The organism is Ruegeria sp. CE9, assembly GCF_056537425.1.
Genome location: NZ_JBQFRO010000001.1, coordinates 395259 through 451901, shown reverse-complemented (window position 1 = coordinate 451901; position 56643 = coordinate 395259). Strand labels below are relative to the sequence as shown.

The 56643-nt window shown below is 56.0% G+C and carries 57 protein-coding genes (2 of these 57 running past the window's edge); 30 read left to right on the top strand and 27 right to left on the bottom strand.

The genetic code is table 11. From position 1 onward, the window contains the following. Positions 1-1138, top strand: the 3' portion of a protein-coding gene (locus ACR0B3_RS02235; RefSeq protein ID WP_480807670.1) for a glycerophosphodiester phosphodiesterase family protein. The gene continues 71 nt to the left of window position 1, outside the view; the window shows 1138 of its 1209 coding nt (coding positions 72-1209); its start codon lies off the left edge, out of view; the stop codon is at positions 1136-1138. A 73-nt stretch (positions 1139-1211) separates the two neighbouring features. Here ACR0B3_RS02235 and ACR0B3_RS02230 read toward each other — a convergent pair whose 3' ends face one another. Further along, a complete protein-coding gene (locus ACR0B3_RS02230; protein ID WP_480807669.1) occupies positions 1212-1541 on the bottom strand; it encodes a hypothetical protein in 330 nt (109 codons plus the stop codon). 174 nt (positions 1542-1715) lie between these two features. Between ACR0B3_RS02230 and ACR0B3_RS02225 the strand changes: the two genes are divergently transcribed. Both ACR0B3_RS02225 and tpiA read left to right on the top strand, forming a co-directional pair. After that, on the top strand, positions 1716-2081 hold the full coding sequence (locus ACR0B3_RS02225; RefSeq protein WP_170719285.1) for an iron-sulfur cluster assembly accessory protein: 366 nt from the start codon (positions 1716-1718) through the stop codon (positions 2079-2081). A 99-nt stretch (positions 2082-2180) separates the two neighbouring features. Beyond that, positions 2181-2930, top strand: a complete 750-nt coding sequence (gene tpiA, locus ACR0B3_RS02220) for a triose-phosphate isomerase (RefSeq protein ID WP_480807668.1) — start codon at positions 2181-2183, stop codon at positions 2928-2930. Positions 2931-2932: 2 nt separating this feature from the next. Here the strand turns inward: tpiA and ACR0B3_RS02215 are convergent, their stop codons facing one another. The 7 genes from ACR0B3_RS02215 to ACR0B3_RS02185 form a co-directional block, all read right to left on the bottom strand. Next, positions 2933-3379, bottom strand: a complete 447-nt coding sequence (locus tag ACR0B3_RS02215; RefSeq protein ID WP_480807667.1) for a nucleoside deaminase — start codon at positions 3377-3379, stop codon at positions 2933-2935. 58 nt (positions 3380-3437) lie between these two features. Further along, positions 3438-3749 carry a DMT family transporter gene (locus tag ACR0B3_RS02210; RefSeq protein WP_480807666.1) on the bottom strand — a complete coding sequence of 104 codons (312 nt, stop codon included), beginning with the start codon at positions 3747-3749 and terminating at the stop codon, positions 3438-3440. Positions 3750-3906: 157 nt separating this feature from the next. Further along, positions 3907-5283, bottom strand: coding sequence for a TRAP transporter large permease (locus tag ACR0B3_RS02205; RefSeq protein WP_480807665.1), 1377 nt, complete (start codon positions 5281-5283; stop codon positions 3907-3909). Further along, the gene (locus ACR0B3_RS02200; protein ID WP_170684111.1) at positions 5283-5960 is read right to left on the bottom strand and encodes a TRAP transporter small permease; all 678 of its coding nucleotides are present in this window, start codon (positions 5958-5960) and stop codon (positions 5283-5285) included. Before ACR0B3_RS02200 ends, ACR0B3_RS02205 begins: the two co-directional genes overlap by 1 nt. 117 nt (positions 5961-6077) lie before the next feature. Further along, entirely contained in the window at positions 6078-7079 is a 1002-nt protein-coding gene (locus tag ACR0B3_RS02195; protein WP_170684113.1) for a DctP family TRAP transporter solute-binding subunit, read from the bottom strand. 371 nt (positions 7080-7450) lie between these two features. Continuing rightward, complete coding sequence (locus ACR0B3_RS02190; protein ID WP_480807664.1) at positions 7451-8680, bottom strand: sigma-54-dependent transcriptional regulator; 1230 nt, start codon at positions 8678-8680, stop codon at positions 7451-7453. Next, complete coding sequence (locus ACR0B3_RS02185) at positions 8677-10410, bottom strand: sensor histidine kinase (RefSeq protein WP_480807663.1); 1734 nt, start codon at positions 10408-10410, stop codon at positions 8677-8679. The genes ACR0B3_RS02190 and ACR0B3_RS02185 overlap by 4 nt, the downstream gene beginning before the upstream one ends. 46 nt (positions 10411-10456) lie before the next feature. Between ACR0B3_RS02185 and ACR0B3_RS02180 the strand changes: the two genes are divergently transcribed. After that, on the top strand, positions 10457-11638 hold the full coding sequence (locus ACR0B3_RS02180; protein WP_480808013.1) for a cytochrome P450: 1182 nt from the start codon (positions 10457-10459) through the stop codon (positions 11636-11638). Positions 11639-11762: 124 nt separating this feature from the next. On the opposite strand, the gene ACR0B3_RS02175 is transcribed toward ACR0B3_RS02180, so the two are convergent. Further along, positions 11763-12236 (bottom strand): Lrp/AsnC family transcriptional regulator, encoded by a 474-nt coding sequence (locus ACR0B3_RS02175; RefSeq protein ID WP_480807662.1) that lies wholly within the window; start codon positions 12234-12236, stop codon positions 11763-11765. Between the two features lie 245 nt (positions 12237-12481). Here ACR0B3_RS02175 and ACR0B3_RS02170 point away from each other — a divergent pair, with 245 nt between their 5' ends. The 6 genes from ACR0B3_RS02170 (at position 12482) to infC (ending at position 17327) form a co-directional block, all read left to right on the top strand. Continuing rightward, on the top strand, positions 12482-12796 hold the full coding sequence (locus ACR0B3_RS02170; protein WP_480807661.1) for a DUF2849 domain-containing protein: 315 nt from the start codon (positions 12482-12484) through the stop codon (positions 12794-12796). Positions 12797-12859: 63 nt separating this feature from the next. Further along, positions 12860-14524 carry a nitrite/sulfite reductase gene (locus ACR0B3_RS02165; protein WP_480807660.1) on the top strand — a complete coding sequence of 555 codons (1665 nt, stop codon included), beginning with the start codon at positions 12860-12862 and terminating at the stop codon, positions 14522-14524. Beyond that, on the top strand, positions 14514-15275 hold the full coding sequence (locus tag ACR0B3_RS02160; protein WP_480807659.1) for a phosphoadenylyl-sulfate reductase: 762 nt from the start codon (positions 14514-14516) through the stop codon (positions 15273-15275). The genes ACR0B3_RS02165 and ACR0B3_RS02160 overlap by 11 nt, the downstream gene beginning before the upstream one ends. Then, positions 15272-15679: a DUF934 domain-containing protein gene (locus tag ACR0B3_RS02155; protein WP_480807658.1), complete on the top strand. Its 408-nt coding sequence runs from the start codon at positions 15272-15274 to the stop codon at positions 15677-15679. The genes ACR0B3_RS02160 and ACR0B3_RS02155 overlap by 4 nt, the downstream gene beginning before the upstream one ends. A gap of 107 nt (positions 15680-15786) precedes the next feature. Then, positions 15787-16620 carry a ferredoxin--NADP reductase gene (locus ACR0B3_RS02150; protein ID WP_480807657.1) on the top strand — a complete coding sequence of 278 codons (834 nt, stop codon included), beginning with the start codon at positions 15787-15789 and terminating at the stop codon, positions 16618-16620. A 116-nt stretch (positions 16621-16736) separates the two neighbouring features. After that, a complete protein-coding gene (gene infC, locus ACR0B3_RS02145; RefSeq protein WP_310793657.1) occupies positions 16737-17327 on the top strand; it encodes a translation initiation factor IF-3 in 591 nt (196 codons plus the stop codon). Positions 17328-17401: 74 nt separating this feature from the next. Here the strand turns inward: infC and ACR0B3_RS02140 are convergent, their stop codons facing one another. Together ACR0B3_RS02140 and ACR0B3_RS02135 are read right to left on the bottom strand one after the other, a co-directional pair. Then, the gene (locus ACR0B3_RS02140) at positions 17402-18718 is read right to left on the bottom strand and encodes an aspartate aminotransferase family protein (RefSeq protein WP_480807656.1); all 1317 of its coding nucleotides are present in this window, start codon (positions 18716-18718) and stop codon (positions 17402-17404) included. After that, positions 18715-19488 (bottom strand): beta-keto acid cleavage family enzyme, encoded by a 774-nt coding sequence (locus tag ACR0B3_RS02135; protein WP_480807655.1) that lies wholly within the window; start codon positions 19486-19488, stop codon positions 18715-18717. The genes ACR0B3_RS02140 and ACR0B3_RS02135 overlap by 4 nt, the downstream gene beginning before the upstream one ends. Before the next feature lie 88 nt (positions 19489-19576). On the opposite strand from ACR0B3_RS02135, the gene ACR0B3_RS02130 reads away from it, so the two are divergent. Continuing rightward, positions 19577-20476: a MurR/RpiR family transcriptional regulator gene (locus ACR0B3_RS02130; RefSeq protein WP_480807654.1), complete on the top strand. Its 900-nt coding sequence runs from the start codon at positions 19577-19579 to the stop codon at positions 20474-20476. Positions 20477-20521: 45 nt separating this feature from the next. Here the strand turns inward: ACR0B3_RS02130 and ACR0B3_RS02125 are convergent, their stop codons facing one another. The 5 genes from ACR0B3_RS02125 to ACR0B3_RS02105 all read right to left on the bottom strand — a co-directional run bounded on the left by ACR0B3_RS02125 (position 20522) and on the right by ACR0B3_RS02105 (position 26427). After that, a complete protein-coding gene (locus tag ACR0B3_RS02125; protein ID WP_480807653.1) occupies positions 20522-21313 on the bottom strand; it encodes an FAD binding domain-containing protein in 792 nt (263 codons plus the stop codon). Positions 21314-21408: 95 nt separating this feature from the next. After that, positions 21409-23769, bottom strand: coding sequence for a xanthine dehydrogenase family protein molybdopterin-binding subunit (locus tag ACR0B3_RS02120; RefSeq protein WP_480807652.1), 2361 nt, complete (start codon positions 23767-23769; stop codon positions 21409-21411). A 51-nt stretch (positions 23770-23820) separates the two neighbouring features. Beyond that, complete coding sequence (locus tag ACR0B3_RS02115) at positions 23821-24306, bottom strand: (2Fe-2S)-binding protein (protein ID WP_170684141.1); 486 nt, start codon at positions 24304-24306, stop codon at positions 23821-23823. A 154-nt stretch (positions 24307-24460) separates the two neighbouring features. Then, a complete protein-coding gene (locus ACR0B3_RS02110; RefSeq protein WP_480807651.1) occupies positions 24461-25462 on the bottom strand; it encodes a molybdopterin-binding protein in 1002 nt (333 codons plus the stop codon). Continuing rightward, entirely contained in the window at positions 25459-26427 is a 969-nt protein-coding gene (locus tag ACR0B3_RS02105; RefSeq protein WP_480807650.1) for an XdhC family protein, read from the bottom strand. The genes ACR0B3_RS02110 and ACR0B3_RS02105 overlap by 4 nt, the downstream gene beginning before the upstream one ends. A gap of 206 nt (positions 26428-26633) precedes the next feature. On the opposite strand from ACR0B3_RS02105, the gene ACR0B3_RS02100 reads away from it, so the two are divergent. Continuing rightward, positions 26634-27134, top strand: coding sequence for a hypothetical protein (locus tag ACR0B3_RS02100; RefSeq protein WP_170719326.1), 501 nt, complete (start codon positions 26634-26636; stop codon positions 27132-27134). Between the two features lie 3 nt (positions 27135-27137). Here the strand turns inward: ACR0B3_RS02100 and ACR0B3_RS02095 are convergent, their stop codons facing one another. Together ACR0B3_RS02095 and ACR0B3_RS02090 are read right to left on the bottom strand one after the other, a co-directional pair. After that, positions 27138-28394, bottom strand: a complete 1257-nt coding sequence (locus tag ACR0B3_RS02095) for a vWA domain-containing protein (protein WP_480807649.1) — start codon at positions 28392-28394, stop codon at positions 27138-27140. A 34-nt stretch (positions 28395-28428) separates the two neighbouring features. Next, complete coding sequence (locus ACR0B3_RS02090) at positions 28429-29337, bottom strand: AAA family ATPase (protein WP_480807648.1); 909 nt, start codon at positions 29335-29337, stop codon at positions 28429-28431. A 146-nt stretch (positions 29338-29483) separates the two neighbouring features. On the opposite strand from ACR0B3_RS02090, the gene pyrC reads away from it, so the two are divergent. After that, on the top strand, positions 29484-30521 hold the full coding sequence (gene pyrC / locus ACR0B3_RS02085; protein ID WP_480807647.1) for a dihydroorotase: 1038 nt from the start codon (positions 29484-29486) through the stop codon (positions 30519-30521). On the opposite strand, the gene ACR0B3_RS02080 is transcribed toward pyrC, so the two are convergent. After that, complete coding sequence (locus tag ACR0B3_RS02080; protein ID WP_480807646.1) at positions 30518-31813, bottom strand: MmgE/PrpD family protein; 1296 nt, start codon at positions 31811-31813, stop codon at positions 30518-30520. The genes pyrC and ACR0B3_RS02080 overlap by 4 nt on opposite strands. Positions 31814-31851: 38 nt before the next feature. Next, positions 31852-32295: a type II toxin-antitoxin system RatA family toxin gene (locus ACR0B3_RS02075; RefSeq protein WP_170719338.1), complete on the bottom strand. Its 444-nt coding sequence runs from the start codon at positions 32293-32295 to the stop codon at positions 31852-31854. 72 nt (positions 32296-32367) lie between these two features. Here ACR0B3_RS02075 and hpt point away from each other — a divergent pair, with 72 nt between their 5' ends. Next, positions 32368-32919, top strand: coding sequence for a hypoxanthine phosphoribosyltransferase (hpt, locus tag ACR0B3_RS02070; protein ID WP_480807645.1), 552 nt, complete (start codon positions 32368-32370; stop codon positions 32917-32919). A gap of 159 nt (positions 32920-33078) precedes the next feature. Here the strand turns inward: hpt and ACR0B3_RS02065 are convergent, their stop codons facing one another. Together ACR0B3_RS02065 and lipA are read right to left on the bottom strand one after the other, a co-directional pair. Further along, entirely contained in the window at positions 33079-34224 is a 1146-nt protein-coding gene (locus ACR0B3_RS02065) for an amidohydrolase (RefSeq protein ID WP_480807644.1), read from the bottom strand. Next, the gene (lipA, locus tag ACR0B3_RS02060; RefSeq protein WP_480807643.1) at positions 34221-35171 is read right to left on the bottom strand and encodes a lipoyl synthase; all 951 of its coding nucleotides are present in this window, start codon (positions 35169-35171) and stop codon (positions 34221-34223) included. The genes ACR0B3_RS02065 and lipA overlap by 4 nt, the downstream gene beginning before the upstream one ends. A gap of 262 nt (positions 35172-35433) precedes the next feature. Between lipA and ACR0B3_RS02055 the strand changes: the two genes are divergently transcribed. Continuing rightward, positions 35434-35982: a peroxiredoxin gene (locus ACR0B3_RS02055; protein WP_170684166.1), complete on the top strand. Its 549-nt coding sequence runs from the start codon at positions 35434-35436 to the stop codon at positions 35980-35982. 51 nt (positions 35983-36033) lie between these two features. Here ACR0B3_RS02055 and ACR0B3_RS02050 read toward each other — a convergent pair whose 3' ends face one another. Both ACR0B3_RS02050 and ACR0B3_RS02045 read right to left on the bottom strand, forming a co-directional pair. Continuing rightward, entirely contained in the window at positions 36034-36957 is a 924-nt protein-coding gene (locus tag ACR0B3_RS02050) for a hydrogen peroxide-inducible genes activator (protein WP_480807642.1), read from the bottom strand. A 58-nt stretch (positions 36958-37015) separates the two neighbouring features. Next, entirely contained in the window at positions 37016-38113 is a 1098-nt protein-coding gene (locus tag ACR0B3_RS02045) for a DUF6456 domain-containing protein (protein WP_480807641.1), read from the bottom strand. 253 nt (positions 38114-38366) lie between these two features. On the opposite strand from ACR0B3_RS02045, the gene ACR0B3_RS02040 reads away from it, so the two are divergent. Beyond that, positions 38367-38654, top strand: a complete 288-nt coding sequence (locus ACR0B3_RS02040) for a DUF6477 family protein (RefSeq protein WP_480808012.1) — start codon at positions 38367-38369, stop codon at positions 38652-38654. Here ACR0B3_RS02040 and ACR0B3_RS02035 read toward each other — a convergent pair whose 3' ends face one another. Both ACR0B3_RS02035 and ACR0B3_RS02030 read right to left on the bottom strand, forming a co-directional pair. After that, positions 38655-40199: a trimethylamine methyltransferase family protein gene (locus tag ACR0B3_RS02035; RefSeq protein ID WP_480807640.1), complete on the bottom strand. Its 1545-nt coding sequence runs from the start codon at positions 40197-40199 to the stop codon at positions 38655-38657. A gap of 135 nt (positions 40200-40334) precedes the next feature. Then, positions 40335-40775, bottom strand: coding sequence for a GNAT family N-acetyltransferase (locus tag ACR0B3_RS02030; RefSeq protein WP_480807639.1), 441 nt, complete (start codon positions 40773-40775; stop codon positions 40335-40337). Positions 40776-40865: 90 nt separating this feature from the next. Here ACR0B3_RS02030 and guaA point away from each other — a divergent pair, with 90 nt between their 5' ends. The 10 genes from guaA (at position 40866) to ACR0B3_RS01980 (ending at position 50892) form a co-directional block, all read left to right on the top strand. Beyond that, positions 40866-42425, top strand: coding sequence for a glutamine-hydrolyzing GMP synthase (gene guaA / locus ACR0B3_RS02025; protein ID WP_480807638.1), 1560 nt, complete (start codon positions 40866-40868; stop codon positions 42423-42425). 46 nt (positions 42426-42471) lie between these two features. Then, positions 42472-43062 carry an acyltransferase gene (locus ACR0B3_RS02020; RefSeq protein ID WP_170684179.1) on the top strand — a complete coding sequence of 197 codons (591 nt, stop codon included), beginning with the start codon at positions 42472-42474 and terminating at the stop codon, positions 43060-43062. Between the two features lie 162 nt (positions 43063-43224). Then, positions 43225-44130: a DMT family transporter gene (locus ACR0B3_RS02015; RefSeq protein WP_480807637.1), complete on the top strand. Its 906-nt coding sequence runs from the start codon at positions 43225-43227 to the stop codon at positions 44128-44130. 118 nt (positions 44131-44248) lie between these two features. Next, on the top strand, positions 44249-45466 hold the full coding sequence (locus ACR0B3_RS02010; RefSeq protein ID WP_480807636.1) for an OmpP1/FadL family transporter: 1218 nt from the start codon (positions 44249-44251) through the stop codon (positions 45464-45466). 96 nt (positions 45467-45562) lie between these two features. Beyond that, on the top strand, positions 45563-46459 hold the full coding sequence (locus ACR0B3_RS02005; RefSeq protein ID WP_480807635.1) for a DMT family transporter: 897 nt from the start codon (positions 45563-45565) through the stop codon (positions 46457-46459). 49 nt (positions 46460-46508) lie between these two features. Further along, on the top strand, positions 46509-47381 hold the full coding sequence (locus ACR0B3_RS02000) for an ATPase (protein ID WP_480807634.1): 873 nt from the start codon (positions 46509-46511) through the stop codon (positions 47379-47381). A 38-nt stretch (positions 47382-47419) separates the two neighbouring features. Continuing rightward, the gene (metA, locus tag ACR0B3_RS01995) at positions 47420-48337 is read left to right on the top strand and encodes a homoserine O-acetyltransferase MetA (RefSeq protein WP_480807633.1); all 918 of its coding nucleotides are present in this window, start codon (positions 47420-47422) and stop codon (positions 48335-48337) included. After that, positions 48327-49280, top strand: coding sequence for an alpha/beta fold hydrolase (locus ACR0B3_RS01990; RefSeq protein ID WP_480807632.1), 954 nt, complete (start codon positions 48327-48329; stop codon positions 49278-49280). The genes metA and ACR0B3_RS01990 overlap by 11 nt, the downstream gene beginning before the upstream one ends. Before the next feature lie 49 nt (positions 49281-49329). Continuing rightward, positions 49330-50199 (top strand): polyphosphate kinase 2, encoded by an 870-nt coding sequence (gene ppk2 / locus ACR0B3_RS01985; protein WP_480807631.1) that lies wholly within the window; start codon positions 49330-49332, stop codon positions 50197-50199. A gap of 78 nt (positions 50200-50277) precedes the next feature. Beyond that, positions 50278-50892: a TetR/AcrR family transcriptional regulator gene (locus ACR0B3_RS01980; RefSeq protein ID WP_170584138.1), complete on the top strand. Its 615-nt coding sequence runs from the start codon at positions 50278-50280 to the stop codon at positions 50890-50892. An 18-nt stretch (positions 50893-50910) separates the two neighbouring features. Here ACR0B3_RS01980 and ACR0B3_RS01975 read toward each other — a convergent pair whose 3' ends face one another. Then, positions 50911-52242, bottom strand: a complete 1332-nt coding sequence (locus ACR0B3_RS01975; RefSeq protein ID WP_480807630.1) for a tetratricopeptide repeat protein — start codon at positions 52240-52242, stop codon at positions 50911-50913. A gap of 122 nt (positions 52243-52364) precedes the next feature. On the opposite strand from ACR0B3_RS01975, the gene ACR0B3_RS01970 reads away from it, so the two are divergent. The 4 genes from ACR0B3_RS01970 to ACR0B3_RS01955 all read left to right on the top strand — a co-directional run. Then, complete coding sequence (locus ACR0B3_RS01970) at positions 52365-52613, top strand: hypothetical protein (RefSeq protein WP_480807629.1); 249 nt, start codon at positions 52365-52367, stop codon at positions 52611-52613. A gap of 28 nt (positions 52614-52641) precedes the next feature. Continuing rightward, positions 52642-54279, top strand: coding sequence for a sulfatase-like hydrolase/transferase (locus tag ACR0B3_RS01965; RefSeq protein WP_480807628.1), 1638 nt, complete (start codon positions 52642-52644; stop codon positions 54277-54279). 99 nt (positions 54280-54378) lie between these two features. Further along, positions 54379-56046, top strand: coding sequence for a sulfatase-like hydrolase/transferase (locus ACR0B3_RS01960; protein ID WP_480807627.1), 1668 nt, complete (start codon positions 54379-54381; stop codon positions 56044-56046). Positions 56047-56082: 36 nt separating this feature from the next. Beyond that, positions 56083-56643, top strand: the 5' end (the start) of a protein-coding gene (locus tag ACR0B3_RS01955) for a DUF3179 domain-containing (seleno)protein (protein ID WP_480807626.1). The gene runs 684 nt beyond the window's last position; the window shows 561 of its 1245 coding nt (coding positions 1-561); the start codon lies at positions 56083-56085; its stop codon lies beyond the right edge, outside the window.

Here is a 56643-nt window from a genome sequence, read left to right as displayed (position 1 = left end):
GATCAGCTATGGACCACGCCCAGCTTATTTGATCGATAAGTTGCCGGGTGGAGAGCTGAAGACAACACTGCAGGCCTGCGCGGCACAAACACCCGAACCCTCTGATTTTTCGATTGGCCACCGAGGTGCTCCACTGTTGTTCCCGGAACATACGGTTGAATCGAATGTAGCCGCTGCGCGCATGGGGGCGGGAATTTTGGAATGCGACGTGACCTTTACCAAGGATCACGAACTGGTTTGCCGACACGCACAGAATGACCTGCACACCACAACCAATATCCTTGTCAGCGATCTGGCTGACACCTGCCTCGTACCCTTCACCGCTGCCGATGGTGAGATCGAAGCGCAGGCCGAATGCCGCACGTCTGAGTTGACGCTAGAGCAGTTTCGCACGCTGACGCCCAAGATGGACAGCGCTGACAAAACCGCGACCACGCCCGAGGCCTATCAAGGGGGTGTCGCTGGCTGGCGTACCAATCTGTTTGCCGATGCGGCGCACACCATGACCCATGCGGAATCAATTGCTCTGTTCCGCGATCTGGGGGCTAAGTTCACACCGGAACTGAAATCGCCGTCTGTCGAGATGCCATTCAACGGTTTCAGCCAGCAGGACTATGCACAAAAGCTGATCGACGAATACAAAGCTGCAGGTGTTCCGGCGTCGGACGTTTGGGCCCAAAGCTTCAATCTGGACGATGTCCTTTATTGGATCGAAAACGAGCCGGAATTCGGCAAACAGGCTGTGTTCCTTGACAATTCCTACAACATCGAAGGGTTCGACCACAACGATCCATCGACTTTCCCGCATGATTTCAAGGAACTGCATGCCAAAGGTGTGAACTATATCGCGCCGCCCATGTGGATGCTGGTGACAGAACAAGACGGCAAGATCGTGCCGTCTGTTTGGGCCACACAGGCCAAGGACGCAGGATTGAAACTGATCACGTGGACGTTGGAGCGTTCGGGGCCGCTGCAAACCGGTGGAGGCTGGTATTTCCAGTCGGTTGAAAACCTGACCACGGATGACAGCATGTACTATCAGCTGCTGGATGTTCTGGCGCAGGACGTAAAGGTTGAAGGCGTCTTCTCGGACTGGCCCGCAACCGTCACATACTACGCGAATTGCATGGGCCTCTGACCAAAGCCTTCCCCCATTTTAAGGCCCATTCTGGACCGCCCTTGCCCGGGGGCGGTCCAATTTTATGATGCAATCATTTGATGTTACAGGTCGATTTTATTTCAGCCGCACGGGCATCCAGTTCATTGATGTAGTCGCCTGATAACATCTTGAGGTGCTTTTGCTCGGTCCCGGTCACCAATCCCAACAAGGCCCCAGCAGGTAGGATTGAGACCACGCTTTCCACCTGCTGATCCTCAGCATGTTTCTTCTCAGCCGCAATCGCGCGCAGATCACCTGGCGCGGTGGCGCAATTGACCGGATGGCGTTTGTCATCCGCAGCGAACACCGGGGTTGCCAGTGCAATACAGACCAGACTGATCGATACGCTAATCCTGATCATATGTTTTGCTTTTTGTTTCATCTCTCTTCGCCTCTAGTAGAAATCTATCCAAATAATCCGACAATACGGGCACGCTAATGCCCCACTGCCGTTGCAGGCAACCCATCACAGCTGCGGTATTTGTCATCTCGCTCTCTTGAGCCTGACGCAGACCGGCCTTAGATTAGGTCTAACGCGCGAATACGGAGCCCGCCCATGTTTGGCATTCCCGGCAAACAAGCCGTGACTATGACACCTAAAGCCGCCGAACAGATTGTTCGGCTTATGAAATCCGGTGGCCACGCTGGATTGCGCATTGGCGTCAAGAAAGGCGGCTGTGCAGGTATGGAATATACCATGGATTATGTGGATGAGTCAGATCCGCATGATGAGGTGGTTGAGCAGGACGGCGCACGCGTAATGATCGCACCGATGGCTCAGATGTTCCTGTTCGGGACCGAGATCGATTATGAGGTCTCGCTGCTTGAGGCTGGATTCAAGTTCAGAAACCCGAATGTGGTTGATGCCTGCGGTTGCGGGGAATCGATCAAGTTCGACGAAACGATTTCGGCTCAGAACTAAGCTCAGACCACAATGTATTGACCTCGCTGCCGGAATTGTCAGACCCTGTCTTCGATGATATCCGAAGAGCATAACACTTGAGTTCTCGGAGGGACGGAGATGCGGCGCAAACTGGCGGCAGGCAACTGGAAAATGAACGGAACCAGCGCTGCGTTGAGCGAGCTTGAGACGCTGAGCGCGTCGTATCCTGCGCCTTCAGTCGATATCCTCATCTGCCCGCCCACAACGCTACTTGATCGTGCGGCGAACGCGGTCAAAGGATCAGGCATCACGGTTGGTGGGCAGGATTGCCATGCTGCCTCCTCGGGTGCTCATACCGGAGATATCAGCGCCGAAATGCTGCTGGATGCCGGTGCAAACACGGTGATCCTTGGCCACTCCGAACGCCGCGAGGATCATGGCGAGCAGAACGAAGACATTCGCGCCAAAGCCCGCGCTGCGATGGATGCGGGCCTGAAGGCGATCATCTGTGTCGGGGAAAGCTTGGAACAGCGCGAGGCGTCAAACACGTTGGATATCATCGGCGGGCAGATGTCAGGCTCGATCCCTGACCAGTCGACCGGAGAGAATCTGATCGTCGCCTATGAACCCATCTGGGCCATCGGCACCGGCAAAGTCCCTACTCTCGAAGAGATCGGCGAGGTTCATGATTTCATTCGCGCCCGGCTTGAAAGGCGCTTTGGCGAAGGCGTTGGCCGCTCGGTTCGTCTGCTTTATGGCGGGTCGGTCAAACCCGGCAATGCGGCTGAGATTTTCGCCGTGTCCAATGTCGATGGTGCGTTGGTGGGTGGTGCCAGCCTGAAAGCCGAAGACTTCTCGGGCATTATCAACGCGCTTGAGGGCGCCTGATTTTATTCAGCAATATCCTCAGCCCATAACTCGGGCTTTTCTTCAATGAATCGCTTCATCAAGGCGATGCAGTCCGGATCGTCGGCAATCACAACTTCGACCCCGCGTTCGCGCAAGAAGTCCTCATTGCCGCCGAAATTCAGTGTGTCCCCAATGACAACGCGCGGTATGCCGAATTGAACGATGGTGCCTGAGCACATCATGCAGGGTGAAAGCGACGTATAAAGCACCGTATCGCGATAGGTTTTCTGTCGGCCTGCCTTGCGCAGCGCGTCCATCTCACCATGTGCGATCGGATCACCGGCCTGAACGCGCTGATTGCGGCCTTGAGAAATAACCTCGCCACCGCGCGCCAGAACCGAACCGATGGGGCAGCCGCCTTCGTCAAACCCCGCCTTTGCCTCATCATAGGCAATGCGCAGCAGGCGTGTGTCGGTGTCGGTTAGCATCGTGATATCCTTTGAAATTTGAAACCAAGCTGCCCGACACCGGATGGGGCGTCAACGTTTAGGCGAGTTTCATGACCACTAAGCCACTAACGATCAACATCGCCGCGAATACACGCATGGGCGTTAACGCTTCGCCAAGGAACATGATGCCAACGGTAAAGGCTCCAACGGCACCGATCCCGGTCCAGATGGTGTAAGCCGTGCCAAGTGGCAAATCTCGCATGGCAAGCGCCAGCAGGCCAAAGGACCCGATCATCGAGACCCCCATGATCGCGGTCGGCCACAAGCGTGTGAAACCAGCGGTCTGTTTCATCGCCACGGCCCACACGATTTCGAGCAGGCCAGCGAACAACAACAAAATCCAGGGCATAAGAACACCTCACTGTGTAAGTTCGGGTCGTCCCGAACGATCAACCATGATGGTGAGGTCGTCCTCAGAACCTTAGTTATGCTCTTAAGCCCAGGATTCAAGGCGCAAAAAACCGGGCGGATTGCGCCGCCCGGTCCAACTGCTCTGTATATCTTGTTTAATTGGTTATGATCTCCGGCCCCATGAACGTGTTAGGCAGGAAGGTGGATATCCACGGGATGTACGTGACCATGATCAGGAACACGAACAGAACGGCCAGGAATGGCAGCGCTGCCCTCACAACGCCCATCATCGGCATCCCCGCTACACCCGAGGTCACGAACAGGTTCAATCCGACTGGAGGCGTAATCATCCCGATCTCCATATTCACTACCATAATGATGCCCAGATGGATCGGATCGATCCCAAGCTCGATCGCAATCGGAAAGACCAGTGGTGCCACGATGACCAACAAGCCCGAAGGTTCCATAAACTGACCACCGATCAGCAGGATTACGTTGACCACGATCAGGAACGTCACTGGCCCCAGCCCCGCAGACAACATCGCCTCGGCAATGTGCTGAGGCACCTGTTCGTCGGTCAACACATGCTTGAGGATCAACGCGTTGGCGATCACGAACAACAGCGTCACAGTCAACTTGCCAGCCTCGAACAGCGTGTGCTTGGTATCGGGGTGAACAAATGCTGTGATCAACGCATAAGGTTTTTTCAGCAGCGAGATATTCTGCGCATCGCCTTCGGTGCTGAGAGGCCCCATGTCCTTGTAGACAAAGCTTGCGATGAAGAACGCATAGACTGCTGCCACAGCTGCGGCCTCGGTCGGGGTAAAGATGCCTCCGTAGATACCGCCCAGAATGATGACGATCAAGAACAAGCCCCAACCGGCCTCGCGGGCAGATGTAAAGACCTCACCCCAGCCCTTCCAGTCACCTTTGGGCAGGTTCTTGACCTTGGCCATGACGTATATGGTGATCATCAGCATCAGACCCGCCATCAGGCCCGGTATGACGCCCGCTAGGAACATCCTCCCGACCGAGACTTCGACGGCGGCCGCATAGACCACCATCACAATTGACGGCGGGATCAGAATGCCCAGCGTACCAGCATTACAGATCACACCGGCGGCGAATTCCTTGGAATAGCCAACCTGTCGCATCCCGGCGATAACAATCGACCCAATGGCAACCACAGTTGCCGGGGATGAGCCCGACAGTGCCGCGAACAACATACAGGCGAACACGCCCGCAATCGCCAACCCGCCCGGCAAATGCCCCACGCAGGCAATCGAGAACCGGATGATCCGCCGTGCAACTCCACCTGTCGTCATGAAAGACGATGCAAGGATGAAGAATGGGATCGCCAACAGGGTAAAGTGCCCTTCGAACGCCTCGAACAATGTCCCTGCAACCGAAGCAAGCGAACTGTCCGAATAAATCAGTAGAAACAGTGTCGAACTGAGGCCCAAAGCCACCGCAATCGGCACACCGATCAGCAATAGGCCAACGACCATCGAGAAAAGGAGTACGACGTCCATCAGTCATGCCCTCCTTGCTGAGCACGAACTTCTTCGATCTCGTCCTCGACTTCATGGCTGGCAACTAGGCGGTCAGTTTCACCGCGCCATATCTGAACGGCGACCTGCGCGAAACGGATCACAAGCAACAGCATCGACAGCGGCAAGACGAAATAGGGAACCACCTTGGGCAGTTTCTCGTAATATTCGCCGTAGTTGATCATGTCTTCGAGAAAGCGCAGCGGCGCGACCATGGGAATGTCATCAACTTCGTAGAAGCTTTGGCTGCGCGCGCTCATGTCGAAACCTGTTGGGAACCAGCGACCCGAGGTTGGAGGCAGATCGGCGAACACTGCCCAATAGTCGTATGACCCTTTTAGCAAGAGCAGCGAAAACACCAGACAACAGGCCACTGCAATCAACGCCAGGATCCGGCGCGGCGCCGGGGCTAGCATATTCAGGATTGCATCCACACCCAGATGTGCGTGTTTTTTCACCGCATAAGACGCGCCCAGAAGTACCAGCCATCCAAAGGTGAACACTGTCAGTTCTAGCGCCCATAGAATATTGGAATTAAACACAAACCGCGCGATCACATTAGCAAAGGTGACGACCGTCATCAGCCCCAATAAGCATGCAATCAAGGTTTCTTCGATATGGTCGACCAGCCCGCCTTGGCCGGATTTCGCACCAGACATCTCTCTGTCCCCGCAATTTTTTTGATGAGAGTTGAGGGAGTGTGGCGGGCCATAGCGGCCCGCCCAGCCTGCACATCCATAACTCCCCAGTCCCCGGATGCGCGGCCTAAACCGGGATTAGAACCCGGCGTTGATCGCCTGTGCGGCGTCGATTTTGTCCTGACCGACGTCACCGGCAAACTTGTCCCAGACCGGTTTCATCGCATCAACCCAGGCTTGGCGCTGTTCTGGGTTCAGTTCGCGAATGATGCCACCTGCATTGGTGATCGATGCTTTGGCTTCTTCATTCACCGCGAAGGCCTCTTTGTTCCGAGTCTCTGTCACTTCGGTAAGAATGGTCAGGAACTGATCACGCACTTCGGGATCAAGGCTGTCCAGCCAGTCCACCGAGGTCACAACCAGATAGTCGATGATGCCATGGTTTGTTTCGGTGATACCGTCCTGAACCTCAAAGAATTTCTTGCCGTAGATGTTCGACCAGGTGTTTTCCTGCCCGTCCACAACGCCCTGCTGCAGCGCGCCGTACACTTCCGAGAACGCCATCTTCTGCGGGCTACCACCGATCGCTTCCATTTGCGCAACCAGAACGTCCGAGGATTGTACGCGGAACTTCAGGCCTTCTGCATCCGACGGATCTTCCAACGGCTTGTTTGCCGACATCTGCTTCATGCCATTGTGCCAAAAGGCCAGCCCCTGCAGTCCGCGGCGCTGCATGCTGTCCTTCATCGCCTGACCATCAGCAGAGGCTTGGAACGCATCCACGGCATCGATGTTCTTGAACATGAATGGCAGGTCAAACAGGCGGAATTGCTTGGTGAACTTTTCGAACTTCGACAAAGACGGTGCGGCCAGTTGCACGTCTCCTTGCAACATCGCCTCAAGTACCTTGTCATCGTTATAGAGGGTCGAGTTCGGATAGACCTCCATGCACATCACGCCGTTCATCTCGTCATTGACGCGCTGCTCAAGCAGCGATGCGGCGATGCCTTTGGGGTGCTTGTCGGTGTTGGTCACATGCGCAAACTTGACGACGATCTCGCCATCTTCGCAGGCCGCCAAACCTGCTGTCGCGGTTACGGATAAAGCAATCGCAGTTGCTGCCGTTGTCAGGAATTTCATCAGTCTTCTCCTCCCAGACTTCCCTAAAACTTTCATCAAGCGCCCAATCAGCGCCGTCTGGTGCGGAGTGAACCGAATCAACACTTCACTCTCAACAAATTGTTCATCAGCGGACAAATTTGATTTTTTAGCTATTAAATCATTTGGTTAAAGCGCATCCCACACTAATCAAGCATATCGCAAAATCGACCATGTGCGAATTTCCGCACAGGCAAAGTGCGCCCTGTGCGGGATTCCGCACAAATTTCGAATCACACCTTCCGAATCGCACATAAGTAACAGCGCGCAACCGCAGCCCGCCCTGCGGGCTGCCGGGCCCGACGGCTTTGCCAGTATGATAAATACTGAAAAAAGCTGGCGGGAGAATTTCGCTAGCGGCGATAGTCTTCTGGTCGGATGTGATAACGGGCCAGCTTGTCATAGAAAGTCTTGCGCGGCAGCTTCAGCGCCTTGGCCGCATCTGCAGCCTTACCATTGTGGCGCCCAAGAGCCGCGATCAGCAAAGACCTTTCGACCCGCGCCAATTGCTCGCTCAACCCCAGATCGTTGGCCTGAGCCACCTCGTCCGGCATTCCCAGCACAAACCGCATGGCCGCCGACATCAGAGAACGCGCATTGCCCGGCCAATCCTGCGCCATCAACGAGGCCAGATGCTCGGGTGTTACTTCAGGTTCGGCAATTCCGGCTTGTTCTGCCGCCTGCGCAACGTAACGACGAAAGATAATGGGGATATCTTCGGGGCGCTCTGATAGCGCTGGGATACGCACGCGCATAACATCCAACCGATAGAACAGGTCCGCATTGAACCTTCCCTGCGCGCAAAGGTCGGACAAATCGGCTGTTGCCCCCGCAATAATCCTGACATCTGCCCCCTGCTCGATCATCTCCAGCGCTGCAAACTGCGTTGCATCTGTCATCGCCGAGACCTCATCTAGAAACAGCGACCCTCCCGCAGCGTCTGCGCAGACACGCAGCAGATCATCCGGGTTCAGACCTGAGGCCGGGCGTTTGACAAATGGCCCCTGCCCAACCGGCGACATCAGGTGGACCACCTCTGCCACCTTCGATATCCCACTGCCCGCCGGACCGGTCACCAGTACTTCGGCATGCGTGGGCGCTACGCTGCGCACGCGTTCGCGCAAGGCCTCGGCCTGATCGGACAAGCCAAACAGCATGCGCGCCGCGGGATCACCACGTTCAAGCTCGCGCCGCTGCTCACGCTCGTGCAGAACCTCCGCGCGCGCAGCGAAGGCGCGTTCGAGCACACCGAGCAGGTCAGCAGCAGCGCAAGGCTTTTCAAGAAAATCAAATGCTCCCTGCCCCATGGCCTGAACAGCCATCGGAATATCCCCTTCGCCGGTCAGCAAAACCACAGGTAGCTCCGGATCCACTTCACGCGCAAAGGACAGCAGATGAAACCCGTCGCGCCCAGGCATGCGGATATCCGATATGATCACCCCATCAAACTCGCGATGAATATGATCCTTGGCGGCCACAAAAGACCCAGCCGAAACCGGCTGATAATCAGCCAATTCGAGTGTCTGGGCCAATGCCTCACGTACGGCAGCGTCATCGTCAACCAAAAGCACTTTGCGGATCATGCTGCCTCATCCTCTGCGTAAGGCTCCAACTCAACCGTGAACTCAGCACCGTCCTCGGTGTTTGAACCGCGAATGTCCCCCCCAAAGCTCTGAACCAATCCATAGGAAATGGACAATCCCAATCCCATGCCCTCAGATGAACCCACTGTTTTTGTGGTATAGAAGGGCTCGAACATCCGATCAGGGTCTTCGATGCCCGGGCCCGTGTCACGGACCGAAACACGGATGGGCTTGCCCGCTATAAGCGAAACTGAAATCTTGCGCATCGTCCGATCGGCCATCGCATCCGCCGCATTGTTAATAAGGTTGACGAACACCTGTACCAGACGGACCTCGCCACCCCAGGCGTAAACGGCATCCTTCGGGGGCAGCCATTCCAGTTCCACGTTATCATCGCGCAGCCGAACTTCGGCTAGTTCGGTGGCCGCATTGAGCACCTGAACCAGATCTACGCGTCCCATCGGTTCGCTTTCATTTCTCGCAAAGGCGCGCAGGTTCTTGATGATCCGCGCCATTCGGGCGGCCATATCCGAGATGCGACCCAAGTTTTCACCCGCTTTCTCGTCCTTTCCGCGCTCTAGAAAGGCAGACCCGTTATCAGCGAATTGTTGAATCGCCATCAGAGGCTGATTTAACTCGTGGCTGATACCTGCCGACATCTTGCCCAACGCGCTCAGCTTGCCAGCCTGCACCAGATCAGCCTGCGCCTGTTTAAGCGCCGCCTCCGCTTCTTCGCGCTCGACGACTTCACGACGCAGCGCCGAATTGGCAGCCGTCAACGCCCTGGTCCGCTGAGCCACCCGGCTTTCCAGCACCATGTTAGCTTCGGCCAGCGTTCGCCGACGCTCCGAGGCCAAAAACAGCAGCGCACCGAATGCAAAACAGATGGCCGCAACTGCCGCTGCCTGCAAACCCGCCAATCGGCGCGCAGGGGCCACATCCACCAGCATTTCCGCAGTCATCGCAATAACGGGCAGTTCTAGTGTCAGGTGCAAAGCACGTCGTGGGAGATAGCGACCCCAATTAAGTGTCCAAACCTCATGACCCGCTACATTGGTCGAAGCAAAATCAACATTCTCTCCTTGGGGTGAAGTCAGGCCTTGTTGACCCTCAACGCGGTTCCAGAGCAACAAATCCGAGCGGTTCGAGATAAACACGACCCCGTCGGCATCAACAAAAAACACAGCATCGGTGCTGCCACGCCAGGTCTGTTCAACATCCTGCACATCTGCCAATACCATCAGCGCGCCCAGAATCTGCCCTGTATCAAGAAACGCGGGTGCCGCATATGAGTAGATGCGATCACCGCTCGCCTCATCTACGCCATGCGCGCTTCCTAGTGCGCCTTGCATAGCCCGCTCAAACGCGGGATGCGCAGACATATCGCGCCGCGCCACGGGTTGGGCCGCCGCCAGAACCTGACCTTCCGTGTCCAGATACATCACGTTCACTGCGGCCGTTTTGTCTGCGACCTCCAACAGCACATTTCGGGCCGCCAGCTGTTGATCCGGACCGTCAAGCGCCAGCAAAGCGGGATGATCCGCCATCAATGCAGCCACTTCCTGATAGACTTGCATCTGGGTGCTCAAACGGTCTGCAGCCAATTCAAGGTCGGCCTCAGCTTTTTCGCTTAGCTGCGACAAGGCTTGGCGATACCCGTATGTCCAGACTGCCGCCGACAGCAGGGCAACCGCACAACAGAAACCTGCGATAATCCAAAAACGTTGCATATCTAGGGTCTTGCATTCAGCGGCGCCCATGGCAAGTCTGCAGCGCATGAAGACACTGGCCCAATCACCGACCGATCCCGCATTCGTGCAAAACCCCTACCCGTTTTATGACCGGGCGCGTCAGTCTGGCGATCTGTTCTATTGGGAGGACTACGGCATCGTTGCAGCCGTTTCTCACAAAGCGGTGCAATCATTCCTCAAAGATCGGCGCTTCGGGCGCGAAGTTCCCGCAGAGCTCGCGAAACCGGGCGCAAGCCATCTTGCGCCGTGGCTCAAAGTCGAGTCTCATTCCATGCTGGAACTCGAACCACCTCGACACACCAGGTTACGGTCATTGGTCCTGCGGGCGTTCACTTCGCGCGCAATCACCGCTCTGGAACCATCGATCGTACAGTTGTGCCAAGATTTGATCGGTAAATTCCCCGAAGGTCCCTTTGACCTGCTGCAAGCCTACTGCACGCAGGTTCCGGTTATCACGATCTGTCGCCTGCTAGGCGTCCCCGAGAACATGGCGCCGCAGTTGCTGCATTGGTCGCACGCCATGGTTGCGATGTACCAAGCCAACCGCACGCGTAAAACCGAAGATGAGGCCGTACGGGCAACGCAAGAATTCACCACTTATCTCGAAAACTATGTTGAATTGCGGCGCAAGGACTCTCGTGACGATCTGATCACCCGATTGATCGTCGCAGAGGAAGATGGCGAGAAACTCTCGCGCGACGAACTGATCACAACGTGCATTCTCTTGCTCAACGCCGGTCACGAAGCGACGGTTCATGCCATCGGCAACGGCGTGAAAACGATACTTGCAACAAACACCCAGCAACTTGCCTTGTCGCCTGACACCATCGACGGGTTGGTCGAGGAAATACTGCGGTTCGATCCGCCGCTCCATATGTTTCGGCGCTACGCCTACGAAGATGTTGAGATTTTTGGACACCGTTTCTCGCGTGGCGACGAGGTTGCACTACTCTTGGGGGCTGCCAATCGCGACCCTGTTGTCTGGGACCGACACAACGCGTTCGATCCGGTGCGCAACATCAGCGCCAATACCAGCTTCGGCGGAGGGCTGCACTTCTGCGTAGGCGCCCCCTTGGCACTGCTTGAGATGCGGATTGCGCTTCCAATCCTGTTCCAGCGGTATCCAAATCTGGAACTATCTGATGGGCCACAATACGCAGACACCTATCATTTCCACGGGCTATCAAAACTGATGGTTCAAACCTAAGAACCCATCGCGCGTAAGGTACTACGCGTCACTCAAAGACTGATCCACTCTTCATCTGGCTAAAAATATCCCGGGGGGAGTCGCCCTTAGGCGACGGGGGCAGAGCCCCCATAAACGCTTCACTCTATCCAGCAGGCTTTAGAGGCAACATCGTGGTCGATTTGATCTCTTCCATAGACAACAAAGCGGTAACGTTGTGCACCCGCACCTCAGATATCAGAGCCTGATAAAACGCATCATAGGCGCGCGCATTCCTGACTCGGACTTTCAGGATATAATCGATGTCGCCTGCCAGACGATGAGCCTCCTGAACTTCAGGTCTATCGCGCAGCGCTTTCAAGAACTTCTGCTGCCATTCCGCTTCATGCTCGGACGTGCGGATCAATACAAAAAATGTGGCTTCGAACCCCAGCGCTTCGGCGTCCAGCAATACGGTTTGCTGACCAATAACACCCGCCCCTCTAAGCTTGCGAATACGATTCCAAACCGGGGTCTTCGAACTGCCCACTCGGGCCGCGATTTCGTCAAGCGACTGGCTCGCATCGCGTTGCAGCTCGGCTAGAATTTTCCGATCTGTGTCGTCTATCCGCACCGACATTCCAATTTTCCCTTCAATTCAGGACACGGGTTCCACGCGCTGCCACTTTCAGAACAAACGTTCTTATTTGACGGCACATATGGCGATTTACCGGGAATATTTCCTATATTGGCAAACAAGTCAATTCAGCCACGAGATGATCCAATGCAGGTCAAACAGTCAATTAAATGCACACGCAAGCCGGGCTTTGCCCGCGCTGCACTCAATCTGCAGATTGTCACGGTATTTCATAAGGAGTTTGCCTGATGGCTCGCGCTTTTACCCCCAAAGTCGTCACCGCCAACGACTTGTTGGAAGGCGATGTGATTTATCAAACCGAGGATGACCGCTGGTCGCGTGAGTTGTCCGAGGCCGAGCTGATCACCGATGAAGCGCATGCGCAGGTTCGTCTGCTGGATGCCGCGCGTCAGGCCAATAAGATCGTTGGCGCCTATCTCGCTGACGCGGTGGCCGGTGAAAACGGCCCCGAGCCCACCCATTTTCGGGAAGACTTCCGCCGGACTGGTCCGTCCAACTATGCCCACGGCAAACAGGAAACTTCCCCGCAGCCCCGGGCCTGATCTCTGGCCTCTCTCTCCCCTTCAAGGCCCCGGATCCGGGGCTGCAACTAAGGACAGCTAAACATGTATCGCTACTCCGAGTTCGACACAGCATTTTTGGCAGAACGCAACGCGCAGTTCCGGGCGCAGGTTGAGCGTCGCATCGACGGCTCACTAACCGAAGACGAATTTAAGCCCCTGCGCTTGATGAACGGCCTGTATCTGCAGCTGCACGCCTACATGCTGCGCGTTGCCATTCCTTATGGCACGCTGTCCAGCGCACAGATGCGTCAACTCGCCTTGCTCGCCGAGAAGTGGGACAAGGGTTATGGCCATTTCACCACCCGTCAGAACATCCAGTACAACTGGCCGAAACTGAACGATGTACCGGATATGCTGGACGCGCTGGCTGAGGTTGGCATGCACGCCATACAAACCTCGGGCAACACCATCCGCAATGTGACCGCCGATCATTTTGCCGGTGCCGCGGCGGACGAGGTCGCCGATCCGCGCCCCTATGCCGAACTGCTGCGGCAGTGGTCGACCGACCACCCCGAATTCCAGTTCATGCCGCGTAAGTTCAAGATCGCAATTACCGGGTCTGAGAACGACCGCGCCGTGATCAAAGCGCATGACATCGGCCTGCAACTGGTTGAACGTGACGGTGTTCTTGGCGCGCGTGTTATCGTTGGCGGTGGTCTTGGCCGTACTCCGATGATCGGCAAGGAACTGTCGGACTTCGTCGCGTTTGACGACCTGCTGGCTTACTTGGAAGCCACCGTATCCGTCTGGAACCAGATCGGTCGCCGTGACAACAAGTACAAAGCGCGCATCAAGATCACCGTGCATGAGCACGGCATTGATGCCATCCGCGCCAAGGTTAACGAGCGCTTCCTCCAAGTGCGCCCGCAATTCAAAGGCGCCGATATGAACCTGCTTGAAGAGATCAAGGGCCACTTTGCCCCGCCTGCTTTCCGCGAAGGATCCGTTGCCTCGTTCGAAAGCGCCTATACGAACGATCCGGTCTTCCGGTCATGGGTCGACACCAACATCGCGCCGCACAAAAACGCGGACCACGCGATTGCCACGATCTCGATCAAGAAGCACGGCGCAACGCCGGGCGATGCTACGGCTGAGCAGATGCGCGTGATGGCCGACCTGGCTGAAGAGTTCGCCTATGACGAGCTGCGCATCAGCCATGAACAGAACGTGATCCTACCGCATGTCCACAAATCGGACCTGCCCGCGATCCACGCCAAGCTGAAAGAGCACGAACTGGCCACAGCCAATATCGGGCTGATCAGCGACATCATCGCCTGCCCCGGCATGGATTACTGCGCGCTTGCAACGGCCCGTTCAATCCCGGTTGCTCAGGAAATTGCGACCCGGTTTGAGGACATGAAACTGGAGCATGATATCGGCCACCTGAAGATCAAGATCTCGGGCTGCATCAACGCCTGTGGTCACCACCATGTGGGTCATATCGGCATCCTGGGTCTGGATCGCGCCGGCGTAGAAAACTACCAGATTACTCTGGGCGGTGACGCGACCGAGACAGCGGCAATTGGCGATCGTACCGGCCCCGGCTTTGCCTATGATGAGATCGTTCCAGCCGTTGAGCGCATCGTCGAAGCCTATCTGGAGCTGCGCGAAAGTGCCGAGGAGACCTTCCTCGAAACCTATCGTCGCGTTGGCATGGCACCGTTCAAAGCTGTGCTTTACCCCGAGGCGCAGGCCAATGCCGCTTGACCTGATCCAGACAGAACTGGGTAGCGATAGGCGCGAGCTGACTGAAAAAGTCAACGCGCTGAATGCCCAGTTCAAACACCATAGTGCCCATGACGTAATGCACGGCGCGATCCAAGAGATCGAGGAACTTGCGCTAGTCTCAAGTTTTGGCGCGGAATCGGTGGTGTTGCTGCATATGGCGGCGGTGGTTGATAAAACCACGCCGGTTCTGTTCATCGACACGCAGATGCTTTTTGCCGAAACGCTGGAATACCAGCATGAAGTCAGTGAGCGTCTGGGGCTGACCAATGTCAAAATCATCCGTGCGGATGAGGATGATGTTCAGCGTGATGATCCCTATGGTGCCTTGCACCTGCGTGATACCGACGCCTGCTGTAACCTGCGCAAGACGTTTCCTCTGCAACAGGCGTTGTCTGGGTACTGCGGCTGGATTACTGGGCGCAAACGGTTTCAGGCTGGCACGCGTGCGGCGCTTGAGTTCTTCGAGGTTGAAGACGGCACGGGCCGGATCAAAGTCAACCCGCTGGCCCATTGGGCACCAGAAGACGTTCGTACCTATATGGACGAAAACAACCTGCCCCGGCATCCGCTTGTGGCCAAAGGATACCCTTCGATCGGCTGTGCGCCTTGCACATCTCCGGTTAAAGAAGGCGAAGACCCGCGCTCGGGACGTTGGCGCGATCAGAACAAGGAAGAATGCGGCATCCATTTTGTTGACGGAAAAATGGTGCGCATCGGAGAGAAAACATGAACGTAATCGTAAATGACGAGGGCTTTTCGCCAGATGATTGGACCGACGGCTTTGTCACATTGGACGACGCGGCCAATGATGTTGTTGCGTTGGACGTGACATCGGATACGGATCCGGATGAATTGATCGATCGCTTGGGCTCGGCCCAGATGGTGCGTGTCGATTTTCCTTCTTCTGCTGACGGGCGCGGCTTTACCATAGCGCGCGTGTTGCGGCTAAAAGGATTCAAAGGACGCCTTCGCGCCAAAGGCCACGTGCTGGCGGACCAATACGCCATGGCACGCCGCAGTGGCTTTGACGAGGTTGAAATCGACCACGCGCTGGCAAACCGCCAACCCGAAGATCAGTGGCTAGCCCGCGCCAATTGGCAAGAGAACAACTATCAGGCCCGACTGCGTGGCTGAAGCCACTATGGCCAGCTTGTGATGCGAAAGGGGCAATCTGCCCCTTTTCCTGACTTGGATCAAAGATTAAACGGAGATGTCGGTTTACCTCACCGGCAGAGAAAACGATGACAGAGATGAAACCCGTGAGTGAAGCAACCGCCGTAAAGGCCCCCGTTCTGCCGGACGCCCAGACTGTGACCGATGTGAAGCATTGGACAGACCGCCTGTTCTCGTTCAAAGTATCGCGTCCGGCCTCGTTGCGCTTTCGCTCGGGTGAGTTTGTGATGATCGGCCTGCTGGGCGAAAACGGCAAACCCTTGCTACGTGCTTATTCGATCGCCTCGCCTTCGTGGGACGAAGAGCTGGAGTTCTATTCGATCAAGGTGCAGGACGGCCCGCTGACCTCAAAACTGCAGCACATCCAGCCCGGCGATCAGATTATCCTGCGGCCCAAGCCCGTGGGCACACTGGTCCATGACGCGTTGCTGCCCGGCAAACGCATCTGGTTCTTCGCCACGGGTACCGGCTTTGCACCTTTCGCCTCGCTGCTGCGCGAACCGCAGACCTATGAGGATTATGACGAGGTCATCATCACCCACACCTGCCGCGATGTGGCTGAGCTGGATTATGGTCGCGAACTGATCGAAGGCATCAAGCAGGACGAGTTGCTGGCTGAATTGATCGGTGAAGGCTTTGCCGACAAAATCCGCTATTACCCAACCACAACTCGGGAAGAGAGCCCCAAGATGGGCCGCATTACCGAGTTGCTGAAGGATGGCACTGTATTTGCTGATCTGGGCATCGAAGGCGGCATCAAGCCGGATACCGACCGCGCCATGGTCTGCGGCAGCCTTGCGTTCAACCACGATATAAAAGCGATCCTTGAAGAGTTCGGCTTACGTGAAGGCGCCAATTCCGACCCCAAGGAGTTCGTGATCGAAAAGGCCTTTGTGGGCTAAACACGTATCGCGGCCCGGCATTTTGATGCCCGGACAGCGTAAATACCCCCAGATACCCGGATTTTTCCTGCTGGCTGGTGTTTATGCCGCTTGAAACGATCAACAGCCCGGTCTAAATTCCGGGCTCGAAATTCTGCAATCATCAAAGGAATGAACCCATAGCCCGCAGACCTCACAACGCGCCGCCACAGCGAGATACCGGCCCGCGCGTCAATGACAAGATCCGTGCTCCCGAAATTCGCCTGATTGGCGCCGAAGGTGAAAATGTCGGGGTGGTTCATCCCGCGAAAGCCATGCAGATGGCCGCCGATGTTGGCCTCGATCTGGTTGAGATTTCGCCCAACGCCAACCCGCCGGTCTGCAAAATCATGGATTTCGGCAAGTTCAAGTATGAACAGCAGAAGCGTGAAAGCGAAGCCCGAAAGAAGCAGAAGATCATCGAGGTGAAAGAGGTCAAATTCCGGCCCAACACCGATACGCATGATTATGACGTCAAGATGCGCAACGTGTTCAAGTTTCTAGAAAACGGCGACAAAGTGAAAGTCACCTTGCGGTTCCGTGGTCGCGAAATGGCGCACCAGAACTTAGGCCGTGAACTGCTAGAGCGTGTGGCCGAGGACGTCAAGGATCTGGGCAAGATCGAGAACATGCCCAAGATGGAAGGCCGTCAGATGATCATGATGATCGGCCCGCTGCCGCAGAAGTAAGCGTTCTTTTATTAGAATGACAAAAGCCCCTCCGCTATCGAAGGGGCTTTTTGTTGCTTGGTGTCATGGGTCGATCAAACAACCGAGAAGATCGCCTGCTCTAGTTTGTCTACAAGCTCCGTCAGTTGGTCATCTTCGATGATAAACGGCGGAGCCAGCAGAATATGGTCGCCGTTGCGTCCATCACGCGTGCCTGACATCGGATAACATATTAATCCCTCGGCCATGGCTGCCTTTTTAATCTTACCCGCCACGCCGCGCGATGGATCAAACGGCGTTTTCGTGTCGCGATCTGCGACTAGTTCAATCCCTCGAAACAGGCCGCGCCCGCGAATATCCCCAATATTCGGATGCTGACCAAACCTGTTTTCCAGCATGCCTTGCAGCTTTTCTCCCATCACGCTGGCCCGCGCTGGCAGGTCACGAGAGGTAAGCTCTTGTACAACGGCCAAGGCAGCGGCCGTCGCGACCGGATGCCCGATATAGGTGTGACCATGTTGGAAAAACCCTGACCCGTCCCGGATCGCATCATAGATCTGGCTCGAGCACAGCATTGCTCCTATGGGTTGATAACCGGCCCCTAACCCTTTGGCGATACACAGGATATCGGGGGAAACACCATCATGATCGCAGGCAAACAAGTGCCCTGTGCGCCCCATGCCGCACATCACTTCGTCTAGGATCAGCAGCACGCCGTATTGATCGCAAATCTCGCGGATACGCTTGAAATACCCCTCAACCGCTGGAACAGCCCCAAGCGTCGCGCCGACCACTGGCTCGGCCATAAAGGCCATGACCGTTTCAGGCCCAAGACGCAGAATTTCTATCTCCAACTCATTCGCTACGCGCTGACCATATTCAAAGCTGCTCTCGCCCTCAGGCTTTTCGGCGTATTCATAACAGGGCGCAATATGGGTCATCTCAATCAGCATCGGTGCAAACTGCGCACGCCGCCATTCATTGCCACCGGCCGAAAGCGCCCCCAGAGTGTTACCGTGATAGCTTTGCCGACGCGCGATCACATGACGGCGTTCGGGCTGGCCGGTTTCCAAGAAGAATTGCCGTGCCAGTTTGATTGCAGCCTCGGTCGCCTCGGACCCACCCGATACAAAATACACCCGATCCAGATCACCTGGCGCATGCTCGATCAACAGATCCGCCAAAGCCTCAGCCGGTTCCGAAGTCATAAATCCGGTATGCGCAAACGCGATCTGCGCCACCTGGTCCTGCACTGCCTTGATAACCGGTTCGTTCGAATGGCCGAGACAGGATACTGCGGCATCGCCACAATCCAGATACCGGCGACCATCAGAATCGATCAGGTAACACCCGTCTCCGCCGGCAGCGATTGGCAGATCGGTTTTTGTGTGGCGTGGAAATACGTGACTCATTTCGAAGTCCTTTTCAAAAGTTCGATCAGCGCCGCGACCGATGCGGCATTGTCGGCCCAAGCTTGTCCATCGGGGCCTGCAAGACTGTTCTCAAACCCCACGCGCACATCGCCGCCGCGCTGTGCTGCTTTTTGCAGGCACGCATGTTCCCGCCCACCAAACGCACAAACCATCCAGGGATCATTCGACCTCGGAAACGCATCCAGATCTTCCGGGCTGGATTCCTGCGCCGTGGCGTATCGACCCAGAACAAGCAGACGTTCAACCTGATCCGGTTTTACCACGCCTTTCTCCTGCCAACGGACCAGTAACGCAACGTCTTCAGCATCATAGAGGATATGCTGAACCCGTGTCCCTTGATCCTCGCAGAGGGCATAGACCTTTGGCGCAAGTTCCGGTGACCGCGCGATCTCGCGCACTGAAATCGACGCCCAATCCGGGCGAACATCTCGAAGACATTCGAACTGAGCTTGAACGTCAAAAAGACCAGCGGCCTCGGTCGTGATCTGAATGTCCATGTCAAGCACTGCTGCACGCAACTCTGCAATCGCCTCGCGATACCGCCCTGCATCCAGTGAGTGCAAACCTTCCGTGTCACGAACATGCAAATGAAGCCCGTTTGCGCCCGCTATGCTGCATGCCCTTGCAGTCGCAACGATCTCATCCGTTGAGACCGGCAGAGCCGGGTGATCCCCATGTCCTCGTCGTGCCCCGTTCGGGGCTACCAACACATAAGGTATCGTGGTTACTACAGTCTCGATCTCCGACATTCCGACACCTGCTTATTTTGATCCCGAGCTAAACACTTCCGCATTGTTTTCAATTTCCTTTCTTCATAACATATGTTTTTATTGTGACATGCAGTCCACCACCTCCCAACTGTCTGAGCAGCTCCGTTCAAATATCGACGCCCTGCCGCAGCAAATGCAGGCCGCTGCAAAATACATCATCGACCATCCGGGCGACTTCGGGCTCGATCCGGTTCGCGTGTCGGCTGATAAAATCGGTGTCAGTTCGAATGTCCTTGTGCGTCTGGCGCATCGAATGGGTTTCGACAGTTTCGAGGCCTTCAGACGCCCCTTTCGCCAAACCCTTGTTACTGACCGAGAGGATCGGCTCGGACAAGACTGGCTGGATCGGATACGATCTACTGACGACTTTGGAGCAGCGCAGTCAGGGTATGCGCAAAACGAGTTGAATGTCGTGAACCGGTCCCTGCGTTTGGCCGACCCAAACGTGATGCAACAGATTGTGAGCAGCATGCTTTCCGCAAATCGCTGTTTCATAACGGCGACACGGGCCAGCTATGCCCTTGCATATTACTTCCATTACGCAGGCCGAATGGCGCACCCGGGCTTCCAACTAATACCACGGCATATGGGCTCTGCAGTCGATGATCTACTCGAAGCAGACACGTCAGACTGCCTGTTCGCCATCACCGTTCATCCCTATTCTTCGGACACCATCCAATCGATGCGCTTTGCCCGCAGACGCGGCATGCAAATCGTGCTTTTGTCGGATAGCCAGGTGATCGCCCCCGGGGTAGAACCGGATCTGGTCCTACCGATCAGCACTCGCACACAGCATCATTTTTCCAGCTTTTCGGGGGCGATGGCCGTGCTCGAATGCCTGCTTAGCCACCTTTTTGCTGCCGGAGGGTCAGCAGCCCGCGACCGGGTCGAACGTTATCAGACGGCCCGAGAAGATACCGGTGCATATTGGCGGCCAGCCAAGCCGCCCCGTATCAGAAAAGACTAAAGCCCCGGCTCTCACCGGGGCTTATCGATTTGGCTGTGAATTCGCTTAGCTGCAGGCTTCAACGGCTCGTTTTGTCATCACGCTGACCAAATGTGCACGATATTGTTTGCTGCCGTGCAGGTCTGCGATCATGTTCATCGGGTTGATGTGCAGACCCATCAACGCATCCGTGCGAAACTCTTTGTCCAAGGCTTCTTCGGCCTCAGACCAGCGGAACACGCCATCCTCGCTCGCCCCGGTCACAGCAACCCGAACGCCATCTGCAAACCGGGCAAGATAAACCCCGACCAAAGCAAACCGCGACGCTGGCTGCAGAAACTTCTGATAGCTTGCTACTTGCGGAACCGGGAACCGCACCGAGGTGATGATCTCACCTTCGTCTAGGGACGTCGTGAACATGCCCTGAAAGAAATCGTCAGCCGCAATCTGGCGCGAATTTGTAACGATCGTTGCCCCTGAACCCAGCACACCTGCCGGATAACAAGCAGCGGGATCATTATTGGCGATCGATCCTCCAATCGTGCCACGATTGCGTACCGCCGGATCACCGATCTGACCAGCCAGAGCCGCCAAAGCCGGATAGCTACCCGCTGCATCCGCTGCCACATTTGCATGGGTCGTAGCCCCGCCGATGGCAACCGAGCCATCATCCTCAATACAGACACCTTTCATCTCGGCTATTCCGCTAACCGAAACCAGCTTGGATGGCGCTGCCAACCGCTGCTTCATCGTCGGGATCAGGGTTTGCCCGCCCCCCAACGCCTGCGCGTCCTCGCCCCCCAACGCAGCAACCGCGTCTGCAATGGTCGAGGGTTTCTCAAACTCGAAATTGTACATTTCGTTCTTCCTTTCCGAAAAGCGCGGATCCGCCCTTCATCTGGCTATAAATATCCAGGGGAGCGCGAGGGGCTGGCCCCTCGCATTCCAACCTCTCAACCATGCATCGCTGTCCAAACGCGTGACGGGCTCATCGGCATATCGATGTGATCGACAGCCTTACCACCCGAATTCAGCGCATCCAGAACCGCGTTGACGACGGCAGGTGGCGAGCCAATCGCACCAGCCTCGCCACAGCCTTTCACACCCAGCGGATTGTGGGTGCATGGCGTCTGGCTGGAATGGTCGACCGCATAAAACGGTAGATCATCAGCACGCGGCATCGCGTAATCCATGAAGGATGCGCTCAACAATTGGCCGTTCTCATCGTAGGCGCAGTTCTCCAGCAACGCCTGACCGATGCCTTGACCGATGCCGCCATGCACCTGGCCGTCCACGATCATCGGATTGACGATGTTGCCAAAGTCATCCGCCGCAGTGAACTTTTCAATGCTGACTTGACCGGTTTCTGGGTCTACCTCAACCTCACAGGCATAGGCGCCAGCAGGGAAAGTGAAGTTGGCCGGGTCATAGAACGCGGTCTCCTCTAGCCCCGGCTCAACCTCCAACGGGAAGTTGTGCGGCACATAAGCCGTCAGGGTCACATCGCCCCAGGCCACCGATTTGTCGGTACCTGCTACGCTGAACTGACCGCCCTTCAACTCAATGTCGGCCTCGGACGCTTCCAGCAGGTGGGCTGCGATCTTCTTGGCCTTGTCGATCACTTTCTCTGTGGCTTTGACCATGGCCGAGCCACAAACCGCCAGCGAACGCGAGCCATAGGTGCCCATGCCAAACGGGATCTTCGAGGTGTCGCCATGCACGATTTCAACCATCGACTCATCGATGCCAATCATGTCGGCCACAACCTGCGGGAAGGCGGTTTCATGCCCCTGCCCGTGGCTGTGTGCACCCACCATGACACTGATCGAGCCGGTAGCATTCACCCGCACAGTCGCCGCGTCATAAAGACCGGCACGCGCGCCCAGCATCCCGACGATGTTCGACGGCGCGATACCGCAGGCCTCAATATAGCAGTTGATACCCAGACCGCGCAGTTTGCCTTTGGCTTCACTGGCCGAACGACGTGCGGCAAAACCCGAAAGATCAGCCGCAGCCTCAAGCTTGTCCATCGTCCCGTTGTAGTCCCCGGTGTCATAGGTCAGAGCCACAGGCGTGTCATAGGGGAACTGGGTCACAAAGTTCTGACGGCGCAGGGCAATCGGATCAACGCCCAACTCACGCGCGGCCTTGTCGATCACACGCTCCAATTGATAGGTCGCCTCAGGACGGCCAGCGCCACGATAGGCATCCACCGGCACAGTGTTGGTAAACATCGCTCGCACGTTCACCTGAATGACTGGCGTCTTGTAGTTGCCCGCCATCAGAGTGCCGTGCAGCCAAGTCGGAACCGAGCTGGAGAAGGTCGACAGATACGCACCAAGATTGGCATGGGTATTTGTGCGCAGGCCGATGAAATTGTTCTCGGCATCCAGTGCCAACTCGATCGTGGTGACGTGATCTCGTCCATGGGCATCTGACATGAACGCCTCGGACCGGCTTGAGGTCCACTTGACCGGGCGGTTGCAGGCCTTGGCGGCGAAGGTACAGAACGCCTCTTCCGCATAGTGGAAGATTTTGGTCCCAAAGCCGCCACCTACATCCGGGGCGACCACGCGAACCTTGTGCTCGGGCAGGCCCAGAACAAAAGCGCACATCAGCAGGCGGATTACATGCGGGTTTTGCGAGGTGGTGTAGAGCGTGTACTCATCTGTGCCTCGGCTGTATTCGGCCACAGCCACGCGCGGCTCCATCGGGTTGGCAACCAGTCGGTTGTTGACCAGATCCAGCGTGGTGACGTGGGCTGCATCGGCAAAGACCGCGTTGACCTTGTCATTGTCTTCTTCGCCCAAGTGCCAGTCATAGCAGATGTTGTTCTTCAGATCGTCATGAACCAGCGTCGCGCCATCCTGCGCCGCAGCCTTCATGTCCAACACAGCGGGAAGCTCTTCGATGTCCACTTCGATTGCTTCAGCGGCATCGCGTGCAAGTTCGAGGCTGTCCGCCACAACGGCTGCGATGGGGTCACCCACATGGCGCACCTTGCCCTGCGCCAGAATAGGATGCGGGGGTTCCTGCATTGGAGCACCGTGCCGGTCCGTCACTTCCCAGCCGCAGGGCATACCGCCCACGCCTTCAAAATCCTTGCCGGTGAAAACTTTGACCACGCCCGGCATGGCTTCTGCCGCCGAGGTGTCTACTGAATTGATCCGGCCATGTGCGATGTCGGACCGAAGAAAATGCACATAGGCCTGGCCATGTACGTTGATGTCGTCGGTGTAGTTGCCTGCTCCGGTCAGAAAGCGTACGTCCTCGCGCCGCTTGGAACTGGCTCCGATGCCACTGTCTTTGGGCATTGCTTGTTCTCCTCCCTGGAAAAGAATTTTCGTCGAAAATTCTTACCCGCCTTATTCGGCGGCGATGCTGGAAACGTCCTGGCCCGATGCGGCCATGATCGCTTTGACGATATTGTGGTAGCCTGTGCACCGGCACAGATTGCCTTCAAGGTATTTGCGAATCTCGCCTTCGGTCGGGCGCGGGTTCTCTTTCAACAGCGCTGCAGCGCTCATCACCATGCCCGGCGTGCAAAATCCACACTGAAGACCGTGATGGTCCTGAAAGGCCTGCTGTATGACGTTCAGCGTACCATCTTCGGCCGCCTGCCCCTCGATCGTGCCCACATCGGCGCCATCGGCTTCCAGTGCCAGCATGTTGCAGGATTTGACAGCTTCACCGTTGACATGCACGACGCAAGCGCCGCATTGCGCGGTGTCGCAGCCTATATGTGTGCCAGTCAAATTCAGGTGGTCGCGCAGAAATCCGGACAACAAAGTCCGCCCTTCCACATCACCGCTGACGGCGACGCCGTTCACGGTCATAGAGACCTTGGTCATAAGATTCTCCCCTTTTAGGCTTATTTTCTGAACCCGAGTTAAACACGGCAAATTTCGTTTGAGAACAAAAATATTTGCCTGATTTTTCTGCGTCTTCGCCGTTCAACTTTCTGATGATGATGCAAGCGGACAAAAGGGCAAATATGCCGTAACGTCACGTGCCCTTACCAGCACGTGGCTGTGGGCGCGTTGGGATTTCCTTTAGAAGTCCTCCGACCCCCATGGAGGCGATATCAGCGCCTGTGGTCTCGATCCCGCATGCCACCCGCGACAAAACCCAATCCGCCCCATTCAGTGCCGGGGAACGGGCGCATCCGGGCAAACCAATGACCGGCCTGCCGCGTGATGCCCCCAAAAACAACAAGTTTCCGGGGTCAACTGGCATTCCAAATCGGTCGACACTCCCCCCTGCAGCACGCACCGATGCGGGGGCTACATCATTTTCGTCGGAAGTGGCGGATCCAGTAAGGATCATCACGATCTGGCCACTAATAGAAGAAAGCGCGGCGGTAAGATCATCCATCCGATGCGGGACCACCTGCACATCGGACAATTCCATCCCCAAAGCTTCGACCCGCCCCCGAATGGCGGCAATACCCTTTTCATTTGAAGGCCCGCCGGAGATCTCGGTCACGATGAGACCTGCCGACCGATACGTCGGAACCACAAATCGAATTGCATCCCGCGTTTGTCTTGCGGCGTTTTCCACATCAGATCGAGGCACCGCATATGAAATAACCTTGATCGTTGCGACCATGCCGCCTGCCGACATTTGCTGATACTGCGGCACTGTCGCAACCGTGATCATCGGATTGACCTGATTGAACTTTTGCAAGGCATCGGTATCCAGCACCGCAACACCCGGACCATTCGCCAGAAGGTTGACCCGCCCCGTAAATGCCTCGGTAACACGCAAATTTGTCTGCGCCGGGTTTGGCACAAGCGCTTCTGCAAGCAGCTTTGCGGCCTCATCTTCGTGGCAATCGCCCTGCTCCAGTCGGGCGACCGTAACCTCGGTCAACCCGGCTTTCAGCAACTCGGTAATGTGTTCAGGCGAGAGCGCGATGCCCTTTCTAAGCTTCCGGTCGCCCACTTTGACGGAATGGGCCAATATCGCTCCGGTCGCGTCGGAAACAGGAACCGGACCAAACTTCACGCCTTACCTCGCAGAACCGCCGTCATTTGCGCCAGAATCGCTACCGCGATCTCGGACGGGTCGGCCGCTCCGATATCGAGCCCCACCGGTCCGTGAATCCGGGAAATCTGATCGTCGGTGAACCCAGCCTGCTTCATCCGGTCTACACGCTTGGCATGGGTACGCTTGGACCCGAGCGCGCCAATGTAGAACACGTTGGCTGCCAACGCGGCCTGAAGCGCGGGGTCATCCAGTTTGGGGTCGTGGGTCAGCAATACAAGCGCTGTGCGCGTGTCGAGGCCCAGTTTAGACACAGCCTCATCCGGCCAATCCGTCAGAATGGTTTCCCCGGGAAAGCGTGCGTCCGAGGCAAATGCCTCTCGGGGGTCAATGATCGCCGGGTCATAGCCCGCGATCCGCGCCATCGGAACCAGCGCCTGAGCGATATGCACTGCCCCCACCACGATCAAACGCAGCGGTGGATTGTGGACGGCGACAAAGGTTTGACCGTCCTCTTCAAACCCGGACCTGTCCATGCGCAAGCGTTCGGCATAGGCGTTACGGCGCAATGCACGATGGCCTGTCTCAACGTTGACCTCATAAGCCACAGGCTCACGCTGCGCGCGTGCCGCGACCAGCTCGGCGAGCATAGCTTCTGGCAGGACCTTGCCGACCGGTTCAACCAGCACCCGGATCGTTCCTCCGCAGGCCAGACCAACGGCAAAGGCGTCTTCGTCGCTGACGCCAAACTCCAGCAATCTGGCCTCTTCTTCGTCGATAGCCTCTAACGCTTCGACAATCACTGCCCCTTCAACACAGCCTCCGGAAACCGAGCCTTCGATCCGGCCATCGCCCGCAATGACCAACTGCGCACCAACGCGCCGCGGCGCGCTGCCCCAGGTCTCAACCACAGTGGCCAAAGCGGCGCCTTTTCCAGCGCGGTGCCACTTCAATGCGATTTCCGGGCTGCTATCGAATCGTTCCATTGAGACCTCCGGCCTAGCTTGGGTTCAACATAGTCAGCTTTGAAGCAATGAAAAGCGGGCTGGCAGATGATCTTCCAGCGCTAATAAGCCGATTCTGAACTCACATTCGCAAATTGTTGAATGTTTGCGAGTGGCACTCTAGCCTGCAAACAGTTCCGGGCACCGCTCGGAATCACCCCTGCATATTTCAAAGCGGAGACAAACAGTTGAAACGCATTCTTACACTGGGAACGGCGATCGGCATGATGGCTGCCAGCGCCGGTTGGGCTGATACATTTCTGAAATACGGTGAGGTTGAAGGCTGGAAAGTCTTCATCGATCAGGATAAGAAATCCTGCCTGATCGAAGCGGTTGATGACTCGGAGAACGTTGTCCAAATGGGCCTGACCGAGGATCGCGGTGTTGGCTACGTGGGCGTTTTCACCAAGGCCAAGACCAATATCAAGAAAGGCGAGAAAGAAGCCGTGGCCATTCTGATCGGCGACAACATCTACGTTGGTGAGGCCACTGGCATGAAGGGGAACATCACCAAGGGCTATTCTGGCGGGTATGTCCTGTCCGACGATCCTCAGTTCGCTGATGATCTGGCCAAGAAAAAGGTCATGGTGGTATTTCCGGAAAAAGAGTTCGCTTTTACCGTCGATCTGACCGGCACTTACAAAGCCATGGAGATGGCCCGTAAGTGCAACGAAGAACAGCTTTCTTAGAGGCTAATCGGACAGCGCGGCCATCAGCCGCGCTTTCTGACCCTGATCATCGGGCTGCGAGATTACGGCAGCCAAGTCCTCTAGCGACGCGATCGAATGCCCGGCCCGAAAACTGTCGACGTGCGGAAGCATTGTCGCCACGCCTTGGGCCTTTGGCGCGAACCCGTCCCAGCGCAGCAATGGGTTCAACCAGATCAAGCGCCGCGACGACAGGTGCAGGCGTTCGATTTCTTTCTGCAGCATATCGGGATCGCCACGCTCAAGCCCATCGGTGATCAACAAAACCACCGCCCCTTGCCCCATGACCCGCCGCGACCAGTCGCGATTGAACTGGTGCAGGCAGTCGCCGATCCGAGTCCCACCTTCCCAGTCCTGCGCCTCGGCCCCCGCTGATGCCAACGCGGCGTCGACATCGCGTTGATGCAGATGCCGAGTTATGTTAGTGAGCCGCGTCCCGAACGTGAAGGCATGCACTTTGGCCCAGCCTGCCCCTTTGGCATTCGAAACCGTGTGTAGAAAATGCAGGATAATCCGACTGTACTGGCTCATTGATCCGGATATATCGCAAAGCGCTATAAGGTTCGGCCAGCGCGGTTTGGGCTGCAGGCGCGCTATATCGCGCAATTCCCCCCCTTGCCGCATTGCAGAGCGGAGGGTTCGGGCGCGATCAATGCGCTGCCCCAAATGGCTGGCCTGACCTCGCCGGGATTCGATGGGTTTAACCGGCAGTGTCAGACGCGACAGCAAGCGTTTGGCCTGCGCGATCTCAGATGTGCTCATCTGTTCGAAATCAAGGTTGCGCAGGCGTTCTTCGGAGGACGCGGTCTGCGTCGCGTCAATCTCAATCTCGGTTTCATCTTGCTGTTCGGAGGTGTGCGGCAAGTCGCGTTCAACGCCATCCAACAGGGCCTCAGCCGCGCGTTTTTCCGCCGCATCCGCTTTACGCTCTTCCTGAACGCCGCGAATAGCTGGAAGCATCATCGACATCATGTGTTCGAGATAGCGCGGATCACGCCAGTAGAGCCGAAACACCTGCGCAAAAACTGTGCGATGTTCGGGCCGGTTCACGAAACACGCATGCAGTGTCCAGTAAAAATCCCGTTTCTCGGTGAACCCCGCGGCCTGCACCGCGCGGATTGCATCGATCACCCGCCCGGTTCCGATCGGCAATCCAGCCTTGCGCAAAGCGCGCGCAAAATGGGTGATGTTCTGCGCCAGCTTGGGGTTGTCCGGGATATCCAGCGGGAGTTGCTCTGCCATCAAACCCCCAAACTATCTGCTAAACGATACCGCATCAGGCCGGTTCAAGGTCGGCCTTGGCCTGATCAAGAATGCGTTTCGCCTCAGAACCTTGCAGCTTTTGAATGTCGTCCTGATATTTCAGAATGGCCCCCAATGTGTCGCCAATCACCTCCGGGCTCAGGTTGATTACATCCAGCGCCAGCAGGCATTTCGCCCAGTCAATGGTTTCTGCGACGCCGGGTTTCTTGAATAAATCCTCGGTGCGCAGGCGCTGGACAAAGGCGACCACTTCGCGGCTCAGCGCATCGGCCGCCTCAGGCGCGCGGGCGTGCAGGATTTCGATTTCGCGGGCAAAGTCCGGGTAGTCGACCCAATGATACAGACAGCGGCGTTTGAGCGCATCGTGAACCTCGCGCGTGCGGTTCGATGTGACAATCACGATCGGCGGCTCGGGGGCTTTGATCGTACCAAGCTCGGGGATTGTGACCTGAAAATCGCTGAGGGCTTCCAGCAGGAAGGCCTCGAATGGTTCGTCTGTTCGATCTAGCTCATCAATCAGCAACACAGGCGCGCCGTTTTCATCCGGGCGCATGGCCTGCAGCAACGGGCGTTCGATCAGATAATCATCCGAGAACAACTCGGATTGTAGTGCGCCTCGGTCCGCCCCACCCGACGCTTCGGCAGTTCGGATCGCCACCATCTGGGCGGGAAAATTCCATTCATACACAGCGGAAGAGGCATCAAGGCCTTCGTAGCACTGTAGTCGGATCAAACGACGCCCCAATCCCGCAGCCAACGCTTTGGCAATTTCGGTTTTGCCGACGCCCGCCTCGCCTTCCAGAAATAGAGGTCGACCAAGTTTCAGCGAAAGAAACACGACCGTCGCCAAAGCCCGGCCACAGACATAGCCCTCAGCGCCCAAAAGATCTTGCACGGCATCGATGGAGTTTGGCTGTGTCATGAGGTCCCCTTTTTTGCTCCGCCCAACAGGTCATGACCACAACCAGAGGTCAAGACCACCCGCCATCTGTGACTTACGGCGATCTGTCTCATCGACAAGGGCAAGAGGGCCTTTCACCACCCCAGCGGCTGTGCTAGCCGGTGGCCATGACCCATTCCCTGACGATCCGCCGCCCCGATGACTGGCATCTGCATCTGCGCGATGGCGCAATGCTCAAGGCCGTTCTGCCCGAAACCGCGCGCCATTTTGCCCGCGCCATCATCATGCCAAATCTTGTTCCTCCCGTTGTGACCGGTGATCAGGCCGCTGCCTACCGAGATCGCATTCTGGCCGCGTTGCCCGAGGACATGACGTTTGAGCCGCTGATGACGCTCTACCTGACCGAGGACACAGACCCAGCCGATGTCGCCGCGGCGCATGCCAGCGGATTGGTCAAGGCGATCAAACTGTACCCCGCTGGTGCGACAACGAACTCCTCTTCCGGTGTGCGCGATTTCGACAAAGTGCGCCCGGTGCTGGAGAAGATGGCCGAGATTGGTCTGCCGATGTGTGTGCACGGTGAAGTCACCGATAACGACATCGATATCTTTGATCGCGAGGCGGTGTTCATCGACCGCGTTCTTGATCCGATCCGCAGGGCAACGCCCGGGCTGCGTGTGGTGATGGAACACATCACGACATCAAACGGTGTGGACTATGTGAAATCGAACGAGAAGGATTTGGGCGCAACAATCACGACGCACCACCTGATCATCAATCGCAACCACATTCTGGTCGGGGGCATTAAACCGCACTATTACTGCCTGCCGGTTGCAAAAAGGGAAGAGCATCGTCTTGCGTTGCTGGCCGCAGCGACTTCGGGCGATGCACGCTTTTTCCTTGGAACCGACAGCGCGCCGCATACGGATGACAACAAGGAAATGGCCTGTGGTTGCGCGGGATGTTTCACCGCAACAAAAACGATGTCATTGTTGGCAGAGATGTTCGAGCGTGTGGGCGCGCTGGATAAACTTGAGGCGTTTGCATCGCTGAATGGACCGGCCTTCTACCGTTTGCCGATCAATGAAGAGACCATTACGCTGACCAAAGGTGACGAGGTCACTTACCCCTCCAAAATCGAAACCGGTGACGGCCCCGTCACTGTGTTCGACCCTGGCTTTCCGATCCACTGGCGCGTTGTCTAATCGACCAGCCTTTCAGCCAAATCCGCTGCGCGCCCACCGGTGCGCAGCATCGACCAGATGGCGTCTGCCTCGTCCCCTCCGATCAGCTTCGCCGCTTTCTCCCTGACGCGATCTTCGCGATCCGATAGAGACATCGGAGCCAGCAGATCATGGCTGACCTCGCGGCGCGCGCCGTCCCTGCGCAGCAGGGATAAATGGGCTTGGGTCTCGGACAGGCTTTCATCTGCCTCGACCGTGATCCGATCACGCAAGGATTGCAGCCTTGGATCCGCGCAAATCTTGTCATAATAACTGCCCGGTAGAGCAGTGTCATACCCCATCGCCTGCATTGCAATCACGGTGCGATAGGAAAACTTCGCACCCAAACCGCTGGTTGGCTGCAGTTGATTGCAGACGCTCATCCAACGGGGGTGTGTTTTAACCTTGATCTCGGCCACCTCGGGTTCGGCAATGTCGAGATCGCGCGCGGCCTCAAGCGCCGCGTGCAGCCCGTGGCAGCAGGCGTGGAACTTGTGGCTGACGCCTTCGAACAGCCACTCATCCCCAAGCCCATCCAGCGCGCCAGAGGTATCGCCTGCCCCCAAATGGGTCGCCCCAAATCCAAATGGGCCTTCCAAAGCGTCGGCTCCGGGTTGAAACCCGTTGCGGATCAGCTGGGCAGCCTCAACCCCGTTTGAGGCCGCAAGTCCTGCGTTGTAGGGTTTGCCCATGGTTCCGAACTGCGATTTCTGACCTGAAGCACGGGTTGCTGTCAAACTCAGCAAATCGCGCATCTGAGTGGCATCAAACGCCATTATCCGACCTGCGGCAACCGCAGCGCCAAACGCACCTGCCGTAGCGGTTTGGTGGAAACCGGCCTGATAGTGCTCACGACCCAGCCACAGACCAATGCGGATCGACAACTCCATCCCAACCAACGCCGCCTCGAGCAAGTCGACCAAAGGTCGATCCTCCCACGCCGCAAGAGCCAGAGCCGCCGGGAAAACGGCAACCGATGGGTGACCGATATGGGCGAAATGCGTATCGTCATAATCGAGCGCATGAGAGACGGTGCCATTCACCAGCGCCGCGGCCCGCAACGGGGCATCACCACCACCAAACAGACGTGCTTGTGTGGCACCACTCTCAGACAAAACCATTTGGCGGATAATGCGGGACACAGGCTCATCAACTCCTGCCCGGCCAACGGCCAGCCAATCCAGAGCAGAGAGAGACGTCACGATGCGGGCCTGCGACGTTGTGGAAACAGGCCCGGCGGCAAACTCGGCAAGAGCGGATGTCAGATCGGTCATAAGGCGCAGTCTAGCGCGCGCACCCCCGGCGTAAAGCCTCAGCCGTATAGTACAGCGGCACGTTGTTCGAAGGCGCGAACGATACGGTGCATGGCCTCGTTGAACACCACTCCGATGATCCCTTGCAGCACCGCATTCTTGAATTCGAAATCTACATGAAACGAGACATTGCAGCCTTGATCCGTATCCTCAAACTGCCAGTCCGAACGCATGTATTTGAAGGGGCCGTCCAGATACTCGGTGTCGATGCGTTTCTGCGCATCAAACAGCGTGACGCGGCTGCCAAAGCGTTCGCGGAACACCTTGAACGATATGACCAGATCCGCCTCCATCACCTTACCCTCACCGGCTTGGTAAGTCCGGCGGATACGAGCCGCAGAACACCACGGTAGGAATTCCGGGTATTTCGCCACATCCGCAACAAGATCATACATCTGCTGAGCGGTGTAAGGCAGTGGGCGGGTCTCGGAATGGGTTGGCATGATATCCGGGATTAACTGGTGACAATGGCGCGTGATTTCGTATGTTGCGCGCCAAAGATCAAGGGGGCAGCGATGAGCCAGCGCGCATATGTGATAGATGAGATGATCTCGGCCAAGGCAATTGCCGCCCGGATTGAAGAGCTTTGCCGCGAAATCACGGCCGAGTTTGGCGGCACCGACAAGCTGGTTGTTGTCGGCCTGCTGCGGGGCAGCTTCGTCTTCATCGCCGATCTGGTGCGCGAACTGGACCTGCCCATTGAGGTCGATTTTCTAGAGGCGTCTTCCTATGGAGATGCAATGGAAAGCAGCCGGGAAGTGCGCATTCTCAAAGACTTACGCGGCGCAATTGAAGGGCGCGATGTGCTGGTGGTCGAAGATATCGTGGACACCGGTCATACCCTGAACCACGTCACCAAGCTGCTGCAAAGCCGCAAACCTCAACGCTTGAAATCTATCGCCTTGCTGGACAAACCCAGCCGGCGTGAGGTTGATTTCCGCTCGGATTGGATCGGGTTTGAAATCCCGGATGAATTTGTTGTGGGCTACGGGATCGACTACGCACAGCGCAATCGTAATCTGCCGTTTATCGGCAAGGTCCGGTTTGTCGAAGATCAGGACGGATGAGTCTTCGCCACTTTCTGCGTATGTCACAATGGGGGCGCAACCCGCCCTCGGAACGGCGGGTGAAACTGGTTTTTGGCGCGATACTAGTCTGTCTTGTGATTGCCGGTATAGAGTTTATGGGCTGGTGGCCCGACTGGGCAGAAAGCCAGCCCAGAAAGCTTAGGCCTTGAGCGTTTGCTCGATCGCCGCCAGAAAAATATCTGTCCCGATCGGGATCAAGGCATCGGGGAAATCATAATCGGGATTGTGCAGCTGCGGATGATCCCGCCCTGCACCCAGCCAAAACATCGCCGCCTTGGCGCCTTTGCCAAATTGCCCGAAATCTTCCGAGAACCTCTGAGGGGTTGGAACCAAACTGCACGGAATGTCTCGGGTCTGGCAGGCACCTGACAGGATCTGCACGGCTTCGACCGAATTTGTGCAAGCCTCAAACACGTCATCATAAGTGATTTCGACACCTAATCCATGCGCATGAGCACTGGAGGTCACAAGTTGCTCGGCCTCACGGATCAGCTTTGCCATACGAGTGTCTGAAACCGTGCGCAAAGTTACCCAAAGCTCGGCCAGACCCGGGGCGACACCGAACGTGGCTTCGCCCAACCGCGCATGGGTCACGGTTGTCAGAGCATAGTCGTCATCCAGCGGACCACCCTGCCCCAACGCAGCCAGCGCCGGCATCAGATCGGCCAACGCACCGGCTGGCGAAACCCCATCCTGAGGCGCAGCGGCATGAGAGGTTTTGCCCGTCAAAACAATCCGCATCCCGCGCGACGCGCAATTGGTTGGGCCCGCGCACAGCTCGACCGCGCCCAGCTCCAACCCCGGCAGATTGTGGAGAGAAAACACATAGTCCGGCGTGATATCCGCGAATTTGGGATCGGCAAGATAGGCAATTGCGCCTTGGCCTGTTTCTTCGGCGGGTTGGAAAATCAGAACAACGCGACCCTTCGCCGGACGCTTTTCACCCAGTACAAAGGCCACGCCCAGTACCATGGCCATATGCCCATCATGACCACACAAATGCCCTTTGCCAGGATGCTGTGATGCATATCGCGCGGTTGAGATTTCCTGAATCGGCAGCGCATCCAGCTCACACCGAATCCCGATGGTTGGTCCAGGTTGACCACTGTCGTAAATCGCCGCTACGCCATGGCCGCCAATCCCGCTCAGTACCGCATCCGGGTCACAGGCCAGAAGTAGGTTCGAGATACTTGCAGCAGTACCGCGCTCCTCTCCTGAAATCTCGGGCACCTGATGCAACTCATGGCGCTTTTCGGTCAGCCAGGACTGAAGCTCGGGTTTCAAACCTGATTCAACTTCTTCTGCCGGGCCTCGCGCAAACGGGCAAAATCATCGCCCGCATGATAGGACGACCGGGTCAGAGGTGTCGCCGAGACCATCAAGAAACCTTTGCCAAATGCAGCCTTTTCATAAGCCGCGAATTCTTCGGGTGTGACAAAGCGATCAATGCCATGATGCTTGGGCGTGGGCTGAAGATACTGACCGATGGTCAGAAAATCGATATCCGCCGCGCGCATGTCGTCCATCACTTGTCGAACCTGCTGCTCGTCCTCACCCAGACCGACCATGATGCCGGATTTGGTGAAGATCGACGGGTCCATCTCTTTCACCCGCTGAAGCAGACGCAGCGAGTGGAAATACCGCGCGCCCGGACGCACCTGGGGATATAGCCCGGGTACCGTTTCAAGATTGTGGTTGAACACATCCGGTTTGGCCTCAACGACCACCTCAAGCACCGAGGGATCGCATTTCAGGAAATCCGGCGTTAGAATCTCGATCGTTGTCTTGGGTGAGCGGTGCCGGACTGCTCGGATGGTCTGCGCGAAATGATCAGCCCCACCATCCAGAAGGTCGTCCCGGTCAACGGAAGTGATGACCACGTGATTCAGGCCCAGCTTTTGAACTGCATGCGCCACCCGCCCTGGCTCAAACGCGTCCAGCGTGTCCGGCTTCCCGGTTGCGATATTACAGAAGGTACAACCGCGCGTACAAATCTCGCCCATGATCATCATGGTCGCGTGGCCTTGGCTCCAACACTCGCCCACATTCGGGCATCCGGCCTCTTCGCAGACGGTGACCAGATTGTTGTCGCGCATAATTTTATGCGTTTCGGCATAGCCCTTGCCACCCGGTGCCTTGACGCGAATCCAGTTCGGTTTGCGCGGGGCTGCATTGTCAGGTCTATGCGCCTTTTCGGGGTGTCTTTGCTCGGGTATTCTTAGATCACGCACAGCTGGCTTTCCTGACTTTGGGTCAATTAGCGATGTGCATAACATAGAACGAGATCATTGGTTAGACCAGCGACGCATAGCCGCTATGCCAAGGAATTTCGCATGTGCAGAAAACGGCTTCGACCCCATCATTTTACATAATATTCGCAAATATTTAACCACGAAACAGGTATCATGCTTTTGCAGCATATCTAACATTGAAGCCAAGTTAGAATCATTTTAACTCTCGCCACAATCACAAGTGAATCACAGGAGTTTGATGATGAAAACCGGTGCAAAACTGCCTGACGTAACCTTCCACACCCGTGTCCGCGATGAGGCCGTCGAAGGCCCCAACCCATTCCGCTGGGAAGACAAGACAACAGCTGACTACTTTGCGGGCAAGCGGGTCATTCTGTTCTCGCTGCCAGGTGCTTTCACCCCCACATGCTCGACCTATCAGCTGCCCGGTTTTGAGAAAGGCCATGCTGATTTCTCGGCCAAGGGCATCGATGAAATCTATTGCATGTCCGTGAATGACAGCTTTGTCATGAACAAATGGGCAGCGGATCAGGGATTGAGCAACGTCAAAGTCATTCCTGACGGATCCGGCGAATTCACCCGCAAGATGGGGATGCTGGTCGACAAGGATAATCTGGGCTTTGGCATGCGTTCCTGGCGTTACGCAGCCATCATCAATGACGGCGTAGTTGAGGCATGGTTCGAAGAGCCTGGCCTGATGGATAACTGCCCCGAAGATCCTTACGGTGTGTCATCGCCGGAAAACCTGATGAAGCATCTGGACGAAGCCCGCGAACCCGCTCTGGCGTAATTCGATCATCATCTCTTGCATCAAGGCCCGCCAATCTGGCGGGCCTTTTTGTTATGCGCGGGTTCTTGAGACGACATCTTCACCGACCTCACGGATCACCTTTGCCAGCCGATCAAACCACTCTTGTCTTCCGGTAGAGGCGCGGCGCACCAAACCAATCGTGCGCGAAGGCTGCGGCGCACCGAAGCGTAACAACCGCAAGCCAGGCACTGCATTTGTCTCAGCCTGCGCTGCAAGTTCAGGAATTAGGGTAAGACCGAACCCTTCGGCAACCAGACGCGACAGTGTGGCCAATGAAGACGCGCCCATGTTGATCTGGCCACTGCTGCGGTCCTGCCCGCAAACCTCAAGCGCTTGATCGGTCAGGCAGTGACCGTCCTCCAACAACATCAATTGTGCGGATTGCAAATCCAATGGCCGTAGTTCTTCGGGGCTGATGGTCAGTCGATTTAGGCGTGTTTGGCTTCCCGCCAATAGAAACCGGTCTTCAAACAGCGGTTCTTCATAGTAAGCACCACCGCCCAGCGGGAGGGCAAGCACCGCTGCATCTATTTCACCCAACCCCAGCATACTTAGTAGCCGCTCGGTCCGCGCCTCGCGAATCTGTACTCGCAATGAAACATCAGCAGCGCGCAATCCTGCCAGCACCCCGGGCAACAGGTAAGGCGCAACGGTTGGTATAATGCCGATCGACAATGATCGGTGCCCACCAGAGTGGTCCCGCGCGAACCGATCCAGCCTTTCAGCGGCACCGAGTATGTGCTTAGCATAGTCCAGAACATCCCGACCAAGCGGTGTCAGCAGGATATCGCGGGCCTGCCGTTCGAACAGCGGCCCGCCGATCGATTCCTCAAGCGCCTTGATTTGAACCGAAAGTGCCGGCTGTGAGACATGGCACACCTGTGCCGCACGACCAAAGTTTCGCTGCTCGGCCACAGCCTGAAAATACTGCAATTGGCGGAAGGTAAAATTCATAAGCTCTGACTATCATTTACCAACATTTCCGCAAGGTCAGGATATTATTTCCGGACGATCAGCCGATCATTCTGTCGCGTTCGGTTTGGTCTTCATAATGGCGCTTCAGTCTCTGCAGCGCGATCCTTAAAACGATCTTCCCTGACCGCGCTGACCACCCCATGCGCTTCTCAGCCAATTCCAGCCCTTCCAGATAGCAACAGCAACGCAATGCGACATCGCTTAACCCTGGCCCAAGATCGGACAATGCGCGGGCCACACGGTCGCGCGCGCCAGAGGCTCCCAGCCCCGCAGGTGCGTCCGACGAGAACTCTCCACGCCCACCACCCGTCAAAAAGTGATCCCAGTTCTGCGTGACCTGCGGCCCAATCTGCGCGAGCTCAAAATCTTCGCGAAGACGTTCACCCGCGCTCACCAGCGCTTCGTCAAGAAATGGTTTTCCATCCCGATCACGACGTCGAGCCAGCGCGATCAACGGGCTTTCTGTTGCGCTATATCGGACCCTCGGTTGATGTGTGCCGCTGCTTCGATCCCCAGCGGGTTTGAACGAAGCTTGGGCTTCCGCCATGCCAAACTCATTCTGCGCGCGCGCGCGGTTTTCTGCCTCGGCAATCAAATGGCTAAGCGCTGCCCGGCCAGACGTTGAAATCCGATATCGGGAAATACGTCCGGGGTTGTCGCATGAAATCCAATCGTTCAATGCCAAAGCTTGCGCGATACGACATTCGACAACAGCTGTCTTGGTCGTACCACCTTCGCCGATGTCCCGAACAACAACCGCCTTATCCATATCTTCAGCTACCGCAAGTACAGCGCCCGTTTCGCACATGCGACGTAGAACTCGGAGGGCCTCATGTTCGAACTCATCGGTCGGGGCGCCGGTTTGCCCGGGTTCCGGTTTGACTATGCTAAATGCCCGGCCATGATCGATTTCTGATGAAAAATGAGACTCTGCCAAAGACTGCAATGCAGCATCCACCAACGGGTCGTCACGTCGCATCTCGACCCTGCGGATCTGACGCAGAATAGTTGAGGCATGGCAGCCCGCAGATCGCGCAATATCCCGTATGGACCGGCCAGACTCGGTGTGGTCCAGATATCGCTGCGCCCCTTCTGGGACCCATGTGGGAACGGTGAAAGCCACGCTATTTTCCATATTTTTTTCGCCCTCGTCGACAAAGCAAACTGACAGTTCAAGCCGTCGGATTCTTAGTTAACCAAATCTAACTAGAGTTGCTTTCGTTACTCGTTCGTTAATCACAGACAGCGCTGAGCAGAATTGATTCAAAAAGATAAACAGTGATGAAACCAAAGTTCGGAGTGAGCTGTGACAAGGCAACACCCGCTAAGGTTGTGCAAACTTTCTGGCAGCGAAATCGAAATGAAGGAAAGCTGCTGTGCAGGACCTAATGACCATGATCGCCACACTCCGTCGCCCAAGACTACTGGCCCGCGCCGCAAAGATCGGGGCACAGGACTATGACCGCGGCCGCCACCTGCAGCGGCTTCTTGGATATGGGTCGATACCCGGATCAGGTGCGGCCCTGATACGTCTTATGGAGTTGGAGCGTGAAATAAATGCGCAACGATTAGAAGAGGATGCGGCTTACTCTTTGGTGCGCCATTTGGATTTGTTGATTGCCTTGAATGGTGAGGCGCGGCTGTACCAAGCCAGCCGCGCCTCACAATATCAGTGATCAGGTGAAAGCATCCGGCATGGAAGCTTTCTTGTCGGCGACGTATGCGTCCAAAGCCGCCTTCACATCGGGGTCAATCTGCGGCTGTTGGTAATTCGCCAGCAGATGCTCAACCCGAGCCGAAGCCAGCGTCCGCGTATCGCGGGCGCCCTCTTCTTCCCACGTCTCAAAAGGCTTGTAGTCCAAAAGATCAGTCTTCCAGAACGCTTCTTTAAAGTTTGCCTGCGTATGGGCGCAGCCCAGATAGTGACCACCGGGGCCAACTTCGCGGATCGCATCCATCGCTTGAGCGTTCTCGTCATAGGCCACACCTTTGGCCAAACCGTGAAGAACCCCCAACTGGTCGGCATCCATGACGAATTTCTCGAAATCCGCGACCAGACCGCCCTCAAGCCAACCGCAGGAGTGAAGCATAAAGTTCACGCCTGACATAAGACCCATATTCAAAGAGTTCGCAGTCTCATAGGCCGCCTGCGCATCAGGCAACTTCGAGCCACAGAACGATCCGGCAGAGCGATACGGCAGGCCTAAACGACGCGCCAACTGACCCGCGCCATAGGTTACATGCGACGCCTCCGGGGTCCCGAATGTCGGCGCACCAGAGTTCATGTCAATCGATGACACGAAAGCCCCGAATATTGCGGGAGCACCCGGACGAATGATCTGGCTATAGGCCACGCCAGCCAACACCTCTGCTAGAACCTGTGTCAGCGTACCTGCAACCGAAACGGGTGCCATCGCGCCACCCACAATGAAGGGGGAGATGATGCACGCCTGGTTGTTCGCCGCATAGACCTCAAGCGACCCCATCATCACATCGTCAAACGTCATCGGCGAGTTGATGTTGGTCAGCGAGGTCATCACAGTGTTTTTCTGAACGAACTCTTTGCCAAACAGGATCTCGCACATCTCAACCGAATCCTGCGCGCGGCTGGGATCGGTAACCGAACCCATGAACGGCTTGTCCGACAGGGTCATGTGCGCCATCAGCATATCCAGGTGGCGTTTGTTCACCGGAATGTCCGTGGGTTCGCAAACTGTGCCGCCCGAGTGGTGCAACCACTTGGACATATAGGCCAGCTTCACGAACTTGTTGAAATCATCCATGGTCGCATAACGGCGTCCACCTTGCGCATCACGCACGAATGGAGGTCCATAGACCGGCGCCAGCACCATATTGCGGCCCCCAATAACCACCGATTTCTCGGGGTTGCGGGCGTGCTGGGTGAACTCACTTGGAGCCGACTTAATCAACTCGCGCGCCAGTCCACGCGGCAGGCGCACACGTTCACCTTCGACATCAGCACCCGCATCCCGCCATCGCTCCAATGCAGCAGGGTTGTCAACGAAATTGACGCCCACTTCGGCCAAAACGGTTTCGGCATTGGTTTCGATAATCTCCAACGCTTCTTCGTTGAGAACTTCGAAATTGGGAATGTTGCGTTCGATGTATTTCGCGGTTTCGATCTTGACCGCCGTACGCTCGGCCCGGCGGGCGGCGCCCCCGCCACCTCGTGCTCTGCGCCGGGTGTTTGCCTCTGCCATGAGAAAATCCCGTTGATAGGTTGGTTCGACAAATGTGTTACATCAACCACAATTGATGCCAGAGGTAGTTTACGGCGCTATCGGGGTAAAAGCGACATGCACCCCGGGTTGCCGAGAATTCATTGGATTCGGTCGTTACTTTAGCTGTTTTTCCATCAGTACTGTGTTGCCCTTCGCCTCAATCTCTTGCCATCCCAGATGCAGGTACATGGCACGGGTTCCTGACATCAGCCGATGTGTCCGCAGACGTAGGACGCTCAGACCATCCGCTTTCGCGGCCTCCTCGGCAGCGTCTAGTAATTGGCGTGCAACTCCACGACCTTGAGCTTTTGGCGAAACACCCAGATTGAAAATCATCATCGCGTCAGGCTGCGGACCATAGATAATAACACCCAGAACGTGCGCAGCGTCTTCAACTACCAGAACCTGATGAGTAGCAATATCGCCCAGAATCCCGCTTGTTACGTCGGGCATATCGCTGATTTCGCGCATCGCGTCGGCATAGGCCTCAGCAAGACAATCCTCTATCGCGCGAGCGTCATTCGGTTCGGCAGACCTGAGACGAATTTCCGACATTTTGTGCCCCCTTGGAAGCAAACCGTCACTGATCGCCTAAAAGACGTCATTACGCTTGCACAAGCAAGGCTTGCGACCTAATAGCCAATCATGACCCAAGACACCCATGACCGCCTTTTGATCATCGACTTCGGCAGCCAGGTGACGCAGCTTATCGCCCGCCGCCTGCGCGAACTGAACGTCTATTGCGAAATCCACCCCTATCAGAACGTCGCGATGGATTTCGTGCGCGAGATGGCTCCCAAAGCCGTCATATTCTCAGGCGGTCCAGACAGTGTCACGCGTGAGGGGTCACCCCGCGCCCCGCAAGAAATTTTTGACTACGGCGTTCCGATCCTGGGCATCTGCTATGGCCAACAGGTGATGATGCACCAACTGGGTGGACAGGTTGAAAGCGGCCACGGCACGGCCGAGTTTGGGCGTGCATTCGTAACACCTCGAGCCAAGCTCGATATTCTGGACGGCTGGTTTGGCGACGGCGACGAACAGGTCTGGATGAGCCACGGTGATCACGTCAGCGAAATCGCCCCGGGTTTTGAGGTCTTTGGCACCTCGCCCAATGCGCCTTTCGCGATTACTGCCGATCCATCGCACCATTTCTATGCCGTTCAGTTCCACCCCGAAGTTCACCACACCCCGAAGGGTGCAAAACTCTATGAGAATTTCGTCAAGCTGGCAGGTTTCTCAGGCGATTGGACCATGGGGGCCTATCGCGAACAGATGATTGCGAAGATCCGTGAACAGGTCGGGGACAAAAAAGTAATCTGCGGCCTCTCGGGCGGCGTCGACAGCTCGGTCGCTGCCATCCTCATCCACGAGGCTATTGGCGATCAGCTGACCTGCGTATTCGTCGATCACGGCCTGTTGCGCAAAAACGAGGCCGCTGAGGTCGTCGGGATGTTCCGTGACAACTATAATATCCAGTTGATCCACGCAGATGAGAGCGAACTGTTTTTGGGAGAACTGGACGGACAAAGCGACCCGGAAACCAAGCGCAAAATCATCGGTAAGCTGTTCATCGACGTGTTCCAGAAACACGCGGACACCATCGAAGGCGCCGAGTACCTGGCGCAAGGAACACTGTACCCGGATGTGATCGAATCTGTCTCGTTCTCGGGTGGGCCTTCGGTCACCATCAAATCCCACCACAATGTGGGCGGTCTTCCCGAAAAGATGGGCCTGAAACTGGTGGAGCCCCTGCGGGAACTGTTCAAGGACGAAGTTCGCGCCTTGGGCCGCGAGCTCGGCTTGCCTGCCAGCTTCATTGGTCGCCACCCCTTCCCCGGCCCCGGCCTTGCCATTCGGTGCCCCGGCGAGATCACCCGCGAAAAGCTTGAAATCCTGCGCGAGGCAGACGCGATCTATATCGATCAGATTCGCAAGCATGGTCTCTATGACGAAATCTGGCAGGCCTTCGTGGCCATCCTACCTGTCCGCACGGTTGGTGTGATGGGCGATGGCCGAACATACGACTATGCCTGTGCGCTGCGCGCAGTGACCTCGGTTGATGGTATGACAGCGGATTATTATCCGTTCAGCCATGAGTTCCTGGGTGAAACCGCCACGCGTATCATCAACGAGGTCAAAGGCATCAACCGATGCACCTATGACATCACCTCAAAACCGCCCGGAACCATCGAGTGGGAATAATCGCCCCCACTTGGGGCATTGTGTTTTAAGGGCGAAGGACAGATTGATGAGCAACTATTCGGTGCACGAAACTGCAATTATCGATGAAGGCGCACAGATCGGAGACGGTTGCAGAATATGGCATTGGGTCCATGTTTGCGGCGGGGCCAAACTGGGGTCGAATGTATCGCTTGGGCAAAACGTGTTCGTCGGAAACAAGGTGGTCATCGGAGACAACTGCAAAGTGCAGAACAACGTCTCGATCTATGACAACATCACCTTGGAAGAAGGCGTTTTCTGCGGCCCCAGCATGGTGTTTACCAACGTCTACAACCCTCGCTCATTGATCGAACGAAAGGCCGAGTATCGCAACACTCTGGTCAAGAAAGGCGCAACTCTGGGTGCCAATTCGACCATCGTTTGCGGTGTTACAATCGGAGAATATGCGTTTATCGGTGCCGGTGCGGTCGTGAACGCTGACGTCAAGCCCTATGCGTTGATGGTAGGTGTTGCTGCAAAACAGATCGGCTGGATGAGCGAGTATGGGGAACAGTTGAATCTTCCCCTGTCTGGAGAGGCCGAAGTGACCTGCCCGCACACAGGTGATCGATATGTGCTGAACGGCGATACGTTAAGCAAAGTACTGGCAGACACTTAGTGCACTGAGAATGCAGTGTTAATAGCTGCCGAATGTAGATCATCAGTAAGCAAGCCTTCAGATTGAGCAAAACTGAACAATCGCTCTGACATTTGACCTTGTCTAAGCGTGTAAATCACCCTCTATTCAGCCTGTTACACCTAGGGGCATTTAAGATATCTCATGGACGGCAGTAAAATGCAGATCGGCAAGGCTGCGCTTTGGATGACAGGGGCGATCGCCTCGTTCTCGTCTATGGCGATTGCCGGACGAGAACTAAGCGCGACGCATGACACGTTCGAGATCATGTTCTACCGCAGCCTCGTTGGTATCTGCGTGGTCGCAATGGTCCTTACCGCAACGCGCAAATGGCAGCAGGTCACCACGAAACGGCTGGGCCTGCATGGCATTCGCAATGTGCTGCATTTTACAGGTCAGAACCTTTGGTTTTATGCGGTAACCGTGATCCCACTGGCGCAGGTCTTTGCACTTGAATTTACCCAACCTATTTGGGTGATTCTTCTGTCCCCGCTGTTGCTGCACGAAAGATTGACCGCTTTGCGTTTAACCTCAGCGCTTATCGGGTTTGCCGGGATTCTTATCGTCGCGCGACCCGGCGCAGCCACGCTTAGTCCTGGAGTGTTTGCAGCAGCAGCTTCGGCCATATTCTTTGCCTTAACCACAATCTCAACCAAATCACTGACCCGAATTGCCAGTATCGGCTGTATCATGTTTTGGCTTACATTGATGCAGGCCGGATTGGGGTTGGTCGCGTCCGGAGCAGATGGGCACATCACACTTCCGACCTTGCAGACCATCCCATTCCTGCTGCTTGTGGGGTTCGCGGGTCTACTGGCGCATTACTGCATTACAAATGCGCTGGCTATTGCGCCGGCCACAGTGGTTGTGCCCTTTGACTTTGCACGCCTTCCAACAATCGCAATTGTCGGAATGATCCTTTATCATGAACCTCTGGATCACTGGACTTTGCTAGGGGCTGCAGTGATCTTCGCCGGAATTTTCCTGAATGTTTGGTCCGAGAACCGTAACAATTCGGCAACACCTGCACACAGCACACAAGCTGACTAACGCTCCGTCACCAGTTGACCATATTTTAAAGTTTAAGACAGTACAAACCGGTAACGAAGCCGGATGCGCATGATGAGGGTGCGCTTGACAGGCTATAGGACAGTGTAGGGAGGAATTAATGAAAAGAACGCTGTTTAAGGCGTGCGCGTTGTGCGTTGGCGCAACGACTGCGCAGGCAGGCGGTCTCGATCGAAGCGGTCAGGGCGTCAACATCCTGTTCGAAGAAGGGTCTGTCGCGCAGTTTCGACTTGGTTATACCAAGCCGGATGTTAGCGGATCGATGGAAGATCAGATTCCCACCAGCCCGACATTTGGTGAGACGATCGATTCCGGCAATGTGACGAACAGCTTTTTCACTCCACATCTGGCATATAAGACCTCTCTGACAGAGACGTTAGATTTTGCGCTGATATATGATCAGCCCTTTGGTGCTGACATCGACTATTCCTCGGATTATCCGCTGTCGCAAAACGTGCTGGGGCTTGCTGGATTTGACGGGGCAAATCAGGATGTTCTGCGTGCAAAGGCCGATACTGATGCGATAACTGCACTACTTAGGTACAAATTTGATGGTGGCTTCAGCGTGATCGGCGGCGTTCGTGCGCAACGGCTGAAAGCCAGTGTTTCTGTGCCAATCGCAGGTGCAGGAACCACACCATTCCCGTCTGGTGGATACCGCGTTGAAACAGATGCTGAGATCGATTTTGGCTATGTCGTGGGTGTCGCGTGGGAACGACCAGACATCGCGGCCCGTGTCGCCTTGACCTATAACTCTAAGATCAAGCACGATCTGTCGCAGACCGAGGCGAACGACTCGCTGGCCTTTACCCCTTTCCCAGAGGTTACGCGGTCTAGCGCGGACTCAACGACCGAAGTTGTAACACCCCAATCCGTCAACCTCGACTTTCAGACCGGCGTCGCACCAAAAACGCTGTTGTTTGGTTCGATTCGCTGGGTTGATTGGCCCCAAACCGTTTATGCTCCACCGGTTTACACAGGTCTGACGGGCATCAACCTGGTCGACTATGAAGAGGCCACATGGACCTATTCGCTTGGTCTTGGTTATCAATTCAGCGAAGAATTCTCGGGCGCCGTGACTCTGGGCTACGAAAGCTCTCAGGGAAACTCCGTTTCGAACCTCGGGCCGACCGATGGGTTCTGGAGCATTGGATTGGGCGGCACCTACTCGCTTGAAAAGGCACAGATTTCTGGAGGTGTCCGCTATACCGATATCGGTGATGCGACTGCCAATGGCACTGGCCCTGACAACCGCGCCACCTTTACTGGAAACAGCGCGTGGAGCGTTGGCCTTCAGATTACTTACGCGCTGGATTGAGCCAGCCCATATGAACAAGCAAAGCCCCGCCAATTTGGCGGGGCTTTTTCGCATGTTTCGGGTCGATCCGCAGTCTGAGAGATGCGAGGAAAAGAAATGACTTCTCAGAAAACCCTCACCCCACGCACCTGGTCCGAGCTGATATTGCTTGGTGTCATTTGGGGCCTGTCTTTCCTCGCCATCCGGATCGCGCTTGATACGGTGCCGGTTGTAACTTCGGTCTTTCACAGGGTTTTCTGGGCCGCGCTCGTCTTATGGCTGGTTATCATCCTGCAACGTCAACCCATCCCACGCGATCCGAAAATTTGGGGTGTGTTTCTGGTCATGGGGCTGTTGAACAACGTCTTGCCATTTACGTTGATGGCCTGGGGGCAACTTTACGTTGAGACAGGCCTGACATCGATACTGAACGCAGCAACCGCGATCTTCGGCGTCCTCCTGGCCGCACTGTTTTTCCGGGACGAACGGCTGACCAAAGCGCGCCTTCTTGGCGTAGGGCTTGGATTCCTTGGGGTCTCAATCACCATTGGCCTCAGGCAATTCGCAAACTTGAATCCGAGCAATCTGGGCCAGTTGGCCATCCTTGCTGGGACCTTGTTATATGCGTTTGCGGCGATCTGGGCGCGTTCTTACATGAGCGCCCTCCCCCCACAGGTTGCCGCTGCGGGCATGTTGACCGGATCGGCGATCCTGATGACCCCGATCATGTTGATCGTTGATGGGGTTCCGAGCTTCGCCCTTCCTTTGGAAACCTGGCTAGCGATCGCCTACTACGCTCTGCTTGCGACCGCCGGGGCCTACCTATTGTATTATCGGGTCTTACAACAGGCAGGCAGTGGCAACGTTCTGCTTGTAACGCTGATCATCCCACCCATTGCGATCTTGATGGGTGCCTTGGTACGCGACGAGGCGTTGCCATCTCGCGCGTTTATCGGGTTCGCCGTACTTGCCTTTGGCTTGCTGATCCTTAGCCGATCTCGCAGTCGCGATTGACGCCGCCAACCGCCCGATTTAGCTAGGGCAAAACAAGGGACGGCGGATCATGATCTACAACTCGGCGACGGACTGGCGCGAAGCTGCACGAAAGAAGGTGTTATTCTTCGGCATGTCCGGGTTGGGCAAGTCATATGTCTCGAACACATTGCGCGACGATGGGGACTGGTTCCACTACTCGATCGATTACCGGATCGGGACCCGCTATATGGGCGAATACATCACCGACAATGCCAAAGCCGAAGCGATGAAAGTCCCCTTTCTGCGTGAGCTGTTGAAGTCGGATTCGATCTATATCGGCTCGAACATTACTTTCCAGAATTTGACCCCAGTGGCGGCCTATCTGGGTAAACCCGGTAATCCTGACATGGGTGGCCTAGAGATTTCGGAGTATCAGCAACGGCAAGAACAATTCCGGCAGGCTGAAATTCGTGCTCTTCTAGACACCAAGTATTTCATTGATCGCGCCAAACGCTTGTACAGCTATCCAAACTTTATCTGCGATACGGGCGGTTCCATCTGTGAATGGGTCGAGCCCGACGATCCCAATGACCAGATCCTGACTGAATTGTCCCGCCAGACGTTGATGATCTGGATCAAAGGTGACGAAGCGCATACCGAAGAGCTGATCAGGCGTTTTGACAAAGCGCCCAAGCCGATGTCGTACCAGGCCGCGTTTTTGGATCGGGTCTGGAATGAATACCTGACCCTTAATGCGTGTTCAGGGGCTGACGTCGACCCAGACGCCTTCATTCGTTGGACATATGCGCAGGCACTTGCACATCGTCAGCCGCGATACGAGGCGATGGCCCGGAATTGGGGCGTAACAATCGCGGCCAACGATATCTCCAAAGTGCGCGACGGCGGTGATTTCAATGAGTTGATCGAACGCACTCTTGAGACCCGCGCCAACCCCGCCTAAGTTCCAGACTTCTTTCGCAGATTTAGCAGCGTGACCAAATGCCGATCAAAATCCCCTCAGACCTGCCCGCCTTTGATGTCCTGACCAATGAGGGCGTCATGGTCATGGCCGAAGATCAGGCCGCGCGACAGGATATTCGGCCTCTTCGGATCGGTTTGCTGAATCTAATGCCCAAGAAGATTCAGACCGAAAACCAGTTCGCGCGCCTGATCGGGGCGACTCCGTTGCAGATCGAGCTGTCGCTGATCCGCATGACCGAGCATCAGACCAAGAACACTGCGGCCGAGCATATGGCCGAGTTCTATCATCCCTTCCAAGAGGTGAAGAATCAGAAGTTCGACGGCTTGATCATAACCGGAGCCCCCATCGAGCACCTGGATTTCAACGACGTCACCTATTGGGACGAAATCCGTGAAGTGTTCGAGTGGACGCAGACCAATGTGCATTCAACCTTTGGCGTCTGCTGGGGTGGCATGGCGATGATCAATCACTTTCACGATGTGAAGAAGCACATACTGGACGCAAAGGCCTTTGGCTGTTTCCGGCACAGAAATCTGGCGCCTGCATCTCCTTTTTTGCGCGGATTTTCTGATGATTGCGTAATTCCCGTCAGCCGCTGGACCGAGATGCGGCAATACGAGATTGATGCAGTCCCTGACTTGATCACGCTGCTCGGCAGCGATGACGTCGGCCCCTGCCTGATCGAGGACCCAACACATCGGGCGCTCTATATCTTCAATCACTTCGAGTATGATAGCGATACGCTTAAGCAGGAATATGACCGGGACGTTGAAAATGGCACACCGATCAACGTGCCGATAAATTACTACCCTGAAGACGATCCCAGCCAGCAACCTCAGAATAGGTGGCGCAGTCACGCGCATCTGCTCTATGGTAACTGGATCAACGCCATTTATCAGACAACTCCTTTCGATATGGATAAAATTGGCCAGTAAGCTATTGATATCACTCAGCATCGCGATCATTGGGATCGCTGTTGTCACGGCCTGGCGCAGTGCTCAGCGTGAAAGTGCCGCCGAGGCCGCGTTCCCGCCTGAAGGCCAAATGGTGGATGTCGATGGGATTGCCGTCCACGCGGTTGTCATGGGCGAAGGTCCGGATGTGGTTCTGATCCACGGCTCCAGCGGGAACACGCGCGATATGACCTTCGCGCTGGCTCCGATACTGGCGGAAAACTATCGAGTCATCGTTTTTGACCGACCTGGCCTTGGCTATTCGGATGGCTTTAACCCCGATGGCGAAACCATTGTAGAGCAAGCAGAAATTCTGCAACGTGCCGCATCGATTCTGGGGGCCGACAAGCCAATCGTTGCCGGGCAAAGCTATGGCGGATCGGTATCTCTGGCTTGGGCTCTGGCACGGCCCGACAACATTGCGGCACTTGTTCTCATCGCGCCAGCTGCGATCCCGTGGGAAACACCATTGGACGCGTTCAACACCATCGGAGCAACCACCGCAGGCAACGCGCTGGCATTGCCGTTGGTAAGCGCGCACGTCCCCGACTGGTTTGTTTCAAAGGCGCTGGATCAAGTTTTTGCACCTCAGAAGGCCCCAGAAGGATATGCGGAACATTTTGGCCCCGGCTTGACCATGCGCCGTGCCTCGATGCATGCAAATGCCAAACAGCGTGCAAACCTATTGGATGAAATCACCGAGCTTCAGCCCCGATATGGCGAGATTTCCGTACCAACCGAAATCGTTCACGGAACAGCTGACACTACTGTTGGGCTCGAGTGGCATTCTAATCGACTGATTGACCAAATACCTGGTGCCGAACTGATCGAACTCGATGGAATCGGTCATATGCCGCAAGTGGTTGCAGCCCCGGAAGTCGCAGCCGCCATCGACCGGGCTGCCGAGCGCGCGGGTTTGCGTTAATCTGATCCGTAATCCATAGTAAGATTTGGATTTTATGGCGAGGTAGCACATGACCCGATCAGAACAGGATACCATCCAAAGCTACTTTCGTAATCACGCCCCAGAATCGATCCGCTCGGCCATCGAAGACGCCAAAAAGGTTGAGATTCTGAACCCAACCTACCCTTATTCCAAGAAGCTGAAGGGAAAGGATTACGATCAGCAGATGGATGGTCTGCAGATTGAGCTGGTCAAGATGCAACAATGGGTCAAGAAGACCGACCAACGTATCGCTATCCTTTTCGAAGGTCGCGATGCCGCAGGCAAAGGTGGAACGATCAAACGGTTTCGCGAGAACCTGAACCCTCGTGGCGCACGCAACGTTGCGCTTAGCAAACCATCGGATGCCGAACGCAGCCAATGGTATTTCCAGCGCTATATCTCGCACCTTCCGTCGGCTGGTGAAATCGTGTTCTTTGACCGCAGTTGGTACAACCGTGGCGTCGTTGAAAATGTGTTTGGGTTTTGTACAACGGAAGAACGTGAGCGGTTCTTCCGGCAGGTTCTTCCACTGGAAACAGGTTTCCGAAACGACGGCATCCACATGTTCAAGTTTTGGCTGAACGTCGGGCGTGCCGAGCAACTGAACCGCTTTCTTGCCCGCGAAACCGACCCGTTAAAACAGTGGAAGCTGAGCCCGATCGACATCGCCGGGCTGCATAAATGGGACGAATACAGCCAATCGATCACCGAGACCCTCACCCGAAGTCACTCAGACAACTGTCCATGGACGATCATCCGCTCAGACGATAAAAAACGCGCCCGGTTGGCAGCCATTCGCACGGTGCTGAGCCAATTGGACTATGATGGTAAGAACCACGATGCAGTTGGAATGCCGGACGAAAAGATTAGCGGTGGTCCGGAAATCTGGGATGCCTGATTGCTCTGCAACACATTGCCCGCGCTGGATTAACCCCTGGTCGCTGCATATATAAGACAAAACGCGCCTGAGGCCGGGATGACGAAACGCGGATATCACCACGGAAATCTAAAGCAAGCCTTGATGGAGGCCGCGCTGTCCCTGATCGAACAGAAGGGGCCAACCGGCTTTACATTGTCAGAAGCTGCAAAAACGGCTGGCGTCACACCCGCTGCTGTTTATCGCCATTTCGAAGGACGCGAAGACCTGATCGCGGAAGCCGCGCGGCAAGGGTTCGAGATGTTCGCGGACCTGATGCAATTTGCCTATGACAAAGGGCAACCCTCGGCACTTGCTGCATTCGAAGCCACAGGCCGCGCCTATCTTGCTTTTGCCCGCAAGCACCCCGGATACTATATTGCGATGTTCGAAAGCGGGATTTCAATCAATCGCACGCCAGAGTTGGCTTTGGCCGCCAATCGCGCCAAAAATGTGCTGGAAAAGGCCGCCAGTGATCTTTCCCAGCATATTCCACCAGAAAAACGCCCCCCGGCATCAATGTTCAGCGCTCATATTTGGGCCATGAGCCACGGCGTAGTCGAACTGTTTGCCCGCAATACTGGTGCAAGTTCACCCTTCCCACCCGAAGACCTCTTGGAAAGTGGGATTGGAATCTATCTTCGCGGTTTGGGTCTTGTAGATCAGGACGAGTAGAGATCCTGTGGCAACGGTTCAGTCTGTTTCAGAAGTCACTTCACCTGCACCAAACTGCACCCCCGCTGCCTTCACCCCGGTGATTAAAGCGTCGACTGGTTCTGGTTCTTTGAAAACGCGCCGCTTCAAAGCTTCCAGCGGAAAATTGGGCCATGTTTTTTGGTACACTTTGGCCAGGCGCCTCGCTTCGACCTGCTCGCCATTATTCCAATGCGCGGCCATCAGATAGGCTGCCGAAATTGGCCCAAACGGCCCTCCGCGCTCAATCGTATCTTCATAGGTCCGGATCGCAGCGCCATAGTCGCCGGTGTGAAACTGTGCTGACCCAAGCACATTGCCAAAAACAAGCCCACCGCTACGTTCAGCAAGTTCTTCATACCACTCAGATTGCGAAAGTATGTGTTCAAAATTCAAAGTATACAATGAGATAAGGGCATCAAATTCTGCGATGTGCGGGTCGTTCGGGGCAAGAGAAACTGCCCTGCGAGACAAGGCTACAGCCCTTTGGTAATTCCCTGACCCGAACTCTTGCCAGGCGCGCGCCGATAAGGCCCAGGCCTCATCGGGGGCAAGATCCATGGCATGGGCGCTGTTTTCATCAGCAGCCATCAGATTTGCCTCAGCGTTCGGGTCGAAGAACTGCAAAATAGCCAGCATCGTCTCGACCTGCGCTGCTCCCGCATAGCCGCAGTAATACAGGGGATCTCGTTCAACCGCGGTCTTGAAAATCAGCAGGGCCGGTTGGAGACGCGAAAGATCAACAACCGGGAACATCACATCTCGGCCAGCATCGCAGAGGTTCATTGCCTCAACCCGAGCGGGAGAGACATCGTAGATCGCGCTTTGCCCCAGGCCAGTGGCGTTGGATGACGCACCTATATTAATATTGCTCCAAACCAGAACACCCATGCCAACCAAAGCAGCCAAAGCTAAAACCGCAGCTCCTACGCGGCGAAATTGTGGCTTCTTTGTTTGTTCGGATTGGGCCTCAAATACTGGTACGTAACTCCCGACGGGTAAGGAGATCGCTAACGGGTCAGTCGCACCTTCCGTCCCGTAATACGCTTTGAGTTTCCGCCTGACCCGGCCTGCATCAACCCGCACCACCCCTTCCCGCTTGGAAAGGTCATCGGCGGAGTAACCGTAAACATCCATGGCGATGGTCTTGGCTCTGATTTCCGCTGAGCGCCCAGCTAGGACTTCATTGACAACATAGGTCAGAAATGACCGCATTCGGGCCGATCCTTTGAAGCCGTTCGACCCCAACACACGCTCAAGCGCATCGTGCACTTCTTCTGGCGAGAAGGAATGCGTGGTTTCGCGTGAATTTTCATCCCCCAGGGCAGTCAAGAACTATCCTTTCGTGACAATGGCTTGACCCCGTTATGCTACGGTAGCATGCGGCATAATACGTTCAAGTCATATTCTTCACATTGCATGCTTTCAGTGGGCAGCTGATCAAGGCGCGGCAAATGGATGAAGACGAATTCTTCGACACGCAATTCCCCGGTGCCATCACGCGGCTGCAGAACCTGCGCGCGCATGACAAGGAATTCGACCGAATATGCATGGACTACCAAGAAATGATGATCGCGCTGGCAGAGCCCCCTCACCCCGGGTCGATCCATCGGCCTCGGTACCTCGCTGATTTGGCGGAAACTGTTTCGGACTTACGCAGCAGTATCGAAGCAAAGCTATCGGACGACCCGGGTGCGCCCTGACGACTATCAATACGAAAGGCACGACATCATGCTGAAACAGATATTGCCTGCTCTGATCCTAACTGCGGGTTCTGCGTATGCTCAACAAAACCCGATCATTCACGATGGTGAATTTGAGTTCCTGCGCGCCCAGTTCGGCGAAGTTTGGGATGCGCAAGACGCTGAAATCGATGCAAGGCTGTCAGAGATACGTGAAGAAAACGGGGGTAAACCACCTAATATCCTGTACATCCTGATTGACGACGTCAGTTTCGGTCAGATGGGTGACCGCAAGATGAACTATGTGATGGGCATCGAGACACCCAGCATCAACCAGCTCGCCACGGAAGGCCTGTCACTGATGCGCATGTACACGGAGCCTTCGTGCACACCGACCAGAACAGCGATGCTAACAGGGCGACACCCGGTCCGTGCAGGTGTGACCGAAGTCAAGGTTGCGCTTGTGGGCGAAGGTCTTCCGGCCAGCGAGGTAACCTTGCCCGAAATACTGAAAGAGGTTGGCTACAATACTGTGCATGTCGGCAAGTGGCATCAGGGTGATATCGAACAGGCTTATCCTCACAATCAAGGTTTCGATTGGGCCGCCTTCCCTCTGCATCAACAAGTCCAACTCAGCCTCATGACCCCCGAGGCCATGCGCGCAAATAACATGCTCGGATACGTAGCCGAGGGACAGAATAACCAATTCCTACTGGACGAACGCTTCAAGCCTTATGGGCTTGTCACTGGTGTCGAGGCCATTGCAGGCGGCACTGCCCGCGAAGTCGATATGTCGGCTGGCGAGGTCTGGACTCAAGCCAAATATGAAGAAATGAATGAACGCTATCAACGCCAGGCGCTTGAACAACTTGAACGCGCCGCTGCAGAAGAAGAACCATTCTTCATGCAATACTGGCCGCTCTATCCGCTCAATTTCGTTTACCCGGATGAAGCTCTCTCCAGGAACGGAGGCTTTCAAGCCGATAAGTTGCAACTGCTGGACGGATGGATCGGCGACCTGCTGGCCAAGCTTGAAGAGACAGGCGAAACCGACAACACGATTGTTGTGCTGATGGCTGACAACGGGCTGATGTACCATTACGAGGGGACTTCGGGCCTCAATCAACTGATCTATCGCGGTGGCAAGACTCAGCATTTGGAAGGCGGCGTGCGCACGGATGCTTTCATTCGCTGGCCCGGAGTGATCGAATCTGACAGTGCCGCCGGTGATATCTTTCACGTGTCGGATATCTATACCACCATCGCGCGGATTGCAGGTGCCACTGACCACATTCCACGCGATCGCATAATTGATGGCATCGACCAGACGGCCTTGTTGCTGAATGGCGAAGGCAACGGTCGCCGCGACTATGTGTATGTCTACGAAGGTCCTGTTCTGCGCTCGGTGGTCAAGCAGGAGTTCAAGATGCACTTACCCGCACCGGGCCAACCAGGCGCGGCGGCCCCGACCTTCAACATCTATCGCGACCCGCGCGAGCTGCACCCGTTGGTTGGCTATTCGCTTTGGGCCGGCGCATCATTTCAGGACATGATCAAGCGCCATCAGAAGATGATCGCGAAATATCCGCATTCCGAGATCGGACGCGGCGTCCCCTATGAGGGCATCGATAACCTGCGCCCGGAATCCGAATTGACGCGCGACGTGTTCATGAGCTGGCAAGAGTAAAGACTACAGAAAATCTTGTCTAAATATGATAATGTTTCAATATGTAAGCCGCTGCGGGTAGATTTGCTTTCCACCCAGCACACGAACGGGGGATATCGGATGAAGATTTTAGGGGTACTTGTTCTATCTGTCGGCCTTACTGCGCAGTCCGTACTGGCACAAGATAATCCAATCCAGCACGATGCCGAATTCTATATCCTGCAGGCACAGCGCGCAGAGCAATGGGCCCAGGATGATGTCGCTGTCGATGAGGCATTGGCCACCTTTCGCGAAGACAACAACGGTAACCCGCCGAACATTATCAGCGTATTGATCGATGATCTCGGCTTCGGCGACATGGGCATACCTGAATTGAATGCCGTCCGCGGATATGAGACTCCGAACATCAACGATTTCTCGGACGAGGCGATGCGCATGGTTCGGATGTATACCGAGCCGTCCTGCACCCCGACGCGCGTGGCCCAAATGACCGGTCGCCTGCCCGTGCGTATGGGCATGGGTGACACCACCGTCGATATTGCTGGCTTCGGCCTGCCGGAAGACGAAGTGACGTTGGCCGAGGTTCTGAAACAAGCAGGATATGCAACCAGCCACGTCGGCAAATGGCACATGGGGGATATCGCGGAAAGTTGGGCGATGAACCAAGGCTTTGACTACGCGCAACACGCCATTCACCAACAAGGCCAACTGACGATTTTCAATGATGATGCGATCAAGGAGCAAGTCTCGGTCGCGATCCGGGATTATGATGACAAATATACGCTGGACGATTGGTTCCGGCCCGACGCCTCAGCGATGATGACCGTCATTGAAGGTGAAACCGGCGGTCCAATTCGCGAGATAAGAATGGAATCTGGCGAGCGTTGGAACGCGGCCAAATACGATGAGATGAACCAGGCCTTTCAGGACAAAACGCTGTCTGAGCTTGAGCGTCTTGCCAGCGACGATACCCCCTTCTTCCTGCAATATTGGCCAATGATTCCTCTGGACAACACCCGTGCTGGACGCTCTGGGCCCGAAAGCGCGAATGGCGGGCTCTATGTCGACAAGATGCAACTGCTGGATCAATGGCTGGGTGATTTGTTCGCCAGAATGGATGAGCTGGGGGTCAGCGAGAACACCATTGTTGTTGTCATGGGGGACAATGGGCATTTTACCAAATACGCCCCGCAATCGGGCTATACACCGATGATCTATGCTGGTGGCAAAGGGGATACGACCGAAGGCGGCGTTCGGGTCGATGCCTTCATCCGCTGGCCGGGAATGATCCAGGCAGATGGGTTGCTGAACAGCATCATCCATGTCTCGGACCTGTACACGACGCTCTCGCGCTTTGCGGGTGCCGATCAGCACATCCCGAGGGATCGATTGGTGGATGGCGTCGATCAATCCGCAGCGCTTTTGTTTGCGGACGAAGCAAAGGCGCGCCGCGATCATGTGATCATCTATTCGGTCGCTAAACCCGAAGCGATCGTCAAGGACCAGTTGAAGCTGAAGCTGCCGGGCGCTGGTGAAAGCGCTATTCTGGCAAAATTCTTTGATCTCTTCCGGGATACGCGTGAGGAGTATTCAGTCTCGACCGAGGTTGGCGCCTGGGGAGGGCAGGAATTCGCCCGCATCCTTGGTCGCCACATGGCGAGGAAAGAAAAATACCCAGACACACCGCCCGCATACGGCGTGCCATACGAAGGGATCGAGAACATTCGCCCCGAAACTCAGCAAGCGGTCGAAGCGTTTCTGATCAAACGCCAATCGCCACAGCAATAGCCCCAGTACGCAGCAGTCAAGATTTAGGATCATCACATGTTCGGACTTCTCCTATTCGCACTGGGTTTGATCGGATCACTTGGGATTGGGTTCGTTTATTTCCGAGATTTGGGCGACGTGTCTCAGATGCTCCTGAAAGTGAAGCGCGAGAATATGGTGCGGTTCATCCGCAATGAATACCGCCTGATTACCATCGGGTTGGGCGCTTTTGTCGTTGCGACGCTTGCACATTTCGCGCTGGGGGCCGGACCGTTCTGGCTGTGGCTGGTGGCGGCTATTCTGGTCGTGTTCCTCTATGGGTTTCCGTATGTCTGGGTTCATCTGGGCCTTAGGAACCAATTGAATACAGCGCAGTATTTTCCAATAGACGAGGCCCGCAAATATGTCGGCCCGACCGCGCCTGTGATGGTGATCGACAATGACGGCCATGCCCGTGCTCATCCCGACGCTCAGATCATGCGGCCGCATCTGGCGGGCGATGACAAAGGGCTGGGCGGTGAAGACGTCGTGATGACCTATTGCGCCATGGCCAATCTTGGTCAGGGCTATTCGCCAAGCATCGAAGGTAAACGGCTGAACCTTGAAGTTCTCGCCCAG

Bases quoted from the DNA above. Each gene is read 5' to 3' on its own strand.
- pyrC (WP_480807647.1), top strand. From the start codon at position 29,484: ATGACCCATTCCCTGACGATCCGCCGCCCCGATGACTGGCATCTGCAT.
- ACR0B3_RS02200 (WP_170684111.1), bottom strand. From the start codon at position 5,960: ATGTCTGGTGCGAAATCCGGCCAAGGCGGGCTGGTCGACCATATCGAA.
- tpiA (WP_480807668.1), top strand. From the start codon at position 2,181: ATGCGGCGCAAACTGGCGGCAGGCAACTGGAAAATGAACGGAACCAGC.
- ACR0B3_RS02000 (WP_480807634.1), top strand. From the start codon at position 46,509: ATGATCTACAACTCGGCGACGGACTGGCGCGAAGCTGCACGAAAGAAG.
- ACR0B3_RS02035 (WP_480807640.1), bottom strand. From the start codon at position 40,199: ATGGCAGAGGCAAACACCCGGCGCAGAGCACGAGGTGGCGGGGGCGCC.
- ACR0B3_RS02205 (WP_480807665.1), bottom strand. From the start codon at position 5,283: ATGGACGTCGTACTCCTTTTCTCGATGGTCGTTGGCCTATTGCTGATC.
- ACR0B3_RS02090 (WP_480807648.1), bottom strand. From the start codon at position 29,337: ATGACACAGCCAAACTCCATCGATGCCGTGCAAGATCTTTTGGGCGCT.
- ACR0B3_RS02150 (WP_480807657.1), top strand. From the start codon at position 15,787: ATGACAGAGATGAAACCCGTGAGTGAAGCAACCGCCGTAAAGGCCCCC.
- ACR0B3_RS02050 (WP_480807642.1), bottom strand. From the start codon at position 36,957: ATGAATTTTACCTTCCGCCAATTGCAGTATTTTCAGGCTGTGGCCGAG.
- ACR0B3_RS02005 (WP_480807635.1), top strand. From the start codon at position 45,563: ATGACTTCTCAGAAAACCCTCACCCCACGCACCTGGTCCGAGCTGATA.
- ACR0B3_RS02160 (WP_480807659.1), top strand. From the start codon at position 14,514: ATGCCGCTTGACCTGATCCAGACAGAACTGGGTAGCGATAGGCGCGAG.
- ACR0B3_RS02040 (WP_480808012.1), top strand. From the start codon at position 38,367: ATGACCATGATCGCCACACTCCGTCGCCCAAGACTACTGGCCCGCGCC.
- ACR0B3_RS01970 (WP_480807629.1), top strand. From the start codon at position 52,365: ATGGATGAAGACGAATTCTTCGACACGCAATTCCCCGGTGCCATCACG.
- ACR0B3_RS02210 (WP_480807666.1), bottom strand. From the start codon at position 3,749: ATGCCCTGGATTTTGTTGTTGTTCGCTGGCCTGCTCGAAATCGTGTGG.
- ACR0B3_RS01960 (WP_480807627.1), top strand. From the start codon at position 54,379: ATGAAGATTTTAGGGGTACTTGTTCTATCTGTCGGCCTTACTGCGCAG.
- ACR0B3_RS02120 (WP_480807652.1), bottom strand. From the start codon at position 23,769: ATGCCCAAAGACAGTGGCATCGGAGCCAGTTCCAAGCGGCGCGAGGAC.
- ACR0B3_RS02195 (WP_170684113.1), bottom strand. From the start codon at position 7,079: ATGAAATTCCTGACAACGGCAGCAACTGCGATTGCTTTATCCGTAACC.
- ACR0B3_RS02075 (WP_170719338.1), bottom strand. From the start codon at position 32,295: ATGCCAACCCATTCCGAGACCCGCCCACTGCCTTACACCGCTCAGCAG.
- ACR0B3_RS02190 (WP_480807664.1), bottom strand. From the start codon at position 8,680: ATGATCCGCAAAGTGCTTTTGGTTGACGATGACGCTGCCGTACGTGAG.
- ACR0B3_RS02080 (WP_480807646.1), bottom strand. From the start codon at position 31,813: ATGACCGATCTGACATCCGCTCTTGCCGAGTTTGCCGCCGGGCCTGTT.
- hpt (WP_480807645.1), top strand. From the start codon at position 32,368: ATGAGCCAGCGCGCATATGTGATAGATGAGATGATCTCGGCCAAGGCA.
- ACR0B3_RS02055 (WP_170684166.1), top strand. From the start codon at position 35,434: ATGAAAACCGGTGCAAAACTGCCTGACGTAACCTTCCACACCCGTGTC.
- ACR0B3_RS02185 (WP_480807663.1), bottom strand. From the start codon at position 10,410: ATGCAACGTTTTTGGATTATCGCAGGTTTCTGTTGTGCGGTTGCCCTG.
- ACR0B3_RS02175 (WP_480807662.1), bottom strand. From the start codon at position 12,236: ATGTCGGTGCGGATAGACGACACAGATCGGAAAATTCTAGCCGAGCTG.
- ACR0B3_RS02165 (WP_480807660.1), top strand. From the start codon at position 12,860: ATGTATCGCTACTCCGAGTTCGACACAGCATTTTTGGCAGAACGCAAC.
- ACR0B3_RS02130 (WP_480807654.1), top strand. From the start codon at position 19,577: ATGCAGTCCACCACCTCCCAACTGTCTGAGCAGCTCCGTTCAAATATC.
- ACR0B3_RS02170 (WP_480807661.1), top strand. From the start codon at position 12,482: ATGGCTCGCGCTTTTACCCCCAAAGTCGTCACCGCCAACGACTTGTTG.
- guaA (WP_480807638.1), top strand. From the start codon at position 40,866: ATGACCCAAGACACCCATGACCGCCTTTTGATCATCGACTTCGGCAGC.
- ACR0B3_RS02225 (WP_170719285.1), top strand. From the start codon at position 1,716: ATGTTTGGCATTCCCGGCAAACAAGCCGTGACTATGACACCTAAAGCC.
- ACR0B3_RS02155 (WP_480807658.1), top strand. From the start codon at position 15,272: ATGAACGTAATCGTAAATGACGAGGGCTTTTCGCCAGATGATTGGACC.
- ACR0B3_RS02095 (WP_480807649.1), bottom strand. From the start codon at position 28,394: ATGGCAGAGCAACTCCCGCTGGATATCCCGGACAACCCCAAGCTGGCG.
- ACR0B3_RS01980 (WP_170584138.1), top strand. From the start codon at position 50,278: ATGACGAAACGCGGATATCACCACGGAAATCTAAAGCAAGCCTTGATG.
- ACR0B3_RS02030 (WP_480807639.1), bottom strand. From the start codon at position 40,775: ATGTCGGAAATTCGTCTCAGGTCTGCCGAACCGAATGACGCTCGCGCG.
- ACR0B3_RS02020 (WP_170684179.1), top strand. From the start codon at position 42,472: ATGAGCAACTATTCGGTGCACGAAACTGCAATTATCGATGAAGGCGCA.
- metA (WP_480807633.1), top strand. From the start codon at position 47,420: ATGCCGATCAAAATCCCCTCAGACCTGCCCGCCTTTGATGTCCTGACC.
- ACR0B3_RS01965 (WP_480807628.1), top strand. From the start codon at position 52,642: ATGCTGAAACAGATATTGCCTGCTCTGATCCTAACTGCGGGTTCTGCG.
- ACR0B3_RS02010 (WP_480807636.1), top strand. From the start codon at position 44,249: ATGAAAAGAACGCTGTTTAAGGCGTGCGCGTTGTGCGTTGGCGCAACG.
- ACR0B3_RS02115 (WP_170684141.1), bottom strand. From the start codon at position 24,306: ATGACCAAGGTCTCTATGACCGTGAACGGCGTCGCCGTCAGCGGTGAT.
- ACR0B3_RS02180 (WP_480808013.1), top strand. From the start codon at position 10,457: ATGAAGACACTGGCCCAATCACCGACCGATCCCGCATTCGTGCAAAAC.
- ACR0B3_RS02230 (WP_480807669.1), bottom strand. From the start codon at position 1,541: ATGAAACAAAAAGCAAAACATATGATCAGGATTAGCGTATCGATCAGT.
- ACR0B3_RS02215 (WP_480807667.1), bottom strand. From the start codon at position 3,379: ATGCTAACCGACACCGACACACGCCTGCTGCGCATTGCCTATGATGAG.
- ACR0B3_RS02105 (WP_480807650.1), bottom strand. From the start codon at position 26,427: ATGGAACGATTCGATAGCAGCCCGGAAATCGCATTGAAGTGGCACCGC.
- ACR0B3_RS02135 (WP_480807655.1), bottom strand. From the start codon at position 19,488: ATGTCGGAGATCGAGACTGTAGTAACCACGATACCTTATGTGTTGGTA.
- ACR0B3_RS02140 (WP_480807656.1), bottom strand. From the start codon at position 18,718: ATGAGTCACGTATTTCCACGCCACACAAAAACCGATCTGCCAATCGCT.
- ppk2 (WP_480807631.1), top strand. From the start codon at position 49,330: ATGACCCGATCAGAACAGGATACCATCCAAAGCTACTTTCGTAATCAC.
- ACR0B3_RS02045 (WP_480807641.1), bottom strand. From the start codon at position 38,113: ATGGAAAATAGCGTGGCTTTCACCGTTCCCACATGGGTCCCAGAAGGG.
- ACR0B3_RS02015 (WP_480807637.1), top strand. From the start codon at position 43,225: ATGGACGGCAGTAAAATGCAGATCGGCAAGGCTGCGCTTTGGATGACA.
- ACR0B3_RS02125 (WP_480807653.1), bottom strand. From the start codon at position 21,313: ATGTACAATTTCGAGTTTGAGAAACCCTCGACCATTGCAGACGCGGTT.